Annotated in this window: 50 protein-coding genes (1 of these 50 running past the window's edge); 32 read left to right on the top strand and 18 right to left on the bottom strand. The window is 71.6% G+C overall.

The genetic code is table 11. From position 1 onward, the window contains the following. The first annotated feature begins 146 nt into the window (after positions 1-146). The 4 genes from ACIBCM_RS20340 to ACIBCM_RS20325 all read left to right on the top strand — a co-directional run bounded on the left by ACIBCM_RS20340 (position 147) and on the right by ACIBCM_RS20325 (position 7624). Complete coding sequence (locus ACIBCM_RS20340; protein ID WP_399245073.1) at positions 147-1409, top strand: glycosyltransferase; 1263 nt, start codon at positions 147-149, stop codon at positions 1407-1409. Positions 1410-1750: 341 nt separating this feature from the next. Then, positions 1751-3724 (top strand): ArnT family glycosyltransferase, encoded by a 1974-nt coding sequence (locus ACIBCM_RS20335; protein WP_399245071.1) that lies wholly within the window; start codon positions 1751-1753, stop codon positions 3722-3724. After that, positions 3721-4947 carry a glycosyltransferase gene (locus ACIBCM_RS20330; protein ID WP_399245069.1) on the top strand — a complete coding sequence of 409 codons (1227 nt, stop codon included), beginning with the start codon at positions 3721-3723 and terminating at the stop codon, positions 4945-4947. The genes ACIBCM_RS20335 and ACIBCM_RS20330 overlap by 4 nt, the downstream gene beginning before the upstream one ends. A 283-nt stretch (positions 4948-5230) precedes the next feature. Then, complete coding sequence (locus ACIBCM_RS20325) at positions 5231-7624, top strand: galactose oxidase-like domain-containing protein (protein WP_399245352.1); 2394 nt, start codon at positions 5231-5233, stop codon at positions 7622-7624. 79 nt (positions 7625-7703) lie between these two features. Here ACIBCM_RS20325 and ACIBCM_RS20320 read toward each other — a convergent pair whose 3' ends face one another. Both ACIBCM_RS20320 and ACIBCM_RS20315 read right to left on the bottom strand, forming a co-directional pair. Beyond that, on the bottom strand, positions 7704-8462 hold the full coding sequence (locus tag ACIBCM_RS20320; protein ID WP_399245067.1) for a TetR/AcrR family transcriptional regulator: 759 nt from the start codon (positions 8460-8462) through the stop codon (positions 7704-7706). A gap of 222 nt (positions 8463-8684) precedes the next feature. Further along, positions 8685-9359: a hemolysin III family protein gene (locus ACIBCM_RS20315; protein ID WP_399245065.1), complete on the bottom strand. Its 675-nt coding sequence runs from the start codon at positions 9357-9359 to the stop codon at positions 8685-8687. Positions 9360-9664: 305 nt separating this feature from the next. Here ACIBCM_RS20315 and ACIBCM_RS20310 point away from each other — a divergent pair, with 305 nt between their 5' ends. Continuing rightward, positions 9665-11488: a phosphoenolpyruvate carboxykinase (GTP) gene (locus ACIBCM_RS20310; protein WP_399245063.1), complete on the top strand. Its 1824-nt coding sequence runs from the start codon at positions 9665-9667 to the stop codon at positions 11486-11488. A gap of 489 nt (positions 11489-11977) precedes the next feature. Here ACIBCM_RS20310 and ACIBCM_RS20305 read toward each other — a convergent pair whose 3' ends face one another. From ACIBCM_RS20305 to ACIBCM_RS20275, 7 genes are all read right to left on the bottom strand, one after another. After that, positions 11978-12370 carry a hypothetical protein gene (locus ACIBCM_RS20305; protein ID WP_399245061.1) on the bottom strand — a complete coding sequence of 131 codons (393 nt, stop codon included), beginning with the start codon at positions 12368-12370 and terminating at the stop codon, positions 11978-11980. 129 nt (positions 12371-12499) lie between these two features. Then, positions 12500-13711, bottom strand: coding sequence for a pyridoxal phosphate-dependent aminotransferase (locus ACIBCM_RS20300; protein ID WP_399245059.1), 1212 nt, complete (start codon positions 13709-13711; stop codon positions 12500-12502). Between the two features lie 296 nt (positions 13712-14007). Further along, positions 14008-14661 (bottom strand): DUF4360 domain-containing protein, encoded by a 654-nt coding sequence (locus ACIBCM_RS20295; RefSeq protein WP_399245057.1) that lies wholly within the window; start codon positions 14659-14661, stop codon positions 14008-14010. Positions 14662-15053: 392 nt separating this feature from the next. Then, positions 15054-15707 carry a DUF4360 domain-containing protein gene (locus ACIBCM_RS20290; protein WP_399245055.1) on the bottom strand — a complete coding sequence of 218 codons (654 nt, stop codon included), beginning with the start codon at positions 15705-15707 and terminating at the stop codon, positions 15054-15056. Between the two features lie 281 nt (positions 15708-15988). Continuing rightward, positions 15989-16222: a chaplin gene (locus ACIBCM_RS20285; protein ID WP_399245053.1), complete on the bottom strand. Its 234-nt coding sequence runs from the start codon at positions 16220-16222 to the stop codon at positions 15989-15991. A gap of 259 nt (positions 16223-16481) precedes the next feature. Then, complete coding sequence (locus tag ACIBCM_RS20280; protein ID WP_399245051.1) at positions 16482-16892, bottom strand: rodlin; 411 nt, start codon at positions 16890-16892, stop codon at positions 16482-16484. 546 nt (positions 16893-17438) lie between these two features. Further along, positions 17439-17849, bottom strand: a complete 411-nt coding sequence (locus tag ACIBCM_RS20275; protein WP_399245049.1) for a rodlin — start codon at positions 17847-17849, stop codon at positions 17439-17441. Between the two features lie 230 nt (positions 17850-18079). On the opposite strand from ACIBCM_RS20275, the gene ACIBCM_RS20270 reads away from it, so the two are divergent. After that, positions 18080-18319 (top strand): chaplin, encoded by a 240-nt coding sequence (locus tag ACIBCM_RS20270; protein WP_399245047.1) that lies wholly within the window; start codon positions 18080-18082, stop codon positions 18317-18319. A gap of 290 nt (positions 18320-18609) precedes the next feature. On the opposite strand, the gene ACIBCM_RS20265 is transcribed toward ACIBCM_RS20270, so the two are convergent. After that, the gene (locus ACIBCM_RS20265; protein ID WP_399245045.1) at positions 18610-18903 is read right to left on the bottom strand and encodes a hypothetical protein; all 294 of its coding nucleotides are present in this window, start codon (positions 18901-18903) and stop codon (positions 18610-18612) included. A 320-nt stretch (positions 18904-19223) separates the two neighbouring features. Between ACIBCM_RS20265 and ACIBCM_RS20260 the strand changes: the two genes are divergently transcribed. The 9 genes from ACIBCM_RS20260 to ACIBCM_RS20220 are packed head-to-tail and all read left to right on the top strand — an operon-like array spanning position 19224 to position 30363. Beyond that, the gene (locus tag ACIBCM_RS20260; RefSeq protein WP_399245043.1) at positions 19224-20342 is read left to right on the top strand and encodes a DUF3344 domain-containing protein; all 1119 of its coding nucleotides are present in this window, start codon (positions 19224-19226) and stop codon (positions 20340-20342) included. 60 nt (positions 20343-20402) lie between these two features. Further along, complete coding sequence (locus ACIBCM_RS20255) at positions 20403-21638, top strand: glycosyltransferase family 4 protein (RefSeq protein WP_399245041.1); 1236 nt, start codon at positions 20403-20405, stop codon at positions 21636-21638. Then, on the top strand, positions 21635-23134 hold the full coding sequence (locus ACIBCM_RS20250) for an exopolysaccharide biosynthesis polyprenyl glycosylphosphotransferase (RefSeq protein ID WP_399245039.1): 1500 nt from the start codon (positions 21635-21637) through the stop codon (positions 23132-23134). The genes ACIBCM_RS20255 and ACIBCM_RS20250 overlap by 4 nt, the downstream gene beginning before the upstream one ends. A 14-nt stretch (positions 23135-23148) precedes the next feature. Then, positions 23149-24672, top strand: coding sequence for an O-antigen ligase family protein (locus ACIBCM_RS20245; protein WP_399245350.1), 1524 nt, complete (start codon positions 23149-23151; stop codon positions 24670-24672). Beyond that, positions 24567-26309 (top strand): lipid II flippase MurJ, encoded by a 1743-nt coding sequence (locus ACIBCM_RS20240; RefSeq protein ID WP_399245037.1) that lies wholly within the window; start codon positions 24567-24569, stop codon positions 26307-26309. Before ACIBCM_RS20245 ends, ACIBCM_RS20240 begins: the two co-directional genes overlap by 106 nt. Next, complete coding sequence (locus ACIBCM_RS20235; RefSeq protein WP_399245035.1) at positions 26299-27069, top strand: polysaccharide deacetylase family protein; 771 nt, start codon at positions 26299-26301, stop codon at positions 27067-27069. The genes ACIBCM_RS20240 and ACIBCM_RS20235 overlap by 11 nt, the downstream gene beginning before the upstream one ends. After that, the gene (locus ACIBCM_RS20230) at positions 27066-28388 is read left to right on the top strand and encodes a glycosyltransferase (protein WP_399245033.1); all 1323 of its coding nucleotides are present in this window, start codon (positions 27066-27068) and stop codon (positions 28386-28388) included. The genes ACIBCM_RS20235 and ACIBCM_RS20230 overlap by 4 nt, the downstream gene beginning before the upstream one ends. Further along, positions 28385-29167 (top strand): lipopolysaccharide biosynthesis protein, encoded by a 783-nt coding sequence (locus ACIBCM_RS20225; RefSeq protein ID WP_399245031.1) that lies wholly within the window; start codon positions 28385-28387, stop codon positions 29165-29167. Before ACIBCM_RS20230 ends, ACIBCM_RS20225 begins: the two co-directional genes overlap by 4 nt. Further along, on the top strand, positions 29167-30363 hold the full coding sequence (locus ACIBCM_RS20220; protein WP_399245029.1) for a GNAT family N-acetyltransferase: 1197 nt from the start codon (positions 29167-29169) through the stop codon (positions 30361-30363). Before ACIBCM_RS20225 ends, ACIBCM_RS20220 begins: the two co-directional genes overlap by 1 nt. 188 nt (positions 30364-30551) lie before the next feature. Here ACIBCM_RS20220 and ACIBCM_RS20215 read toward each other — a convergent pair whose 3' ends face one another. Next, positions 30552-31997 (bottom strand): glycoside hydrolase family 26 protein, encoded by a 1446-nt coding sequence (locus tag ACIBCM_RS20215; protein ID WP_399245027.1) that lies wholly within the window; start codon positions 31995-31997, stop codon positions 30552-30554. Between the two features lie 264 nt (positions 31998-32261). Between ACIBCM_RS20215 and ACIBCM_RS20210 the strand changes: the two genes are divergently transcribed. Together ACIBCM_RS20210 and ACIBCM_RS20205 are read left to right on the top strand one after the other, a co-directional pair. Then, positions 32262-33620 (top strand): ATP-grasp domain-containing protein, encoded by a 1359-nt coding sequence (locus ACIBCM_RS20210; protein ID WP_399245025.1) that lies wholly within the window; start codon positions 32262-32264, stop codon positions 33618-33620. Positions 33621-33839: 219 nt separating this feature from the next. Next, positions 33840-35234: an NAD(P)-binding domain-containing protein gene (locus ACIBCM_RS20205; RefSeq protein WP_399245023.1), complete on the top strand. Its 1395-nt coding sequence runs from the start codon at positions 33840-33842 to the stop codon at positions 35232-35234. A gap of 63 nt (positions 35235-35297) precedes the next feature. On the opposite strand, the gene ACIBCM_RS20200 is transcribed toward ACIBCM_RS20205, so the two are convergent. After that, complete coding sequence (locus ACIBCM_RS20200) at positions 35298-35495, bottom strand: hypothetical protein (RefSeq protein WP_399245022.1); 198 nt, start codon at positions 35493-35495, stop codon at positions 35298-35300. A gap of 416 nt (positions 35496-35911) precedes the next feature. Here ACIBCM_RS20200 and ACIBCM_RS20195 point away from each other — a divergent pair, with 416 nt between their 5' ends. Both ACIBCM_RS20195 and ACIBCM_RS20190 read left to right on the top strand, forming a co-directional pair. Next, positions 35912-36487, top strand: a complete 576-nt coding sequence (locus ACIBCM_RS20195; protein ID WP_399245020.1) for a DUF4352 domain-containing protein — start codon at positions 35912-35914, stop codon at positions 36485-36487. Between the two features lie 45 nt (positions 36488-36532). Continuing rightward, positions 36533-37030, top strand: a complete 498-nt coding sequence (locus tag ACIBCM_RS20190) for a DUF5949 family protein (protein WP_399245018.1) — start codon at positions 36533-36535, stop codon at positions 37028-37030. Between the two features lie 78 nt (positions 37031-37108). Here the strand turns inward: ACIBCM_RS20190 and ACIBCM_RS20185 are convergent, their stop codons facing one another. Continuing rightward, positions 37109-38476 carry a cytochrome P450 gene (locus tag ACIBCM_RS20185; RefSeq protein ID WP_399245016.1) on the bottom strand — a complete coding sequence of 456 codons (1368 nt, stop codon included), beginning with the start codon at positions 38474-38476 and terminating at the stop codon, positions 37109-37111. Positions 38477-38722: 246 nt separating this feature from the next. On the opposite strand from ACIBCM_RS20185, the gene ACIBCM_RS20180 reads away from it, so the two are divergent. The 3 genes from ACIBCM_RS20180 to ACIBCM_RS20170 all read left to right on the top strand — a co-directional run bounded on the left by ACIBCM_RS20180 (position 38723) and on the right by ACIBCM_RS20170 (position 40827). Continuing rightward, the gene (locus ACIBCM_RS20180; RefSeq protein ID WP_399245014.1) at positions 38723-39226 is read left to right on the top strand and encodes a hypothetical protein; all 504 of its coding nucleotides are present in this window, start codon (positions 38723-38725) and stop codon (positions 39224-39226) included. A gap of 212 nt (positions 39227-39438) precedes the next feature. Continuing rightward, on the top strand, positions 39439-39930 hold the full coding sequence (locus tag ACIBCM_RS20175; protein ID WP_399245012.1) for a tyrosinase family oxidase copper chaperone: 492 nt from the start codon (positions 39439-39441) through the stop codon (positions 39928-39930). A 36-nt stretch (positions 39931-39966) separates the two neighbouring features. After that, positions 39967-40827, top strand: coding sequence for a tyrosinase family protein (locus ACIBCM_RS20170; RefSeq protein WP_399245010.1), 861 nt, complete (start codon positions 39967-39969; stop codon positions 40825-40827). 241 nt (positions 40828-41068) lie between these two features. On the opposite strand, the gene ACIBCM_RS20165 is transcribed toward ACIBCM_RS20170, so the two are convergent. Next, complete coding sequence (locus ACIBCM_RS20165) at positions 41069-41332, bottom strand: chaplin (protein WP_399245008.1); 264 nt, start codon at positions 41330-41332, stop codon at positions 41069-41071. Between the two features lie 180 nt (positions 41333-41512). Here ACIBCM_RS20165 and ACIBCM_RS20160 point away from each other — a divergent pair, with 180 nt between their 5' ends. Beyond that, entirely contained in the window at positions 41513-41728 is a 216-nt protein-coding gene (locus ACIBCM_RS20160; protein ID WP_399245006.1) for a hypothetical protein, read from the top strand. A gap of 361 nt (positions 41729-42089) precedes the next feature. Here the strand turns inward: ACIBCM_RS20160 and ACIBCM_RS20155 are convergent, their stop codons facing one another. Both ACIBCM_RS20155 and ACIBCM_RS20150 read right to left on the bottom strand, forming a co-directional pair. Further along, complete coding sequence (locus tag ACIBCM_RS20155) at positions 42090-43700, bottom strand: amidohydrolase family protein (RefSeq protein WP_399245004.1); 1611 nt, start codon at positions 43698-43700, stop codon at positions 42090-42092. A 14-nt stretch (positions 43701-43714) separates the two neighbouring features. Beyond that, positions 43715-44992, bottom strand: coding sequence for an amino acid deaminase (locus tag ACIBCM_RS20150; RefSeq protein WP_399245002.1), 1278 nt, complete (start codon positions 44990-44992; stop codon positions 43715-43717). A 142-nt stretch (positions 44993-45134) separates the two neighbouring features. On the opposite strand from ACIBCM_RS20150, the gene ACIBCM_RS20145 reads away from it, so the two are divergent. The 3 genes from ACIBCM_RS20145 to ACIBCM_RS20135 all read left to right on the top strand — a co-directional run bounded on the left by ACIBCM_RS20145 (position 45135) and on the right by ACIBCM_RS20135 (position 47579). Beyond that, positions 45135-46211, top strand: coding sequence for a sugar kinase (locus ACIBCM_RS20145; protein ID WP_399245348.1), 1077 nt, complete (start codon positions 45135-45137; stop codon positions 46209-46211). Beyond that, complete coding sequence (locus tag ACIBCM_RS20140; protein ID WP_399245000.1) at positions 46208-46960, top strand: IclR family transcriptional regulator; 753 nt, start codon at positions 46208-46210, stop codon at positions 46958-46960. The genes ACIBCM_RS20145 and ACIBCM_RS20140 overlap by 4 nt, the downstream gene beginning before the upstream one ends. Before the next feature lie 208 nt (positions 46961-47168). Next, complete coding sequence (locus ACIBCM_RS20135) at positions 47169-47579, top strand: RidA family protein (RefSeq protein ID WP_399244998.1); 411 nt, start codon at positions 47169-47171, stop codon at positions 47577-47579. Positions 47580-47730: 151 nt separating this feature from the next. Here ACIBCM_RS20135 and ACIBCM_RS20130 read toward each other — a convergent pair whose 3' ends face one another. Continuing rightward, positions 47731-49467, bottom strand: a complete 1737-nt coding sequence (locus ACIBCM_RS20130) for a serine/threonine-protein kinase (RefSeq protein WP_399244996.1) — start codon at positions 49465-49467, stop codon at positions 47731-47733. A gap of 618 nt (positions 49468-50085) precedes the next feature. Then, positions 50086-51783 carry a chitinase gene (locus ACIBCM_RS20125; protein WP_399244994.1) on the bottom strand — a complete coding sequence of 566 codons (1698 nt, stop codon included), beginning with the start codon at positions 51781-51783 and terminating at the stop codon, positions 50086-50088. Between the two features lie 471 nt (positions 51784-52254). Here ACIBCM_RS20125 and ACIBCM_RS20120 point away from each other — a divergent pair, with 471 nt between their 5' ends. From ACIBCM_RS20120 to ACIBCM_RS20095, 6 genes are all read left to right on the top strand, one after another. Further along, the gene (locus ACIBCM_RS20120) at positions 52255-53133 is read left to right on the top strand and encodes a hypothetical protein (protein ID WP_399245347.1); all 879 of its coding nucleotides are present in this window, start codon (positions 52255-52257) and stop codon (positions 53131-53133) included. Positions 53134-53376: 243 nt separating this feature from the next. Next, on the top strand, positions 53377-54090 hold the full coding sequence (gene cpaB / locus ACIBCM_RS20115) for a Flp pilus assembly protein CpaB (protein ID WP_399244992.1): 714 nt from the start codon (positions 53377-53379) through the stop codon (positions 54088-54090). Between the two features lie 7 nt (positions 54091-54097). After that, complete coding sequence (locus ACIBCM_RS20110; RefSeq protein ID WP_399244990.1) at positions 54098-55348, top strand: CpaE family protein; 1251 nt, start codon at positions 54098-54100, stop codon at positions 55346-55348. 310 nt (positions 55349-55658) lie between these two features. Continuing rightward, positions 55659-56066, top strand: coding sequence for a TadE/TadG family type IV pilus assembly protein (locus tag ACIBCM_RS20105; protein ID WP_399244988.1), 408 nt, complete (start codon positions 55659-55661; stop codon positions 56064-56066). Then, positions 56063-56428, top strand: coding sequence for a TadE family protein (locus ACIBCM_RS20100; protein ID WP_399244987.1), 366 nt, complete (start codon positions 56063-56065; stop codon positions 56426-56428). Before ACIBCM_RS20105 ends, ACIBCM_RS20100 begins: the two co-directional genes overlap by 4 nt. 546 nt (positions 56429-56974) lie before the next feature. Beyond that, positions 56975-57079 carry the 5' portion of a CpaF family protein gene (locus tag ACIBCM_RS20095; RefSeq protein WP_399244985.1) on the top strand. It continues 1236 nt past the right edge of the window, so only the first 105 of its 1341 coding nucleotides appear in the window; the start codon lies at positions 56975-56977; the stop codon falls past the right edge of the window.

The raw sequence follows: 57079 nt of genomic DNA, 5'->3' as shown, positions 1-57079 counted from the left end.
CTTTCACATTCCGCCGCTAGGGTCCCCACAACAAGAAGTGGCCGGGAACATGCGCAAGGGGAGCGCATGAGACCACCCGGCCGTATGCGCGCGCTTTCTGGCCAGGGGGGTCCTGTCGCCACGCGCGAGGGGCCAGAGGGGGCTTCGTGCTGTCATCGGTGTTGGTCGTGGCCATTTCCATGGCCCTGTTCTGGATGGCGGCGTTCACGCTGTGGTGGCAGATGCACGCCTGGCGTACGCCCGAGACGCTCGCCGCGACCAGCTTCGACCGGCCCGACGGCCGGGTGGGGCTCTCGTTCTCCCTGCTGTTACCCGCCCGGCACGAGCAGGCGGTGCTGGAGCACACCATCGACCGGCTCCTGAAGTCCAGCCACTCCAACTTCGAGATCATCGTCATCGTCGGCCACGACGATCCGGAGACGGCGGCGGTCGCCGAGCGGGCGGCCCGGAAGGACCCCCTGCGGGTCCGGGTCATCACCGACACCCATGAGTCCAAGAACAAGCCGAAGGCGCTGAACACCGCGCTCCCGCACTGCCGCGGTGACATCGTGGGCGTCTTCGACGCGGAGGACCAGGTCCACCCCGAACTCCTCGCCCATGTGGACCACGCCTTCACCAGCACCGGCGCCGATGTGGTCCAGGGCGGGGTGCAGCTGATCAACTTCCACTCCAGCTGGTACAGCCTCCGCAACTGCCTGGAGTACTTCTTCTGGTTCCGCAGCAGGCTCCATCTGCACGCGCAGAAGGGCTTCATCCCCCTCGGCGGCAACACCGTCTTCGTCCGCACCGATGTGCTGCGGGAGGCGGACGGCTGGGATCCGGAGTGCCTCGCCGAGGACTGCGACCTGGGCGTACGGCTCTCCTCCACCGGCAAGAAGGTCGTCGTCGCGTACGACAGCGACATGGTCACCCGTGAGGAGACCCCCGGCAGCCTGATGAGTCTGCTCAAGCAGCGGACCCGCTGGAACCAGGGCTTCCTCCAGGTCTACCGGAAGAAGGACTGGCGCCGACTGCCCAGCCGGGGTCAGCGGCTGCTCGCCCGCTACACCCTGATGACCCCCTTCCTCCAGGCGTTCACCGGTGTGGTCATCCCGCTGAACGTGGCCATCGCGCTCTTCGTCGACGTCCCAGTGGGCGTCGCCATCGTGACCTTCCTGCCGCTGATCACCGCCATGATCACCTTTGTTTTCGAGATCGTGGGACTGCACGACTTCGGCAAGCAGTACGGGCTGCGCGTGCGGTCGGTGCACTACCTCAAGCTCATCGCCGGCGGCCCCTTCTACCAGGTACTTCTCGCCGGCGCGGCCGTGCGCGCGGTCTGGCGGGAGCAACGGGGACGCAATGAGTGGGAGCTGACCAGCCATGTCGGCGCGCATCTCACCGAAACCCGAGAGGACGTCCACCGGTGACGACCACCCTGCCCCCCGACGAGAAGACCCCGGCACCGGACGGTGCCTCCGGGCCCGACGGTGCCACCGCACCGGACGGTTCCTCCGCTCCGGAGGGTTCCTCCGGACCCGGGACGGACGGTTTAACGGAACGGGACGGAGCACCGGGATCCGGGGGAGTACCCAAACCCGGGGGAGAGCCGGAATCCGGCGGGACTCCGGCGACCGACCGGGGAGCGGACCGGACGGCGGCCGGAACGCCGGGTACGGCCAGTGCCACCGGTACGGCCGGGACAGCCGGCACCCCCGGTACCCCCAGTACCGCCTCCGCCTCCACGGCCACCTCCGCCTCGGCCTCCGCCGTGGCCACCGCGCCCGCCCCGCCGTCCACCGCCACGGACGGGCCGTCCACCACACCGGACCGGCCCCCCACCGCACCGGACAACAGGTCGAAGGCCCTGCCCGACCGGATCCGGAGCCGGGTCCGCGTTCTGCCCCGGCCGGTCGTACGCTTCCGCACCTCCCGGCCCGACGTTCTGCTCTGTCTGGGCCTGCTGGTCGTGATCGTGCTCGTCCAGGGCTGGAACATCACCCGCTTCCCGACGCTCAGCGACGACGAGGGCACCTACCTCGCCCAGGCGTGGGCGGTCCAGCAGGGCGAGGGCCTGGCCCACTACACGTACTGGTACGACCATCCGCCGCTCGGCTGGCTCCAGATAGCCGGACTCACCTGGATCCCCTCCCTCATCGCGCCCGAGTCGATGACGGTCGCGCCGATGCGCTGGGTGATGCTGGGGGTCAGCGCGGCCTCCGCGGTCCTCGTCTACGTACTGGCACGGCGGCTGTTCCTGCCCCGCTGGGCCGCCGGGCTCGCCATGGCGCTCTCCGGACTCTCCCCGCTGTCCGTCTACTTCCAGCGGGAGATCTTCCTCGACAATCTCGCGGTCTTCTGGATGCTGCTGGCCTTCTGCCTGGCCGCGTCCCCCAGCCGCCATCTCTGGCACCACTTCGCGGCGGGACTCGCGGGCGCGACCTCCGTGCTCACCAAGGAGACGATGCTCCTCGTCCTGCCCGCCCTCCTCGTCACGATGTGGAGGCACAGCCATCGTGACACCCGTAAGTTCGCCGTGACGGGCGCGGTGACGTCCTGCGCGCTGATCGGTCTGTCGTACCCGCTGTACGCCCTGCTGAACAACGAACTCTTCCCGAGTTCCGAGCGGGTCTCCCTCATCGACGGCATCACGTACCAGATGAGCCGTGAGGGCTCCGGTTTCCTCCTCACCCCGGGCACCGGCTCCCACAAGACCTTCCACTCCTGGCTCTACTACGACCCGGTTCTCCCGCTGGGCGGTCTGGCGGCGGCGCTGCTCCTGCTGCTCACCCTGCGGTGGTCCGTCACCGCTCGCGCCCTCGCCGGTCCCGCCCTCGCCGTCGCGATCCTCGCGGTGGTGGCGCTGCGCCCGTCGGGCTATCTGCCGGCGATGTACGTGATCCAGGCGCTGCCGTTCCTCGCACTGGTCCTCGCGGGCGCGGCGGCGAGCGTGGCCCACGGGATCCTGAACCGGGGAAGGCCCCGGCGGACACGGGGGCGGGCGACGCTCCGGCCCTTCGGACGCGGGAGGCCGGCGGCGGCCACCGCGGTGGAGGCGGCCGGGAGTGCGGCGGAGCCCGCGTACGGCACCGGCGATCCGCGACAGGACCGCCCGCCCCGCGCCCTGTTCGCCCGCCGCCTGTGTGTGGCCGCCCTCGCCGTCACCTCCGCCGTCCTGCTTGTCCCCCGCTGGATCGACGGCAATCGCGACGCCCTCACCGTGGACGCGAACGCGCCCTACCGGGCCGCCGCGGCCTGGATGCGGGACGAGGTCGAGGACCCGGCGTCGACACGCGTACTCGTCGACGACGCGATCTGGCTGGATCTGGTCCACGAGGGCTTCGAGCCCGGCACCGGCGCCATCTGGTTCTACAAGGCGGACCTCGACCCGGCGGTGACGAAGACCATGCCGCGCGGCTGGCGGGACATCGACTACGTCGTATCGTCCCTGGCGGTCAGACGGGACGCGGTCGACCTGCCCAACGTCAAGGCGGCACTGGCGAATTCGACCCGCGTCGCCGTCTTCGGCTCCGGCGAGGACCGCGTCGAGATCCGCCGGGTCGACGACACGGGTACGGCGAAGGCGGGGGCCGCGAAGCCTGCGGCCACCAACACCGGGGCCTCGACGTCCGGAGCCACCGAGCCCGGCACCCCGCAGTCCGGGGCCACCGGGCCCGGGGCCACCCGGACCGGTGCCGCCCCTGCCGCCCGGAACGCGGCCGCCCCCGCCGGAGCCGGCCGATGACCGGCCCGCATACCGGCGCCGAGGAACGCGGCGACCCCGAACTCGGCGCGGCCCAGATCGCCGAACCGGGAGCGGTGACCATCGTCGTCCCGACCTTCAACGAGTCGGGCAACATCCGGGAACTGCTGCGCCGGATCACGGAGTCCGTACCGTCCCGGCTGCCCTGCGAGGTCCTGTTCGTGGACGACTCCACGGACGACACCCCGGAGGTGATCGCGGGCGCGGCGCAGGACTGTCCGTTCCCGGTGACGGTGATCCGGCGCGAGACTCCGGACGGAGGTCTCGGCGGTGCCGTCGTCGAGGGGCTGCGCGGTGCCGGCTCGGACTGGATCGTCGTCATGGACGCGGACCTCCAGCATCCGCCGGCCCTCGTCCCCGATCTGGTCGCCGAGGGGGAGCGGACCAACGCCGACCTGGTCGTCGCCAGCCGCTATATCCGCGGCGGCAGCCGTGAGGGCCTGGCCGGCGGCTACCGGGTCGCCGTCTCCCGTACGGCCACCTGGCTCACCAAGGCGCTCTTCCCCCGTGCTCTGCGCGGGATCAGCGACCCCATGAGCGGGTTCTTCGCGATCCGCCGAGGTGCGGTGAAGGGCGCGGTCGCCGATGGCGCGCTCAAGCCGCTGGGTTACAAGATCCTGCTGGAGCTGGCCGTCCGCTGCCGCCCCGGAACGGTCGCCGAGGTGGCGTTCGTCTTCCGGGAGCGGTACGCGGGCGAGTCCAAGTCGACTCCCAGGGAAGGCATCCGCTTCCTCAAACACCTCTCCGGGCTGCGGACCTCCTCGCCGCTCGCCCGGATGCTCGCGTTCGGTCTGATCGGACTGACCGGCTTTCTGCCGAACCTGGTCGCGCTGTACCTGCTGACGAGAGCGGGGATGCACTATCTGCCCGCCGAGGTCGTGGCCAACCAGTTCGGTGTCGTCTGGAACTTCCTCCTCATCGAGGTCCTGCTCTTCCGCGACCGCCGAGGGCACCGGCACTGGGCGGACCGGGTGGGCAGATTCGCGCTGCTCGCCAACGCCGATCTGCTGCTGCGGATTCCGCTGATCGCGCTGTTCGTCGGATGGCTGGGGCTGGCGGTGCTGCCCGCGACGGGCCTGGCGCTGCTGCTGACCTTCGTCCTGCGGTTCGCGGCCACCGAGGCGCTGGTCTACCTCCCGCGCAAGGGCGGCGCGCCGCGGTCCTCGCGCCGCTCCCGCGTGCGCGGGCCCCGCCAGAACTCCTGAGCCCCGCCGCCGTACGGACCGGGGACCCGCGTCCGTACCTCCGGCGGACCACGACCCGGCGGCCGGGGCGACCGGCCTCCGTCAGTCCCACGAATCGGCGGGAGCAGCCCCACGAACCCGTGGGAACGGTCCCGCGATCCGTTGGGACACAGCACCGAGCAACGAACCCGCGCGCGCCGGCCCTGCGCCGAGCACGGACGGCTCGCGCCGAGCTGGAAGGAGAAAAACCTTGCCATCAGCATTCCGCCGGCACAGATCCACCGCGCTGCTGGCCGTCGCGGCGATGACCGCCGCACTCCTCGCGACCGTACCCGCGCCCGCGTCCGCCGGGCCCAATCTGATCCAGAACCCCGGTTTCGAGACGGCGGGGGGACCGGGGAACGACGGCATGCCCGCCTGCTGGAAGAAGTCGGGCTGGGGGGACAACGACTTCACGTTCCAGACCGTCACCGACGCCCACTCCGGCTCCGCCGCGATGAAGGTCTCGCTCACCCGCCGGGTCAGCGGCGACCGCAAGGCCCTGGTCACCGAGAACGCGACCTGTGCGCCCCCGGTCACCCCGGACAAGCAGTACGACCTGTCCCTCTGGTACAAGAGCACGACGCCCGACACCGCCGTCACCCTCTTCCGGCACGACGCCGTGAACGGCTGGCAGTACTGGACCGATCTGATGACCCTGCCGGTCAGCGCGGGGTACGCACGGGCCGAGGTCCGTACGCCCGCCGTACCGCCGGGCACGACCCGGATCGCGTGGGGTGTGTCGGTGTACGGGGTCGGATCCGTCACCACCGACGACTACACGATGGAGGAAGTGAGCGTTCCCGCTCCCGACCCCGAGTGCACCGCGACACCCGTCGAGTGCGCGAAGGGCCGCTGGGACGTGCTGCCGACGCAGAACCCGGTGCGTTCCATGCACTCGGTGGTGCTGCACAACGGCAAGGTGCTGGTGATCGCGGGCTCGGGCAACGATCCGGCGATGTTCGAGGCCGGTACGTTCACCTCGGCGATCTACAACCCGGCGAACGGGACCTGGCGTCAGATCCCCACGCCCGTCGACATGTTCTGCGCGGGCCATGTCCAGCTCCAGGACGGCAAGGTCCTGATCATGAGCGGTAACAAGGGCTATCCGTCGGCGGACGGGACCGTCGGCTACCAGGGCCTGAAGGACTCGTACACCTTCGACCCGGTCACCGAGACCTACACCCGGACGAACGACATGTTCGACGGCCACTGGTACCCGTCGGCGACCATCCTCGGCAACGGTGACGTCATCTCCTTCGGCGGGCTGAAGGAGGACTCCACCGGCAATGTGACGGCCGAGAAGTTCTCCGCCGCGCAGAACAGGTGGCTGCCCATCAACCAGGTCAACCAGACCTGGTCGTACTGGGGTCTGTACCCGTCGATGATCCTGATGCAGGACGGGAGGCTCTTCTACTCGGGCAACCACGTCTTCGGCAACGGCACCCCGGGCACGGGCGCGTCGATCTACGACTACAACGCGAACACCATCACCGACGTGCCCGGTCTGCAGAACAAGGACCAGCGCGACCAGGCCGCGAGCGTGCTCCTGCCGCCCGCGCAGGACCAGCGCGTCCTCACGATCGGCGGCGGCAACAACGAGCAGAACCCGGTCGCCAACCGGCTGACCGACATCATCGACCTCAAGGCGCCCAGCCCCGCCTACCAGCCGGGACCGCTGCTGCCGCAGGGCGAGGTCGACCAGGGTGCCGGCCGGCGTCCGCAGACGGGCGCCGAGGGCAAGATGTACGTCTCGGCCGTGCTGCTGCCCGACGGCAAGGTCTTCGAGACCGGCGGCGGGATGCACGACCGGGCCGACCCGGTCTTCGAGGCGTCCTTCTTCGACCCGGTGACCAACACCTATGAGGCGGGTCTGGCGAAGGACCCGATTCCGCGCGGCTACCACTCGTCGTCGTTCCTGCTGCCCGACGGGCGCGTGATGTCGGTCGGCGACAACCCCGGCAACGGGACGTACAACCACAATGTGTCCATCTACACCCCGCCGTATCTCCTCAAGGGGAACCGGCCGGACATCACCTCGGTCCCCGACAACCGCTGGAACTACGGCGACACGCAGCGGATCACGGTCGACCGGCCCATCGCCAAGGCGGAACTGATCCGCCCGGCGGCGGTCACCCACTCCTCCGACCCCAACCAGCGCTTCGTGGATCTGCCGCTGACGGTCAACGGCAACAACATCGACCTCAATGTCACCAGCAACCCGAATCTGGCGCCGCCCGGCTGGTACATGCTCTTCGCCGTCGACGCGAACGGCATTCCCTCCGTCGCCGAATGGGTCCACCTCGGCCCGTCCGGCTCCGGCTCCGGCGCGCGGTCGGCGTCGTCGCACCACAGTCCTTCGGCCCATGTCCACGACTTCGCGAACGACCTGGCCAAGCCCGCGAAGAAGCCGCTGAAGAAGCGGGCCTCGGCGCCCGTCAGCCCCAAGATCTCCGGTTGTGAGCGCAGTTACGGCTCCGCGGGGGTCTGTGTCCCGACGGTCTTCCCGAAGGCCGTGAAGCCCACGGCCAAGGCCCGCTGCGACTGGCTGGCGGCCCATAAGTACGGCCGTCTGAAGCTCAACGGCAAGGCCGATCCCCTGAGGCTCGACCGCAATCGCGACGGCACGGCCTGCGGAAAGGGGGACACGGGCCGCTAGCGCGGTGAATTCCTGGGGCCCGGGGACATCCCCGGGCCCTTTCCCCTTTCCTCTGTCCGGTCCCGCACCCGGATTTCCGTCAATCGCCGGATGGGTTGCACAATCCAGCCCGTCCGGCGTTTGAGGACTGGGGGTCCGGGGGCAACGCCCCCGGCAGGAAACCCGAGCCCCCACCCCTGAGCACCGACCTCGCCTCGTCCACCAGCTCCCACACATCGTTCTCACGGCCGCGCTCCGCCCACACCACGACCACCTCCCGCAGCGCCCCCATCACCGCCGCCGTGAACACACGGAGGCCGATGTCGTCACGGTCACGGCCGGTGCGGTCGGCGAGGGCGCGGACGAGGACCTGCGCCGTGGCCGCCATCGCCTCGGTCACCCGGGCCCGTACGGCCGGCACCTCCAGCAGCAGTTTCACACGCGCGGCGACCTCCTCGACGCCCCCCGCCTCCTCGGCCTCGCCGGAGGCGAAGGAGGACAGACTCTCCCGGAAGACATGGAGCAGCGACTCCAGGGGGTCCTCGTCCAGGGGCCGGGCCCGCAGCCGCGCCTCCAGCACCGGGGCGTACTCGTCGGAGAGGACGATGTCCTCCTTCGTGGGGAAGTAGCGGAAGACCGTGGACGGGGAGACCTCCGCCGCCTCCGCGATCTGCTCGACCGTGGTCGCCTCGTACCCCCGCTCGGCGATCAGCCGGTACGTCGCGCGCCGGATCGCGATCCGCGTCTTGAGCTTCTTGCGCTCCCGCAACCCCATCGGCGGCCGGTCCCCGGCGGTGAGCGCGTCGCGCGCGGAGATGTGCGACGGGTTACCGGAGGGGATACGCGCGGTTGCTGCCATACGGTCATTGTCGGCCATCGGGAGCGGCCCCCGGGGGCCGGTTCCGGATCCGCCCGGTGACGGGGTGACGCGATGACGTACGGCCGGCCGGGCCTGCCCCGGGGCCGGGACGGAGAACGGCCGCGACTCCCGGCCGCTACTCCCGGTCACGGCTCCCGTCCGTGACCCCCGGATGTGACCGCAGACCGCGACTCCCGGTCACGGCCATCGGCCCGGTCTGCCTCAGTTCTGGTACGCCACCATGGAGATCCCGACGTAGTGGACCACGAACGCCGCCAGCGTGAACGAGTGGAAGACCTCGTGGAACCCGAACCACCGAGGAGACGGATTCGGCCGCTTGATGCCGTAGACCACCCCGCCAGCGCTGTACAGCAGCCCGCCGACGATCACACAGACGAGCACTGCGATCCCCCCGGCCCGCAGGAAGTCGGGCAGGAAGAAGACCGCCGCCCAGCCCATCGCGATATAGCAGGGCGTGTACAGCCACCGTGGGGCGCCGACCCAGAAGACGCGGAACGCGATCCCCGCCGCTGCCGCCGCCCAGACCGCCCACAGCAGGGGCTTGGCGGTGGAATCGGGGAGCAGCAGCATGGTCAGCGGGGTGTAGGTGCCCGCGATGATCAGGAAGATGTTCGCGTGGTCGAGCCGCCGGAGCACGGCCTCGCCGCGCGGGCCCCAGTTGCCGCGGTGGTACAGCGCGCTCACCCCGAAGAGCAGGCACGCGGTCAGGACGTAGATCGCACAGGCCACCCGCGCCCGGGTCGAGCCGGCGAACGCGGTGAGGACGAGACCCGCCACGAGAACGGCGGGGAACATGCCGGCGTGGAGCCAGCCGCGCAGCCGCGGTTTCACCGGAGGCGGTTCTATCTCGGTCACTTCGGACGCGGCGGAGGTCATGCGTTGGATGGTACCTACGGACCCGTAGGTACGGGATGCCGGAGCCCGTATTCCGGTCCGAATCCGGCCGTTCCCTCCTGCCCTGACCAGGCACGATCTCCTGGCCGCCCGCCCGGCGCCCGTGTGACCCGAGTGGCGATGCTCACGTGAGTGGTCCTCTGGACAGATGGGCGCGTGACACGGATGATCAGATGAGTGCGGTCGGCACCGGATGAGCGGCTACGAAGCATCCGGGTCGCAGCCCCCACGGGGCAAACACAGGGCAGACAGCTCAAAACCTTCAAACCCCTCACTTAGGAGCAATCGTGGCGCGCGACATCGCGGCTCCCAGCACCCTTCCCACCAAGCACCAGGAACTGATCACCTGGGTCGACGAGATCGCAGCAATCACACAGCCGGACAGCGTCGTCTGGTGTGACGGATCCGAGGCCGAGTACGAGCGCCTGTGCGAGGAGCTCGTCGCCAGGGGAACCTTCAGGAAGCTGGACCCGATCAAGCGCCCGAACTCGTACTACGCCGCCTCCGACCCGACCGATGTCGCGCGGGTCGAGGACCGTACCTTCATCTGCTCCGAGAAGGAGGCGGACGCGGGCCCCACGAACCACTGGAAGGCCCCCGCGGAGATGAAGGAGATCTTCGCGGGCGAGAAGGGGATCTTCCGCGGCTCGATGAAGGGCCGGACGATGTACGTCGTCCCGTTCTGCATGGGCCCGCTCGGCTCGCCGCTCTCCGCCATCGGCGTCGAGATCACCGACTCCGCGTATGTCGCCGTCTCCATGCGCACCATGACCCGCATGGGACAGCCCGTCCTCGACGAGCTGGGCTCCGACGGCTTCTTCGTGAAGGCCGTCCACACCCTGGGCGCCCCCCTCGCCGAGGGCGAGAAGGACGTTCCGTGGCCGTGCAACTCCACCAAGTACATCTCGCACTTCCCCGAGACCCGCGAGATCTGGTCGTACGGCTCCGGCTACGGCGGCAACGCCCTGCTCGGCAAGAAGTGCTACGCCCTGCGTATCGCCTCCGTCATGGCGCGTGACGAGGGCTGGCTCGCCGAGCACATGCTGATCCTCAAGCTCACCCCGCCGCAGGGCGAGTCGAAATATGTCGCGGCGGCCTTCCCGTCCGCCTGCGGCAAGACCAATCTCGCCATGCTGGAGCCCACCATCTCCGGCTGGACCGTGGAGACCATCGGCGACGACATCGCCTGGATGCGGTTCGGCGAGGACGGCCGGCTGTACGCGATCAACCCCGAGGCGGGCTTCTTCGGTGTCGCGCCCGGCACCGGCGAGCACACCAACGCCAACGCCATGAAGACCCTCTGGGGCAACGCCGTCTTCACCAATGTCGCCGTCACCGACGACAACGACGTCTGGTGGGAGGGCATGACCGAGGAGGCCCCGGCCCACCTCACGGACTGGAAGGGCAACGACTGGACGCCCGCGTCCGAGACCCCGGCCGCCCACCCCAACGCCCGGTTCACCGTCCCGGCCGCGCAGTGCCCGATCGCCGCGCCCGAGTGGGAGGACCCCAAGGGCGTGCCGATCTCGGCGATCCTCTTCGGCGGCCGGCGCGCCTCCGCCGTTCCGCTGGTCACCGAGTCCTTCGACTGGAACCACGGTGTCTTCCTCGGCGCGAACGTGGCGTCCGAGAAGACCGCCGCCGCCGAGGGCAAGGTCGGCGAGCTGCGCCGCGACCCGTTCGCGATGCTGCCGTTCTGCGGCTACAACATGGGCGACTACATGGCCCACTGGATCAAGGTCGGTCAGACCGCCGATCCGGCCAAGCTGCCGAAGATCTACTACGTCAACTGGTTCCGCAAGAACGACGCGGGCAAGTTCGTCTGGCCCGGCTTCGGCGAGAACAGCCGTGTCCTGAAGTGGATCGTGGAGCGCCTGGAGGGCAGGGCCGACGGCGTCGAGACCCCGATCGGCGTCCTGCCGACGGCGAAGGCGCTGGACACGGACGGCCTCGACCTCCCCGCCGACGACCTGGACTTCCTGCTCACGGTCGACAAGGAGGTGTGGCGCGAGGAGGCCGCCCTGGTCCCCGAGCACCTGAACACCTTCGGTGACCACACCCCGCAGGAGCTGTGGGACGAGTACCGCTCCCTGGTGGCCCGCCTGGGCTGAGCCCCCGGGCCGGGACCGCTGTTCCGGTCGGTCACCCCTGACCGATACCTCGCGGCGGACCGCCTGACATCCGCCCTGACCTGTGGAGTCTCGCCCAGGTCCGCCGCGTCCCGGCCCCGGAGTCCCCTCGGACTCCGGGGCCTTCTGGTGCGGCACCGGCTCGTCACGCCGTACACCGCCCGGAGCCGTATCCCTGCTCAGGAGCCGCCCCGGGCATCTCCGGGATCCCGGAGATGCTGTGGAGGAACTTCGTCCGGCGGGCGGTTGAGCCGCTGGAGCGAACGCGGGGGCACAGGGATCGTCGTGGAGGCCGGGGTGCCTGGTCCGGGGCGCACGCGTGCCGAGGTGCGCCACGGCCGGTGAGCGCCGGGCCGGAAACGGGCCGCGAGGGCCGGCTCCGACGGGTGAACGGGCCGATGTCCGCCTTGCCCGCGCGAGCGGGGGGTGGCGCCCGGTCCACGCGCCTTCGCGGCCCGTGGACCGGGGCCGTCAGGGGGCGCCGACCAGCCGGAGGCCGTCGAGGGCGGCGGTGTGGGCGTCCATCCGCTCGGCGGCGAGGATCGCCGCCGAGGTGTCGGCCCGGGAGGCCGCCACGACGAGGGCGCGCCCGGCGAGCGCGTGGGCGCGGCGGTGCAGCGCCGCAGGATCCCGGCCGTCGCCGTCGACGGTCGTACCGCGGGCGGGCGTCGCACCCCTCAGCCGCGCGATCTGGGCCGCGATGCTCTCCGCGGCCTCGGCCAGTTCCAGCTCGTCGGTGACGGCCAGAAGTGCGGAGAGATGGCCGGCGAGCTGGATGTCCAGCTCCTCCTCGCGCGAGCGGTGCGGGTACCGCGCGTCCTCGGCCACCGTGTGGACAGACCTGGTGCGGATCGGCTCGTACATGGGGGATGGCCTCCTGCTCGCTGTCAGGAGTCCATCTTAGCTTGGATTCAGTCTAAAGTTCACACTTGTCGGAAACGGCGGGGAGACGCGGGAAGAACCGGGTCCCCCTCGGCCCGGAGAGGCCTGCGCTCAGTGCTGTCCGTAACCGTCGAGGAAGGACCCGATCCGGGTCACCGCGTCCGCGAGGTCCTGCACCGCGGGCAGGGTCACGATCCGGAAGTGGTCGGGTTCGGGCCAGTTGAACCCCGTACCGTGCACGACCATGATCTTCTCCGCCCGCAGCAGATCCAGCACCATCTGCCGGTCGTCCTTGATCTTGTAGACCTGGGGGTCGAGCCGAGGGAACAGATACAGCGCCCCCTTGGGCTTCACACAGGTGACCCCGGGGATCTGCGTCAGCAGGTCGTACGCCACATCCCGCTGCTCCACGATCCGCCCGCCCGGCAGTACCAGGTCCTCGATCGACTGCCGCCCGCCGAGCGCGGTGGCCACCGCGTGCTGCGAGGGCATGTTCGCGCACAGCCGCATATTGGCGAGGATGGTCAGGCCCTCGATATAGGAGGAGGCGTGGGCCTTGGGCCCGCACACGGCGAGCCAGCCGGAGCGGTACCCGGCCACCCGGTAGTTCTTGGAGAGCCCGTTGAAGGTGAGCACCAGCAGATCGGGGGCGATCGCGGCGGTGGGGGTGTGGGTGGCGCCGTCGTAGAGGATCCGGTCGTAGATCTCGTCGGAGCAGACGATCAGCCGGTGGCGGCGGGCGATCTCGGTGAGCCCGCGCAGCATCTCCTTGCCGTAGACGGCCCCGGTCGGATTGTTCGGGTTGATGATCACGATCGCCTTGGTGCGGTCGGTGATCTTCCGCTCCACATCGGCGAGGTCGGGCATCCAGTCGGACTGCTCGTCGCACCGGTAGTGCACGGCCGTCCCGCCCGCCAGCGACACCGACGCGGTCCACAGCGGATAGTCCGGAGCGGGTACGAGTACCTCGTCGCCGTCGTCCAGCAGCGCCTGCATCGACATCTGGATCAGCTCGGAGACCCCGTTGCCGAGGTAGACGTCCTCGACGTCCAGGTCGATGCCCTTGGTCTGGTAGTGCTGCATCACCGCGCGGCGCGCGGACAGCAGCCCCTTCGCGTCACCGTAGCCGTGCGCGTCGCCGAGATTGCGGAGGATGTCCTCCAGGATCTCGGGCGGGCACTCGAACCCGAACGCCGCCGGGTTGCCGGTGTTCAGCTTGAGGATGCGATGACCTGCCGCTTCCAGCCGCATCGCCTCCTCAAGGACCGGACCACGGATCTCGTAACAGACATTCGCGAGCTTCGTCGACTGGATCACCTGCATGTCCGCGAGCTTACGGGCGCCCAACTCCCCTCGCCGCGTGTTTTTTCCCACGGGAGCTTTACGGGAATGTCGTCATTGATGCTTCAATCGGCGAAATCACCGGATGCCCTTCGAATGCAATACCGAACGCGGCTATTCGCCTGCGCTTCACCCGGCTTCCGGGGGACGGAAGGGAACACGTGTTGTTCTCGTCACCTACGCCGCACGGGGTGACGGCCATGACGCGCAAAGCCGGCCCGGTCGCCGAAGGGGCGGCCGGGCCGGCAGGCTCAGTCAAAGGTGCTCAGAGCGTCTGCTCAGGGGCAGGTCTTCCAGGCGAAGCGGTACTCGGACTTGATGACGCCGTCGGTGGAGTCCATCGCCATGATGCTGGTGGTCGTCCTGGGGTCGGATGTGCCGGCGTTGACCCGCAGCTCCGTGTTGATGTTGAAGTTGCGGTTCTCACCGCAGTTCTTCCACACCAGCTGGGGCCAGGTGTTGACGTTGGTGACCTGCCAGTTGTCCGCCAGCGGGCCGCGGAAGGTGTGGGTCCTGGACGCGGTGTCCGGGGAGCCCTGGAAGTAGTACGAGGCCTTCTGGGTGCCGATCGCACCGTTCTGCAGGCTGGCGAAGCCGCGGTAGTCGGTGCTGGAGATCGCGTAGGTGAAGCCCTGGGGGACGTGCACGATCAGGCTGAGCTGGCAGTTCTTGCGGAAGTCGGTGGGCGTGGCGCCGACGCCGACCTTCGCCAGGTACTCGCTGTAGGTCACGGTGAAGGCGGTGTTGTCCTCCGAGACCGCGACGGCGGCGGACCCGGGACGACATCCCGATCCGTTGACCGTCGCGACCTCGATCGTGACCTTGTTGGGGCCGGGCGTGGCGAGGGCGGGAGCCGCCGAGGCGGACTGGGCGCTGAGCAGCGACCCCATCATCGCCGCAGCGGCGCCACCAACGAGAAGTGCGCGAGACATTGTTCTCCCATCGGGAAAAAGGAGGGGGTTGCCCGAAACGGCATGCTCATTAGGCATGAGCATGTCACCACTTCAACTAATTCACTGTGCTTGTCGAAGGGCGGGACTGATCAAATGGTAGAGACCAGGAAACAGGCTGACCAGTGCGGTCGGCGAGTTGCCCGGCCTCATGGCGTGAATTAACACGGGAGCGGCCCTGATACGCACCATTCGCGCGCATCAGGGCCGCTGAACTCTGACTAAATGTCAGCTATTTTCATTTTCTCATACTGACTTCATGTCAGCCGTTCACACCGGCATTTCCGGCAGCCGGATCCATCGTGTGACCGGGTGACCGCCCAGGGTGGCGGAACCGTGTGCCGCGAGGGGGCCGGCGACGGTGGCGCCGTGGATCAGGGGCAGGTCTTCCAGTGGAAGTGGTACTCGGTCTTGATGGCGCCGTCGGTGGAGTCCATCGCCATGAAGCTGGTGGTCTTCGTGGGGTCGGACGTGCCGGCGTTGACCCGCAGCTCCGTGTTGATGTTGAAGTTGCGGTACTCACCGCAGGGCTTGTAGATGTACTGGCCCCACTGGTTCGTGTTGGTGACCTGCCAGTTGTCGGACAGCGGGCCGCGGAAGGTGTGGGTCCTGGACGCGGTGTCCGGGGAGCCCTGGAAGTAGTACGAGGCCTTCTGGGTGCCGATCGCACCGTTCTGCAGGCTGGCGAAGCCGCGGTAGTCGGTGCTGGAGATCGCGTAGGTGAAGCCCTGGGGGACGTGCACGATCAGGCTGAGCTGGCAGTTCTTGCGGAAGTCGGTGGGCGTGGCGCCGACGCCGACCTTCGCCAGGTACTCGCTGTAGGTCACGGTGAAGGCGGTGTTGTCCTCGGCGACCGCGATGGCGGCGGAGCCGGGACGACATCCCGATCCGTTGACCGAAGCGACCTCGATCGTGACCTTGTCGGGCGCGGGGGGCGGCAGGCGCGTGGCCGCCGAGGCGGACTGGGCGGTGAGCAGCGATCCGAGCATCGCCGTAGCCGCGCCGCCTACGAGAAGTGCACGAGACATTGTTCTCCCATCGGGAAAAGTGAGGGGCTGCCCGGAAAAGACATGCGAGTGATCATGGGCATGTCACCACTTCAACCAATTCATTGCGCTCGTCGAAGGGCCGGACTGGTTGAATGGTAGAGACCAAACAACAAGCTGGCTAGTGCAGCTAGGGCGGTTTGCCCAGGGCCTTGGCGTGAATGGACATGCAAGTGGCCCCGATACGCACTATTCGCGCGCATCGGGGCCGCTGAACTCTGACTAAATGTCAGTGATTCTCATTTTCTCATACTGACTTCATGTCAGCCGTTCACGCAAGCGTGGCCGGCAGTCGGGTTCAGCAGCCCGATCACATTGATCGAGTTGCCGCAGAGGTTGACGGGAACGTGGACCGGGATCTGGATCACGTTGCCGGACAGCACGCCGGGCGACCCGACAGCGGCACCGTGAGTGCCCGAGTCGGCCATGGCCGGAGCGGCACCACCCAGGGCCATGATGACACCGGCGACAGCGGCAGCAGCCTTCTTGTGCTTCATTGCATCGATCCTTTCAGCGGTGGCACGGAACGCAGGCGCGACCTTCGCGCACTGCGCCGAAAGTTTCTGTTCCGATGCGCCCCCGCAGATCTAGTAACGATGTGCTTCCCGCCCGGAAACTTGCGTATAGCGCTACTTCAAAAAGTCACTCGTATGCGCCTTTCCTTATTCTCCGGGAAAGCGCGGACGGTGAATTGTCCGGAACGGGGCATGCCCCCGAGTGCATTGCGCTCGGGGGCATACTTCGGGGACTGGTCGCTCAGCTGTTGCCGGCGCCGTTGCCCGAGAGAACCGGGATGTTGCTGAGGATGTGCGAGAGCGGCTCGTCACCCTTGGCCTGGGTGGAGTTCTCGGTGCACTGCTGGTTCTGCGGCGCCGAGAGGATCGGGACGTCCTGCACGGAGATCGGGACGGCGCCGACGAGCGAACCGACGTTGGCCTTGGCCGGCAGACCGATGCAGGGCTTGTTCAGCGAGCCCTGGATCAGCGCCATCTGCGGGCTCATGTCCCCGTGGGTGGCGGAGTTGCCGTACGTCTGCGAAGCGCCGTTCCCGCTGAAGGAGGTGGTGCCGTTGTCATTGCCGATGGCCATGGCCGGGGCGGCCATCGTGGCACCGGCGCCCACCATCGAAGCGGTGACGGCGGCGGTGGCCAGAATCTTCTTGATCACTTGATTGTTCCCTTTTTCGCTATGAACGATCGATCGCGGAGCAGACTGATCAACTGCTCTCGATCCATTTGGTTCCGCCCGTTCACCCGAAAGTCGCAATGTCTCCACGGGTGATTCCGTACGCAATATCGGTGAGGGCCCACGAGGAGGCCCTCCACCGACCGGGCAGGGTGCCGCGCATCCGGAAGCGCCGTGCCAACAGGAAGTACGGCCGCCCCACGACGCAATGCGCCGCCGGCTGGAGGCGTGTATCCGGAACAGATCCTTGAGAGATCTGCGGGGTCAATCAAACATCAGTGCCCGGCCGAACGCGGACGGTGTTCACCCGTTTGCGGAATGAATTCCGATGGAGTGAACCGATTCGAAAAAATGGGCCAATCGGACGTGCTCGTATTCGATTGGCCCAGCGGGCTCCCCTGCTTTCGGTCGCCGGCCGATCGCGCCGGCCGGTGGCCCGGACAGCGCGAGGACCCCGGCACCAGGCGGGTGCCGGGGTCCTCGGACTGTCCGCGCCGCCGGTCCCGCCGGACGGCAGCCGGGGCGGGGTCAGCGGTTGGCGACGCCGTTGCCCGACAGGACCGGGATGTTGCTGAGCAGGTGCGAGAGCGGCTCGTCACCCTTGGCCTGGGTGGAGTTCTCGGTGCACTGCTGGTTCTGCGGCGCCGAGAGGATCGGGACGTCCTGCACGGAGATCGGGACGGCGCCGATGAGGGAGCCGACGTTGCCCTTGACCGGCAGGCCGATGCAGGGCTTGTTCAGCGAGCCCTGGACGAGACCCATCTGCGGGCTCATGTCGCCGTGCGTCTCGGAGTTGCCGTACGACTGCGAAGAGCCGTTGCCGCTGACCGAGGTCGTGCCCTCGTGGTCGCCGATGGCCATAGCCTGCGGTGCCATCGTCGCGCCCGCGCCCACCACGGAGAAAGTGACCGCCGCGGTCGCCATAACCTTCTTGAGCATGTTCCGTCCTTCTGTCTCGTGGATGCCCGCAACTGGAGCGCTCTGACAACCACGGCCTCCCGCGTTTGGTTCTCCCGGTTCACTCCAATGGGGCCGGGCGCGTACCAGAGGAGACATTGGGCCGAACGGGGGTCAACCAGTCGGACACCGTGTCCGCAGCACGGGTGACCCGTTGCGATCGGTGTGAGCCCCTGCCCGGGGCAGAACATCGAACAGAAAGTGCTATTCCCATGAAGACTGCCAAGAAGGCCGCCGTGGTGCTCGTCACCGCCGGTATCGCCGCTGGTGCCGCCGCCGGTTCCGCGTCCGCCAGCAGCGAGGCGCACGGCGCCGCCGCTCACTCCCCGGGCGTGCTGTCCGGCAACGTGGGTCAGGTCCCGGTGCACGTCCCGGTCAACGTGGTGGGCGACTCCGTCAACGTGATCGGCCTGCTGAACCCGGCCTTCGGCAACACCGGCGTCAACGGCTGACGTTCCCCTCCTCGCGTCAAGGGTGGCGCTCCCGGTCCGGTCCGGGGGTGCCACCCTTCGCCGTTGCCGGACCTCCCGCACCGGGCACAGCAGCCGGGGGCAGCCGGTAACGCGAGAAGGGGTCACGCAGCAGCCGGTCGCGCGGGAAGCGGTCGAGTCGGCAGCGGGCCGCGCGGGCAACGGACACACGGGGAGCGGAGGGCCGCGCGGACAGGGCATACACAAGGGGTGCGGCCGCCGCCGGCCGCACCCCTTGTTCCGCACCCGGACCCCGCGCGGGGCCGGCCGGTTCAGCTGCCCAGCTCGACACCGCCCAGCAGCGGGGTCAGCTCACCGGCCGACTTGAGGACCTGCTGGGGGGCGTCCCCCCTGACGTTGTTCAGATCGATCGCGGTGGTGGCGGCGTCCTGCACCACGTTCCCGCTGCCGCCGTTCAGCAGCGGCGTCGAGCTGAGGGTGTGGGCGAGGCCGCCGTTCAGGCTCATGGGGGGCATCGCCGACGGCGTCGCCGCCATCGCGGGCGCCGCCGCGCCGATCGCAGTCACCGAGCCGACGATGACCGCGGCAACCCTCGAGTACTTCATCTGATCGCATCCCTTTCTCCGGCGGCGGTCGTCGCCGCTGTTGAACGAGTAACGAGTGGCGGCCCCGCCGGGAAACCCCTGCGGAGATTCTCTTATCAGCCACTTGTCGGGACGCCGGGTTCTGTATCACCCGACCGTGGGACGTAACCCTCAGCCGTTCGAGTAGAAAAACGGCCATAACGAGCCTCCCCGGAAATGGATGTGCGGGATCACTCGAAGGGATATTTCCTTAAAGGTCCCACGGTGTCAGATGGGGGTTACAAGCGAGTCCGGCGTGATTCACCACATGGTTTATGTCACAGTGCAATCCTGTTTTTGTCATGCCGGTCGAGTCGGAGAGGCGCGTCATGTCCAAGTCGGCGGGCTTCGCAGCACGGGGATTTCTGGGTGCGGTGTTTCTGTTCGCGTTCTCGGCCGTTTCGCTCACGGCCAACGGTGCACCGGACACCCGGGAATCCCCCAGAATTGAGTTCACCCAGCGCTATCAGGCCGTACAGCACGGCGGAATCGTGCGCGCGGCCAACTCCGCCATCACCTGCCGGACGAGGGTGAGCGCGTCGGCGGGCTCCTGCGCCTCGGTGCGCGGGGGCGGGGCGGGGGCCAACAGCGACTTCGAGATGTTCTACATCGACGAGGACGACGACCCCAACACCTACAACTCCAGCCGCGCCGAACTGGCCCTGCCGGGCGGCGCCCGGGTCACCTACGCCCGGCTGTACTGGGGCGGAAACCTGCGGGTCGGCGAGCAGAAGCCACCGGAGGACAACGGCCGCGTCCTCATCGCCGAGCCGGGCGGCCGGTACAAGGAGGTCCTGGCCGACACCCGTGTCGCCCACCGGGACGCGGACGGCAGCGATGCCTTCCAGGCGTCCGCCGATGTCACCCCGCTGGTCCGCCGGAGCGGTTCCGGCCTCTACACCGTGGCCCAGATCAATGTGGCGATGGGACATTCCAAGGTCGGCGCCTGGGGCGGCTGGACGCTGGCCGTCGCCTATGAGAACAGCGCCGAACCACTGCGTCATCTTTCCCTCTGGGACGGATTCGAGACGCTGAACGCAAAGAGACGGAGCCATGAGATCACCCTCCCCGGACTGCGTATTCCCGCGCGCGCGGGCGGGCGTGCCGGAATGGTCGCCTATGACGGGGACCGGGGCGTCAAGGGTGACGCGGTGAACGTACGCACGGGGAACGGGAAGGCGTTCGGACTCGGTGACCCGGCCAACCCGGCGGGGGACGTCATGAACTCCACCATCACGGGGCCCGGTCGTGCGATCAAGCGTCAACCCGCCCATATGAACACGCTTGGTTACGACTCCGACGTTTTCGATATCAGTCCCGCACTGATGTCCGGGGGCACCAGTTTGAGTTTCCGCTTCACTGCCGAAAACCTCGGATACTTCCTCGGCGTTCTCTTCGTACAGGCAGAATCCCGCCGCTGAATCCCGGCCGCGGTGCTGCTCGCCCCGAGCCAGATCACCCACGTACCCAGAGAGCCGCACGTGCCGCACAGAACCCGGACCGATCCGAGTCCGAGCCAACTGACGATCTTTCATCTGGTACAGCCGGTGGAAGGGGGAGTCGCCCGTGTCGTCACCGACCTGGTCCGGGCGCAGGTCGCCGAGGGACTGCGGGCGGTGGTGGCCTGCCCGCCCGGCGGCGAACTGGCCGACCGCGCCGCCGAGGCCGGCGCCCGGGTGCACACCTGGCCCGCCGTACGCGCCCCCGGCCCCCGGCTCGCCCGGGAGGTGTTCACCGCCTCCCGGCTGATCCGCCGCTGCCGCCCCCATCTGGTCCACGCGCACAGCGCCAAGGCCGGACTGGTCGCCCGGCTCGCCGTACGCGGGCGCGTCCCCACCGTCTTCCAGCCGCACGCCTGGTCCTTCGACGCCGTGGAGGGCCGCGCGGCCGGACTGGCGCTCAGCTGGGAGCGGTACGGGACCCGCTGGTCCACCCGGACGCTGTGCGTCAGCGAGACCGAGCGGCGCGCGGGGGAGCGCGCCGGGATCAGCGCGCGCTGGGCCGTGATCCGCAACGGTGTCGACCTCGGTCACTTCGCGCCGGGGTACGCCCCTGGCACCGGTACTGGCACCGGCACTGGATCCGACACCGGCCCGGCGGGCGAGCGCGAGCGCGCACGGGCCGCCCTGCCGCAGCTGGCGGAGGTCCCGCCCGGCGCGCCCCTCGTCCTGTGCGTGGGCCGCCTGTGCCGTCAGAAGGGACAGGACGTCCTGCTCGCCGCCTGGCCCCGGGTGCTCGCGGACGTCACCGGCGCCCGGCTGCTGCTCGTCGGCGACGGCCCCGACCGCGAACACCTCACCCACCTCGCCCCGCCCGGTGTGCTGTTCGCCGGGGCGCAGCCCGACATCAGGCCCTGGCTGCGCGCCGCCGATCTGGTCGTCCTCCCGTCCCGCTGGGAGGGCATGGCACTCGCCCCGCTGGAGGCCATGGCCGTCGGCCGGCCCGTCGTGCTGACCGATGTCAGCGGCGCCCGGGAGAGCCTGCCGCCCGGCCACGAGGACCACTCTCTCGTACCCCCCGACGATCCGGACGCGCTCGCCGCCGCGCTCACCGCGCTGCTGGCGCGGCCCGGACTGCGCGCCCGGCTCGGCCGCGAGGCGGGGACCCATATGCGGGCGACCTGCGACGTACGGAAGACGGCCGCCGCCGTCTCCGGCCTCTATCAGGACCTGCTCAGCTCGCCCCCCACGAAGACGAGGAAGCGCACCAAGCGATGACGACGGAGAGCGCTCCCGCGCCCCACCACACCACCCACGCCCCCCGCACCCCACCGGCGCGCACGACGGTACGGACCGTGCTCCTGCCACCTCGCGGGACCGTCCGCCGCCGGACCGCGGCCGTGGGCACGAGCCGCACCGGCCGGTCCGGGCCCCTCGCGGGGCTCCTGGCCGCCGATGCCTGCGCCCTGGCGATCACCGCGGCCCTGCTGCCGCCGCTGCCGTGGCCCCCCGCCGTACTCCTGCTGTTCGCCGCAGCCCAGCCCTCGATGTACGCCTGCCGGGGGTTGTACCGGCCGAGCCTGTCGCCGTCGGCGCTGACCGAGGTGCCCGCACTCCTCGGGCTCGTACTGGTGCAGTGGCTCGCGGTCGCCGAGGCCCTGGCCGCGTACGACCCCGCACTCCGTACCGGCTGGACCGCACTCGCCCTCGCCGCGGGCGCGCAGACCGTCTTCGGCTGCGGAGCCCGCGCCCTGTTCTACACGGCCCGCCGCCGGGTGCGCGCCCGCAGGCCCCAGTCGGTGCTGGTCGTCGGCCGGGGACCGCTGGCCCAGCAGGTGACGGCCGCGCTGGCCGAGCACCCCGGGTACGGTATGCGGCCGGTCGGCCAGATCGACGACGGACGGCCCGACCCCTCGGGGCACCGGCAGGACGCCGGGTCGCTCCCGGTGCTCGCGGCGCCCCAGGACATCGGCCGCGCGGTCATCCAGAACGCCGTACGCCATGCCGTCTTCACCCAGCCGCCCGGCTCCGACGCCGAATCCGCGGCGCTCATCGCCCTGTTCGCCGGGCACGGCTGCCGGCTGTGGCTGGTCGACGGCGGCAACGCCACCGGGAACGTCTGGCGCCGGGCCGTGGGCCACGACCATCTGTGGGGCTTCTCCGTACGCCCCCTGCGCAGCGGGCTGCACCGGCCCGTCGCCCGTGCCGTCAAGCGGGCCATCGACACCGTCCTGGCGGCGGTCGCGCTGGTCGCCGCCGCCCCGGTGATGGCCGGGTGCGCGCTGGCCGTACGCCTCGCGGACGGACCCGGCGTCATCTTCCGGCAGGAGCGGATCGGCCTGGACGGGCGGCCGTTCACCCTGCTGAAGTTCCGTACGCTCGCCCCGGCCAACGAGCACGAGTCCGCGACCCGGTGGAACGTCGCGTACGACCGGCGGATGAGCGTCACCGGGAGTGTGCTGCGCCGCACCTCGCTCGATGAGCTGCCGCAGCTGTGGAACGTGCTGCGCGGCGATATGAGCCTGGTCGGCCCGAGGCCCGAAAGGCCCTACTTCGTCGCCAAGTTCGGCCACGCCCACCCCGGATACCGGGCCCGCCACCGGATGCCTGTCGGTATCACCGGCCTGGCGCAGGTCAACGGGCTGCGCGGGGACACCTCGATCGAGGAGCGGGCCCGCTTCGACAACCACTACATCGAGACCTGGTCGCCCTGGCAGGACCTGTGCATCATGGCGCGTACGGCCCTCTCGCTGTTCCGGCTCGGAGGCAGCTGACCATGGCCGTGCTCATGGCGGCGCCGACCGGGACACCGCGTCCGGCGCCGGGGACGGACGGGGGAGCGGGGCACCGGCCCGGCCGGCTCGCCCGCCGGTGGCCGCTGCTGCCGCTGATCGGGACCGTCCTGCTGCTGGCCGCGCCCCTGCCGGAAGGCAGCCGGGCCGGGGGCGGGCTAGGGCCCGCCGATCTCGCGTCGGGTGTCCTGGTGCTCTTCTGCGCGGTCCGGGTGCTCCGGACACGGGCGGCGGCGCTGACACCGGCCGCCGCCGTGGTGCTCGCCCTCCCCGCCGCCGCGGTCGCGATCGCCACGGTCACGGCCGCCGACCCGTTGGCCGCGCTGCCCGGATTCGTGCGCTATCTCCAGGTGTTCGTCCTGGTGCCGGCCGCGGTCGTGCTGCTGGTGCGCGACGCCCGTGACTTCCGGATCGTCGCGGGCGCCCTCGTGGTCCTCGCCCTGGTGCAGGGCGGTACCGGGATCCATCAGTACGTGACCGGATCAGGCGCCTCCTACATGGGCGAGGACGTCCGGGCCGTCGGCACCTTTGGGCCCAGTGACGTCATGGGCATGGCCACCGTGGTCGCGTACGGACTGCTCGCCGCCGCCGCCTTCGCGCTGCGAGCCCCGGCGGGCGCGTCCCGCCGGACGCGGGTGGCCGCGGCCGGCACGGCGGCCTTCCTCGTCGTCCCGCTGGCCCTGTCGTTCAGCCGGGGCGCCTGGATCGCGACCGGAGCCGCCGCGCTGGTGATGCTGCTGCTCGCCGGAGTGCGCCGGGCCGTCAAGGTGCTGGCCGCGCTGACGGCGGTGACCGTGGTCCTCGTCGGCGGTTTCGGCGTCGGCTCCGAGATGATCTCGCAGCGGCTCGGCAGCATCACCCAGGTGACCGCGGCCCCCGACCGCTCCGTCACCGACCGGTACACGATGTGGGCCGCCGCCGCGAGCATGTGGCGCGAGGAACCCGTCACCGGGGTGGGCCTCAAGGGCTTCCCCGCCCACCGCGACGCCCACGCCTCCATCGGGCTCTCCTCCGGCAGCGACACCGCGGGCGCCGGACAGACGTTCCGCAAGCAGCCCCTGCTGTCCCCGCACAACATGTATCTGCTGATCCTCAGCGAGCAGGGGCTCATCGGCCTCACCGCGTTCGCCGGGAGCTGGGCCGCGCTGCTCACCGGAGGCGTCCGCAGGCTGCTCCGCCGCACCGGGCCCGCCGACTGCGGGCTCATGGCCGTCGGCCTGCTGCTCTGGCAGACCGTGGACTTCCTGTACGCCGACATCGGCGGGCCCTCGACCGTACTGACCGGGATCGTCCTCGGGCTCGCGGCCCGCTGGGCCCTGGCACCCGAGGACGGGCCGGGGGAGCGGCCGGAGCACGGTCCCGCGCACCGGGAGGGCGTACGGGTGGACGGGGCTTCCGCGCACCGGGACGAGGTATGGGCGGACGCGGCTGCCCCGCACCGGGATGCGGCTGCCGCCCACCGGGACGGGGAGTGGCCGGGCCCGGCTGCCGCCCGCCGGGACGGGGCACCGCCCGGATGACAGGGATCGACACCGGAGTGGAGACCCGGACCGGCGCCACCCCGAGGACCGGGCCGCCGCGGCTCGGCAACGCCCTCGCCCGCGCCGCCGCGATCACCGCCGGGCTCACCGTCGCCGGCGCCCTCCTCGGTCTCGTACGCGACCAGGCCATCGCCCAGATCTACGGCGCCAGCCTCGACAGCGACGCCTTCCTCATCGCGTGGACCGTGCCCGAGATGGCGGCCACCCTCCTCATCGAGGACGCGATGGCGCTGCTGCTGGTGCCCGCGTTCAGCCGGGCGCTCGCGCAACGGGCCGCCCGGCGCTCACCCGACGCCGTACGGGATCTGGTCCGGGGCACCCTTCCCGCGCTGTTCGCCGTGCTGACCTGCGCGACCGGGCTGCTGATCGTGTTCACTCCGCAGTTCGTCCACGCCCTGGCCCCCGGATTCGCCGACCCGCAACTCGCCGTCGACTGCACCCGGCTGACCGCGCTCACCGTCCTCACCTTCGGCATCGCCGGATACTTCAGCGCCGCCCTGCGCGCGCACGGCCGGTTTCTGCTGCCCGCCGGGGTCTATGTCGCGTACAACGCCGGCATCATTGCCACCACCGTCGTCCTGCACTCCCTGTGGGGCGTCCGCGCGGCGGCGGCGGGCGTCGCCGTCGGCGGCCTGCTGATGGTGCTCACCCAGCTCCCGACCTTCGTACGCCAGGTGACGGGCGGCCGGGCGCGCCCGCGCCGCCGGGCGGGGGTGCCCCGGCAGCGCGGACGCGCCCGTCTCGTCGGCTTCGCCCTCCTCGCGCCCATCGTCCTGTTCGCCGTCAGCCGCCAGTCGCAGGTCCTCGTCGAGCGCTTTCTCGCGTCCTCGCTGCCCAGCGGCGCGATCTCCCATCTCAACTACGCGCAGAAGGTCGCGCAGATGCCGATGGTGCTCTCGCTGATGTTCTGCACGGTCACCTTCCCCGCCGTCGCCAAGGCGATCGCCGAGGGCGACCGGGAGCGGGCCCGCCGCCGGGTCGAGAACGACCTCGCGCTCGCCGGACTGGTCGTCCTGCTCGGCACCGCGCTCATCCTCGGCTACGCCCCCCAGATCGTCGAAGTCCTCTTCGAGCGCGGCGCCTTCGACGCGCGCGACACCGAGACCACGGCCACCGTGATGCGCGTCTACGCCGCCGGGCTGCTCGGACACACCCTGGTCGGCGCGCTCGGGCGGCCGTTCTTCTCCTCCGGCCGGCCCACCTGGTACCCGGCCGCCGCCATGGCCGCCGGGCTCGCCGTCACCGTCGCCGCGGGGTCCGCCGCCGTCGGCGAGTGGGGCGTGTACGGGATCGCCGCCGCCAACGCCGCCGGGATCACCACCACCGCCCTGCTGCTTCTGCACGGGCTCGGCTCGCGGATCGTCTCCATCCAGGTGCGCTCCATCAGCCGGGCCCTCGGACGCCTCGCACTGGCGGCCGCCGCGGCAACCGCCGCCGGCCGGCTCGCCGCCCCGCTGACCGAGAACGCGTTCCTCAGCCTCGCCCTCGGCGCCCTGATCGTCCCCGCCGTCTTCGCGGGGACCGGACTCGCCGTCCGGTCCCCCGAGGTGCTCCACCTCCTGGCCCTCATCCGACAGAGGATCACCCGACAGAGGAACCCCCGCCATGTCCGCTGACACCGCAGGTACGGCAACCGACACCACGGATACGGCATCGGCCCCCGCGCCTGCCGCCACCACCGCCCGGCCGTGGATCCTGATGTACCACTCGGTGGCCGACCCGGCCCACGATCCCTACGGCATCACCGTCGCCCGCGACCGCCTCGACCTCCAGCTCGGCTGGCTGCGGCGGCGCGGCCTCACCGGCGTCGGCGTCGGCACCCTGCTGCGCGCCGCCGCCGCCGGGAGCGCCCGCGGGCTCGTCGGGCTGACCTTCGACGACGGATACGCCGACTTCACCGCCGACGCCCTGCCCGTGCTGCGCCACCACGGCTGCGCGGCCACCCTGTTCGTCCTGCCCGGACGGCTCGGCGGCACCAACACCTGGGACCCCGAAGGGCCGCGCAGGGCCCTCGTCGACGAGGACGCCATCCGCGCCGCCGCCGACGCCGGCACCGAGATCGCCTCCCACGGGCTCTACCACGTCGACCTCACCCGCCTCGGCGACGAGGCGCTCCACCAGGAGACCCTGCGCAGCCGGGCCTGGCTGCGGGAGCTGACCGGCCGGGCGCCCGAGGGGTTCTGCTATCCGTACGGAACGGTCGACGAACGGGTCGTCGCCGCCGTGCGCGACGCGGGATACGGCTACGGCTGCGCGATCCGGCCGCCCGCCGCGCTCCGGGGCCCGTACGCCCTCGCCCGTACGCACATCAGCCAGGCCGACCGCGGCGGACGGCTCCTGGTGAAGCGGCTGCGCCACTGGGCGGACGCCCGGTGAAGGCCCTGCACATCATCACCGGCCTCGGGGTCGGCGGCGCCGAACAGCAACTGCGGCTGCTGCTGCGGCGGCTGCCCGTGGACTGCGACGTGGTGACCCTGACCAATCCGGGCGCGGTCGCCGAGGGGCTGCGCGCCGACGGCGTCCGGGTGTTCGACCTCGGGATGCGCGGCAACCGCGATCTCACGGCGCTGCCCCGGCTCACCCGGCTGATCCGCCGGGGCCGCTACGACCTCGTACACACCCATCTGTACCGGGCCTGTGTGTACGGGCGGCTCGCGGCCCGGCTCGCGGGTGTCCGGGCCACCGTGGCGACCGAGCACTCCCTGGGCGACGCCGAGATCGAGGGCCGTCCGCTCACCCGGGGCACCCGCGCCCTGTATCTGGCCACCGAACGGCTCGGCACGGCGACGGTCGCCGTCTCGGACACGGTCGCCGGGCGGCTGCGGGACTGGGGGGTGCCCGCCGGGCGTATCCACATCGTCCCCAACGGGATCGACGCCGCCCGCTTCCGCTTCGACGCCGACGAGCGCCTCGCCGTCCGCGCCCGCCTCGGTATCGCCCCCGACGCCTTCGTCGTGGGCGGTGTCGGCCGCCTCGTGCCCGGCAAGCGCTTCGACGTACTCGTACGGGCGGTCGCCGCGCTGCCGGGAACCGTTCTGGTGATCGCGGGCGACGGCCCGGAACGCGCATCCCTGGAACGGCTCGCGGCACAGCTGGGCATCACGGAACGGGTGCGCTTCCCGGGGGAGTGCGACATGTCCCCGGCCGCGCCCGGGCCTTCGTACGAGTCCCCGCGCGGGCCCGTGTCCCCCGCCCGGCCCCCGGGCGCGTCCGGGGCCCCGGCACGGTTCGCCGCTCCCCGCCGTCCCGGTGCTCCGGGCGGCGCGGGCAGGCCGGACGTTCCCGGCGCGGACGGGAGCGCGGGCGCCGGTTCCGGTGCCCCCGGCGTGCCCTCCCTGCTCTGCGCCCTGGACGTCTTCGTATCCGCCTCCCGGGAAGAGGCCTTCGGGCTCGCCGTCGTCGAGGCGCTCGCCGCCGGGCTGCCGGTCCTGCACAGCACCTGCCCCGCGATCGACGATCTGCCGCCCCACCAGTCCCCCGGCGCCCGGCGGTTCGGGGGCACCGCCGGTGAACTCACGGCCGTACTGCGGACCTGGTCCGGGGCCGGGGCGCGGCGGCTGCCCCCCGCGCCGGTCGCCCGGCACTACGACATCGAGCACAGCGGCCGGCGGCTGATGGACCTCTACACCCGGGTCCTCGCCGCCCCCGCCGTCCCCCGCACACCCATCCGTCCGACCGAGAGGGTCCCCCGATGAACGACGCGAACGACGCGAACGGCCACCCGAACGACCGCCCGAACGACCGCCCGAACGACCTGACCGAGCCGACCGGCCCGGCGACCCCGCCCGTACGTGAGCCCGCTCGCTCCCGTGGGCGGATCGGCAGGCTGACCCGCGCGGTGCCCCGTTGGTGGCCCCTGCCCGTCGGCGCCCTTGCCGGAGCCCTCTGCGGCGGTGTGTACGGAGACCTGGCGCCCCCTCAGTACGCGGCCACCAGCTATGTCGTCGCCGTCCCCGGCAAGGACGCCCAGCCGGGCGCTGCCGTGGGGTTCGCCCAGGCGTACGGGCGGATCGCGACCAGCGACTCCACGATCGCGTACGCCCGGGTCGCGGCCGGGATGCCCGCCGACCGGCTGCGCAGCCGGGTGCGCACCGAGACCTCCCCGGACTCGCCGATGATCGCGATCACCGGCACCTCGAAGCGCGCCGGTGAGGCGGCCGACATCGCCAACGCGGTCGCCGACGCGGTGTTCGTGAGCAGCAACCAGGTCGCCAAGAGCACCGGCGTACAGCTGGTGAGCTTCTCGCAGGCGATCCCGCCGACCCGTCCCGTATCCCCGTCCCTCCCCGTCGCCGCGGCCGTCGGCGCCTCGGCGGGCGGGCTGATCGGCGGGCTCGTCATGCTCGTACGGCCCCGCCCGCGGCGCGGGGCCACCGGCGTGACCGTGCCCGCGCCCGCCGGATCGTCCCCTGCCGGCGGTTCCGGACCGCGGCCCGGAACCGGGGCCTACCCCGCCGAGATGGAGCGCGTCTGATGGCGTCCCAGGAGCGGGGCGGACACCGCTCGGGCACCGTCGTCACGCTCTGCCGGGACCAGCGCGCCTTCGCCCGGCTGCGGCCGGAGTGGGACGACCTCCAGCGCCGCTGTTCCACCGCGACCCCCTTCCAGAGCCACTCCTGGCTGGACTCCTGGTGGCTCTCGTACGGGGTCGAAGGGCGGCTGCGGATCGTGCTCGTACGCCGTGACGGGCGGCTGATCGCCGCCGCGCCGCTGATGCTCGTCCACCGGCCGATGCCCCTGCTCGTCTCCCTGGGCGGGGGGATCTCCGACTACAGCGACATCCTCGTCGACGACCAGAGCGATCCGACGGGGGCCACCGCCGACGCCGCGATCACCGCCCTGGAACGCGGACTTCAGCGCGCGGCCCGGCACGCCGTGATCGATCTGCGGGAGGTACGGCCCGGGGCCGCGGCCGAGCGGCTGTACCGGAAGTGGACCGGCGCCAAGCAGGGGCTCGCGGACTCCGTCTGTCTGGAGCTGCCGGCCGCGCCCATGGAGGAGCTGGTCAAGCGGCTGCCGACCAACCGCGCCCAGCGCGTGCGGGCCAAGCTCCGCAAGATCGACGCGCTGAACATCGAGGGCGTACGCGTGGGCGAGCAGGGCGTCCCCGACACCATGGGGCATCTGCTGCGGCTGCACGAACTCCAGTGGCGGGGCCGGGGAGTCACCGCCGAGCATCTGCGGCCGAGATTCGCGGAGCACCTCGTGCGGGCGACCCGGCGGATGGTGCGGGACGGGGACGCAGCGCTCACCGAGTACCGGCTGGACGGCGAGGTGGTCGCGGCGAGCGTGGCGCTGTTGTCCGGGCAGCTCACCGGCGGCTACCTCTACGGCGCGCACCCGGAGCTGAGGGAGCGGAAGGTCGACGTCGCCACCATGCTGCTGCGCCACGACACCGATTTCGCGGCGAGCACCGGCCGCCGGGTGGTGAGCCTGCTGCGGGGCAAGGAGGCGTACAAGAACAGCTGGCGCCCCGAGGCCGTCACCAACCAGCGGCTCCTGATGGCTCCGTACGCCCTGGAACCCGCGCTGCGTATGCACGCGGCACGGGCGGGCTGGCGCGACCGCGCGGCGGGGGCGGTCCAGGAACGGTTCCCCGCCGCGCGGAGGTGGCGTGCCCGGCTGAACGACTGGCGGGCAGCGGTACGGAGAAGGCGGCCCGCTGCCTAGTGCTGTGGCCGGAAACGTTCACCGGCCCGCGACGCCCTGCACGGCTCCCCCTGGGCCTGGCGGCCCGGAGGTACCCCCAGCCGCGTTGTCGGACCGCGCGAGTACGGCGGGTACGAGCTGCGGACCTCCGCCTTGCGCTGCACCGCACCGGACACCGCGGGCCACCGGCAGACCTTTCGGCCACAGCACTAGCTCCGGTCGCCCGTGGCCTGCTTCTTCGGCTCGGAGGACAGCGACGGCGGGAGCCAGCCGGACGCCCACGGGAGCTTGACGCAGAACGTGCGCTCGGGCAGCCACTTGCCGATCCACTCCCCGAGCCCCAGCGGTACACACCACTCGCCGGGGTCCGGCTTGACCACGGGCCCGGTCGGCGTCGGGGTGGGAGTGGGGGTGGGCTTGGTCGGAGTCAGAGTCGGAGTCGGAGTCGGAGTCGGCGTGGGTGTCGGTTCGACGGGCTTGGTCGGTGTCGGCGTGGGTGTCGGTGTCGGCTCGGGCCCGGTTGACGTCGGCGTAGGCGCCGGAGCGGTAGGCGTCGGCACCGCGGTCGGCGTCGGGACGACGACCGGCGGCGTGGACGGCACGGGCACGGTGGGCGTGGGCGTCGGCGGCAGGGTCGGTGTCGGCGTCGGCACCACGGGCACGGTCGGCCTCGCGTACAGCAGCGAACGGAACACACTCGACGATCGGGGATTGTCATCGCACTGCCAGACACCGTGCGGACAGTAGTCCGTGATGGTCTGATAAAGCGGCCTGTGCCGCTCGATCCATTCCAGCATGCCCCGCATGTACGCGGGGTTGTCGCCGTTGCGGAAAAGCCCCCACTCCGGGTACGAGATCTCCTTGTTGCGCTCGCGCGCGAACTCGACCTGTTTCCGCAGCCCGTACGGCGCCTCCGCCTGTTCCTCGAAGGTGCGCCCGGGAGCCTGGTCGTAGGAATCCATCCCGATGATGTCCACGACGTCGTCGCCCGGGTAGCACTCGGTCCAGGGAATCGCGTCCGTACCCCTGTTCGGGGCGAAGTCGAAACGGAATTTCTGCCCCTCGACGGAACGCATGGCCTCGACGATGCGATTCCAGTACGTCTTCCAGGATTGGGGATCGGGGCCGCAGCGATGGGTGTACGTGGTGCCGTTCATCTCCCAGCCGAGCACGATCACGGTGTCCGGGACGCCCAGTTCGACCAGCCGGGAGGCCAGATCGCGGAAGTGGTGGTCGAACCGGCCCGAGGCGCCCGCCCTCAGCAGAGCGCGGACCTCTCCGTCGGGCACCCGCGCCTCGTTCCGTTCCAGCATGGGGACATTGAGGACGAACATCCGGTCGTCCGCGCCCTGCCGCCAGCGGGCCCAGTCCTCAAGGAAGCTCACCCGGCCCTCGATATTGCTCCATCGGTCGCCCGGAAGATATGTGTGACCGACTCTCAGTTCCGCTCCGCCCAGCCAGCGCGAGAGTTCGTTCATCCGCCGCACACCGGCCGGGCCGTAGTCGAGGTACGCACCCATGGCGACCGGCGCGGGCGGTGCTTCCGCGGCGCGGGCGACGCCCGCCGTCCGTTCTCCGAGAACACCCGCGGAAACGATGAGCCCGGCGGCAACCGTTCCGACGCAGGTGCTGGTGAGACGGCGCCGTCGGGTCATGGGCTCCTCCAAGAGCGATGTCCGCGCCGTCCCTGTGACGGCCTGTCGACCGTAGGCAGAAAGTCATACGAGTGAACGGTCCGAAGGCCCTCCGCTAGGCCATTCGCGAATTCCGCCGCGATATTCAGGTCCATCCAGGTGAAAGTTGTGACGTTGATGCCACCGTTCGACGTAAGGGACACAAAAGACGCACGCGATGTAAGGGGTGCACGGGACGCACAGAACTCAGAGGTCTCACCGGACCCACAGGACGCAAAGCGCGCGGTGGAGGCATTCGACGCCCGCGTTCCCGCGCTGGTGCTGCGCCTCGACCGGAATCCCTTTCACCACGGCACCCTCGGGGCCGTCAGATCGCTGGGCCGGGCGGGCGTCGAGGTGCACGCCGTGGTCGAGTCGGCCGCCAGCCCCGTGGCCCGCTCCCGCTATCTGCACCGGGCACACCCGAGGACCCGCGGGGCGGACGAGGCCGGGGCGTTCACGGAGATGCTGCTGCGGGTCTCGGACCGTATCGGGCGGCGCGCGGTGCTGATCGCCATGGACGATCTGAGCGCGATCCACACCGCGGCCCACGCACCGCGGCTCAGGGAGCGCTATCTCCTTCCCGAACTGCCCGCCGGACTGCCGGGCCGCCTCGCAGACAAGGCCCAACTCGCGGACCTGTGCGCGGGGGCGGGCATCGCGCACCCGGAGACGGTCGTCCCGGACACCCCCGCCGAAGCCGCCGACGCGGTACGGAGGCTGGGCCTGCCGCTGGTGGCGAAGTGGAGCCACCCCTGGCTGCTGACCCCGGCCACCGGGCTGCGCAGCACCACCCTGGTGACCTCCCCCGCGGCGGCCCGCGCGCTGCATGAACGGGGCCGGACCGCCGGGAGCCGGCTGCTCCTCCAGCGCTATCTGCCGGACGCGCCGCACACCGACTGGTTCTTCCACGGCTACTTCTCCGGCGACGGCCCGGTGTGTCTCGCGGGCGGCAGCGGGCGCAAGGAGCTGTCGTGGCCGACGCGCACGGGGCTCACCGCCAAGGGCCGCTGGCACCCCAACCCCGAGATCGAGGAGGCCGCGCTGCGGCTGGTCTCCCATGTCGGCTACCAGGGCATCCTCGACCTCGACTTCCGGCGTGACGCTGCGGCGGGCACGTACCGGCTCCTCGACGCCAACCCCCGGCCGGGCGCGCAGTTCCGGCTGTTCACCGATCCCGGCGGCCTCGATGTCGTACGGGCCCTGTATCTCGATCTCACCGGGCAGCGGGTGCCGCGCCGTTCGGACCGGCCGGGGCGGGTGTTCGTCGCGGAGAACTACGCGCTGCTGTCGGCGGTGGTCTCCGTACGGGACAGAGGTCCCGGGGTTCGGGACACAAGGCCGGAACCCCGGCGGCCGGTGGCCCGTGGGGAAGGCGTGGAGACGGCGTGGTTCGCGGGCGACGATCCGCTGCCGTTCCTCGCGATGACCCGGGCCTGGCTCGGGCGGGGGCTGGCGAAGGCCGTGCACCGGGTCCGGACGGCCGCCCGTGCCGCGCGCGGCACGGGGGTACCCGTGGCCGGGGCACCGCCCCGGCAGCGCGAGCCCGCCGACAGTACTTCCGACACCGGCGACCGCGCCACCGACCGCGCCTCCGGGACCTGAACCACCGGAACCCGAACAACCAGGACCTGGACAACGCGGCCCCGAACAACGCAGATCCGAACCATCCGCTGACGTCCCCGGACCGGACGCCCCCTCGGTCCCCTGATCCGTACCGCCCGCGGCCGTCGCACCTCGGCGCCCCTCACCGAACCCACCCTCCAGACCCTCCCGGCCCCGGAGCCCTCCACCCCTCCGGAGCCCTCGCGCAAAGGAACACACATGTACGACGTGGCAGTCATCGGCGCCGGTCCCTACGGGCTGTCCATCGCGGCCCACGCGGCGGCGGCCGGGCTGAGCCCCAAGGTCTTCGGCCGGGCGATGGCGTCCTGGCGCGACCATATGCCGGACGGCATGTTCCTCAAGTCGGAGCCCTGGTCGTCGAACCTCTCCGACCCGGCCGCCGCGCACACCCTCGCCCGCTTCGGCGCGGAACGCGGTTTCGAGACCGTCCACGGCAGTCCGCTCCCGATCGGGGCGTTCACCGACTACGGCCTCTGGTTCGCGCGGCACGCGGTCCCGGACATCGACGAACGGACCGTCACCCTGGTCACGCCCGCCGACGGCGGCTTCCGGGTGGAGACCGCCGACGGCGGGAGCGTCGCCGCCCGTACGGTCGTCCTCGCCGTGGGGGTGATGCCGTTCGTCCACCTCCCCGAGGCACTGGCCGGACTGCCCTCGCGCTGGGTGACCCACAGCAGCGGCCACGGCGACCTCGGCGGCTTCCGGGGCAAGGACGTCACCGTCGTCGGCGCGGGCCAGGCGGCGCTGGAGACCGCGACCCTGCTCGCCGAACAGGGGGCCCGGCCACGGCTGGTGGCCCGTACGGACCGCCTGAACTGGAACACCACGCCCCAGCCCCTCGAACGCGGACCGCTCCGTTCGCTGCGGACCCCGCACAGCGGCCTCGGCACCGGCTGGACCAGCTGGGTCTGGTCGGAGATCCCCTGGGCCGTACGGAGACTGCCCGCGAGCACCCGCGCTCATATCGCGCGCACGGCCCTCGGCCCGGCGGGAGCGTGGTGGCTCAGGGAGCGGTACGAGAGCCGGGTGCCCGCGCTGCTCGGTCACAGCCTGCGCGGTGCCGAGACCGCCGGCGGCCGGCTGCGGCTGACGCTGAACACCCCCGGCGGGGGCACCGAGACCGTCGACACCGACCATGTCGTCGCCGCGACCGGGTTCGTCCCGGACCTCGACCGGCTGGCCCTGCTGGACGCGCCGCTCCGCTCGGCGCTCGGCACGGTCGCCGGGACCCGGGCGCCGGAGCTGAGCGCCGGGTTCGAGTCCTCGGCTCCGGGGCTGTTCTTCGCGGGGCTGCTGACCGCGCCGTCGTTCGGGCCGTCCATGCGCTTTGTGTACGGGGCGACGTTCACCGCCCGGCGGCTGGTGGCCGGGGTGCGCCGGAGGCTGCGGGCGGGTGCCGTACCCCGGCTGCCGCGCCCCGGGGGCCCGGTCCCGGCCACATCGGTCTCCAGCGCACCGACTCCGGCTGGGTCGACTCCGGCTGGGTCGATTCCGGCCGGAACCGCGGCCCCTGAGGTTCCCGCGATGTCCGCGACTCCCGAGGCCCCGGCGGCGACATCGGCCGAGGGGCGTCAGCCGGTACGGGAGGGCTGACCCGGAGGCGTACCACCTGCCGTGGCGCGGTCGACGGGCCGCACCACGGCGGCCCCCGGGCCGTCAGACCGGGTGCCGGTTGAGGTGGAGCCGGCCGCGGTAAGGGGGTTGCGGGCCGAAGGCGTCGGGAGGGGCCGCCTGCGGTGGCGGGAACCGGACGAGCCGGGTCCACTCCAGGTCGGTCGCCCCCGGCAGAGTGCGGCCCGCCGAGGCCCATTGACGTACCAGTTCCGCGTAGATCGGGGACTCGTCGGAGGGCACTTGGCCGGGGTGGGAAGCGTGCTCCCCGTATCTGCTCGTGGTCGCGTGCGGAGCCGGGAATGTCTGGACGCGCTGCCATCGGGCAGGCGAAGTTGTCCTTGCCATATGACAGCCAACGGGAGCCCGGGGGACGAAGTCACTGCGGGAGGCCGGCCCCGGGGGACAGCAGGAACGGTTTTTCGAGGGATACGGGGCGCACTCCCGCGCACGGGCCCGGGCCACCGCACCGGCCGCGACGTACGGCGCGCGCCGGATCGCGGCCGGTCGGCGCGCCGGTTCGCCGTCTTCTCGCGTGCGCTGGTCGCTCGTTGGGGTGCACGATCCGCGACACGGTGCCCGACGGTCGCTCAGGTGGCGGCTTTTGGCGGGAGAGGGCGTGATGATACGGAAAACGGCCTGTCTGAGGGGACCGACCCATGCGACACCTGGCATCCGCGCTGCTGCTGTCGGCGCTCGCGACGGCGGCCACCGGCTGTCAGGGCCCGGGCGCCCCGGCCGGAGCGGAACCCGGTGCGGCGGGCGCCCCGGTGGCGGCAGCCGACGAGAAGCCGGGCTCCGGGCGGACGGCCTGGATCGGTGAAACGGCCGAGTTCGGGGGGCGTGCCTTCGGTGAACGTCTGCGGATCTCCGTACGCTCCGCCGTCGACCCGGCGATCGCCGTCCACCCGGCCAAGGGGCCACGGCCCGTATCCGCGGCCGGGAAGCGCCGGTACGGCGTGGAGGTCGCCCTCGTGAACGTGGGCGGCAAACTCCATGACACGAGCCGCGGCAAGGCATGGGTCACCGATGGGAAAGGGAACCGCTATCCGGCGGTCGATTCCGGGGCGATCACCACCGGACTTCCGCTGGAATGGAACACCCTGGCGGTGGGTGAACAGGTGCAGGGCTGGCTCGTCTTCGAAGTCCCCGAAGACGCGGACATCGTGAAATTCCACTGCACGCTGGGGAATTCATCCGTCACCTGGCAGCTGAAACATCCCCCGTCCAGGTGAATGCGGACGGTTGCCCGGGCCGGCAGGGCATTAGGGTGCCGAACCATGACCACAGCGAATTCCACCAAAAAGACCGTACAGCGCAGCCATTTGGGCACCCTTTCGATGCTCGCCTGGACCGGCGACCCCGAAGCCGGGCACGACACACCGTTCCTCCTCGTCTACTCCTGCGGCGACGGGGACGGGGGCCCGGAAGCGTGCACGGCGGCCCTGCTGGGAATGATCGGGGAATCCGGTCTGAAGGCGGGCGCGATGTCCGACGCCACCGAGACGGCCGGGAGCTCCCCGATCCGGGTGCTGGTGGAGGGCGGGCAGGCGGTGCTCAACATGCCGTATCTGAGCGCGCAGTGCGTGGCCCCTCCCGAGTGGCTGGCGGCGGCGGAAGCGGGGGGCCGGGTCCACCTCGTCGTGGCGAGCCGTCCCTGGCCGCAGGGGGTGCCGGGGCAGCCGGTCTCCGAGGAGACGCTCCACGCGTTCCTCGGCGACGACGAGACGCTGAACAGCGCGGCGCATGTCCTGCTGCGGGTGACCCAGCTGCGGTGACGTCCGGGCCCGGGGTGGAGCGGTTCATGGTTCCGCGCCCCGCCGGGCCGCCTGCCCGGACCCTGCCCCGGGCCGTTCTCAGGCTCCGGCCTCAGTCCCCGGCAGGCCCGGGGCCGCCGGCCGGCGGACCGGAGCCGGACCACCGGCCCGACTGGCGGCCGGGCCCTCGGCAGGGGTGGCCTTCGGAGCGGAAGAGGCCGTCCGGGGCAGCGGGGTGAAGGTGAACGGGAGCGCGCCGACGCGGTTGTCGAAGCTGGAGTCGACCAGGGTGGGCGGGGCGAGGGCTCGGAGGCCGCGGGTGCGGGTGAGCAGCTCGTGGAAGAGCGCCTTCATCTCCTGCCGGGCCAGATGCGCCCCCAGGCAGTAGTGGGGGCCACCGCCTCCGTACCCCAGGTGCGGGTTGGGGGCCCGGGTGATGTCGAAGGCGTCCGGGTTCTCGAAGACCGCCTCGTCGCGATTGGCCGACGCGTAGAACAGCACCACCTTCTCGCCGGGGCGGAACACCCGCCCGCCGAGCTCGCACTCGGCCACGACCGTACGGCGGAACTGGATGATCGGCGTCGAGTGGCGGACGATCTCGTCCACCGCGCCGTCCGCGTACCGCGCGAAGTCGGCGGCCAGCAGACCGTACTGGCCGGGGTGGTCCGTCAGCAGTGCCAGGCCGTGCGCGATGGCGTTGCGCGTGGTCTCCACGCCCGCCACCAGCAACAGGGAGAAGAAGGCGCCGAGTTCGCGCGAGGAGAGGGCCTCGCCGTCGATGTCGGCGCACACCAGCGCCGAGATGAGGTCGTCCTCCGGCTCCCGGCGCCGCTCACGCGCCAGCTTCGCCATCATCAGCTGCATACGGGCCAGCGCCCGCAGTCCGCGCCCCGGGACCCGCAGTCTCCGCCGGGCGACCCCCACGTTCTCCGACGCCTCGTCGACGCTGCGGGCGATCTCCGTCCGCCGGGACCCGGGGATGCCCATGAGATCGCAGATGATCTCGAACGGCATACGGGAGGCGACGGACGCCACGAAGTCCCCCGGCCCGTCACGGACCACCTCGTCGACGATACGGGCGGCGACCGCCCGCACATTGTCCTCCGCCGCGGACAGCAGCCGCGGAGTGAAGGCGCGGAAGACGATCTTGCGCAGGGCCGCGTGCTCGGCGCCGTCCAGGTTGACCATGGAGTTGCCGAAGAGGGCTTTGGCCCAGGCGGCCGGTTCGGGCGTGGTGACCCCGGGGGCGCTGGCGAACTCCCCGGGCCTGCGGCTCGCCTCCCGGACGTCCGCGTGCCGTACGAGGGCGTGGAAGCCGGGCCCGGAACCGAAGCGGGCGGGGGCACCGAGAGCGCGCAGCCGCGCGAACGACTCCAGCCGCCGTGCGCGCGGCAGCTCCCAGAACGACGGATCGGCGAGATCCACGTCCTCCACCCGCGGCGGGGACGCCTGTACGGGGATTTCCATGACCAAACCTCCTGAGGGCTCGCCGCCATGCTCACCCGGCCGGAGGGGAGCGGGCGGCCGGAACCACCCGGAACGCGGTGAATTCCCGCTCTTCGCCGCACCTTCGGGTGACATGGGAAGGGCGCGTCAACACGGGCGTTGCTGCGTTCGGGGGAATGCGGCCCGCGTCCGGCCGTCCGGCTCGTTCTCCCAGGCAGCCGTCGCGTGTACGCGACAGCCGTCAACCAAGAGGGGACACACCCACCGATGAAGTCGACCACCCGAGGATCTCTCGCGGCACTCATGGCCTGTATGGCGTCGGCGGTCGCGGCGGCGCCCGCGGCCGCCGCTGCCTCCGTGCCGGTCACCCTGCCGCTGGAGAGCCTGGAGACGGTCCTGCCGCTGGAGGCTCCGGCGCTGAGCACGGGCGTTCCGGTGCCCGTCCCCGGTGCGCCCGAGGGCCCGCGTCATGTCACCGGGCGGATGCTGCCGGAGCAGGCGCTGCCCCGGGTACCGGTCACCGGCGAACTGCCCAGGACGGCCCTGGACCTCCCCCTGGAGAACCCGCTCGGCGAGGGGGCCCTCGGCCTCGCCCGCGCGGCCGTCGAGGCCCCGGACACCCGGCTGACCACCCCCGGCGCCTCGCTGGGCGCGCCGCTCTCCGCCCCGCGGCCCGAACTCTTCGGGCAGCCCGAGCCGGTGCTCCCGGAGGCCGCCGTGCTCACCCCGGCGCTGACCGGCACCCCGGCCGCGGGTCTGGACCTGCGCTGACCGGTCACCAAACCGCAGTCCGGGCGCTGCGCCGACCGGGCACCGGTCATCGGTCACCGGTCCGCGGGCCCGCCCCCGGCCCCGCCCGGCGGGCCCGCGGAACGACGGTCGGTGGAATGAATGTCGTACGACCGGCCACCCGTTAGAGGAACCCTTTCGCCGTCGTCTCGTTGACAGGGTCGATGCACGGCTATGTCGAAAGGGCGGCCCCCATGCGATTCCCCGACCGTCACGCGCCCCGCCGGGTCACCCGCCGGATCGCGCTGCGCGCGCTGTTCACCTCCGGTGTCGTCGCGGGGACGGCGGGGGCGCTCGTACCCCTTCTCGGGAACGGGGATCAGGCCCCGGCGGTGCTGCCGGGGGAGGCGGGGGAGCCGGGGCCGCGCGCCGTGAAGGCCGGTTCCCCGCCGGAGCTGGAGCGGTTCGCGGAGATGTACCGCGGCCGTCATATCCAGGGCACGGCCACCGTGATGGTCCCCGCGGGGGGCGCGTACGACCCGCGGGGCGTACGGCCCGCCGCCGCGCCGAGTGTCGAGGTCCGGATCGACGGCAGACCGCTGCACATCATGCGGCGGGCCGACGGCAGCTATCTGAGCCTCGTCAACCACTACGAGTCGTTCCCGACGCTGCGCGAGGTGGCCCGTGCCGCCGTCGACGAACTGGGGGCCGCCCAGCTGTCGATGTCGCCGTCGCACGGTCACTGATCCGCACAGCCACGGAAACCGGGAGGGACGGCACAGGTGTACACCCGCAAGAACCAGCGGAATCTGACCCGTACGGAGAAAAGACGTTTCGTCGACGCACTGCTGGCGCTCAAGCGTTCGGGGCGGTACGACGAGTTCGTCAGGATGCACGGTGACTTCTACGTCCCCGACGCCGAGGACAGCCCGAGGGCGGCTCATATGACGCCCTCGTTCTTTCCCTGGCACCGCCGCTATCTGCTGGAGTTCGAGCGTGCGCTCCGGCAGGTCGACTCCGGCGTGACCCTTCCGTACTGGGACTGGACGACGGACGGCTCGCCCGCGTCGTCCCTGTGGGCGGACGACTTCCTCGGCGGTACGGGCAGGCTGGGCGACCGCCAGGTGATGACCGGGCCGTTCGCGTACTCGAACGGGAACTGGCGCATCAACTCGCGCGTCACCGACGGCCGCTATCTCACCCGCGATCTCGGCCGGCCGTCGAATCCGGTGTCCCTGCCGACGAAGGCCGATGTGGCCAGGGCGATCGAGGAGCCGCACTACGACGCGGCCCCCTGGGACTCCACCGCACGCACGGGGTTCCGCAACACCATCGAGGGGTGGAGCGCCGGAAGCAGCGAGCGGTGGCGCAACCACAACCGGGTGCACCGCTGGGTGGGCGGACTGATGCTGGGCGCGACCTCGCCCAACGATCCGGTGTTCTGGCTCCACCACGCCTTTATGGACCTGCTCTGGATCCGCTGGCAGCGGGCGCACCCCGGCTCCGGCTATCTCCCGCGCACCCCGCTGCCCGAGGGCGATCCCCAGCACGGGCGGGTGTTCGCGCTGGACGAGCCGATGCCGCCGTGGGGCGTGAAGCCGTCGGAGCTGCTGGACCACACCCGCCACTACCGCTACGAGTAGCGCCCCCGCCCGGGCCGCGCCGGTACGGCCTGCCCGGGAAAGCGGCTCCGAGGCCCCTTCCGCCCGAGCACCTGCCCAGCTCACCCCGCCCCGCGCCGGACCGGTCCGCGCGGGGCGGGGTCTTGTGCTCTTGCGCGGTACGGGGGCGCGGGCGCCGAACCGCTGGCGTCTGTACGCGGGAACGGCCGAGGGCCTCTTCTTCCGGACGGATCCGGAAGAAGAGGCCCTCGGAACAGGTGGCTCAGTGGCCGTAGGCGCCGTGGCCCCCGCCGTTCACGCACGTGTTGCCGAACGCCGGGTTCAGCAGCGCGATCACGTTGACGGTGTTGCCGCAGACGTTCACCGGAACGTGCACGGGCACCTGGAGGACGTTGCCCGAGAGCACGCCGGGGGAGTGGGCGGCGGCACCGTGCGCTCCGGCGTCAGCGGCGGCCAGACCGGCGCCGCCCGCCAGGATGGCACCCGAGCCGGCGACGACGGCAGCAGCCTTCGCGATACGCGACATCAGTTCTCCTTGCAGATCAGAACATCGGCCGCACGACTTGCGGCCTTCTTCGTGTCAACGCCGTAACCCGTAGGTGGTAACGGATCAGAGGCAAACTGATCGCCGAATCGTGTGCGGACCGCCTCCCGCGCCCTGCCTTCCCAGCGTGACCCGGCGCGGCCCGGTGCCGTTGCGCTCTGCATGACGGATTACAGGAAAGCGGCGCTGATCTGCGCTCTGGCTGTCTGGGCTCTCGGCGGCGGTACGGCCGCGCACGCCGCCCCGGAGTCGCACCACGGAGGCCGTGGCAACGCCACCACGGGCGGCGAGATCGACCGGAATCTGGTCAAGCCGCCGCCGGGCGGAATGCTCGCGCCCCTCACGGATGCCGCCGGGCGGATTCTGCCGGCCGGCTGATCACCGCCGGGCCGGATCCGGCCCGGCGCATGACCACCGGCGGCGCGCCCGTCCGCCCGGCCCGACGGCGCCCCGCACCGGTGGAGTCCCGGGGCCGGGGCCACCGCGGGCCCGGCCCCGGGAGGCCGCCGGAGCCCCGGGCTCACCGACCCCGGTCGCCCCGGCCGGTGGGCCGGTCGCGCCCGTGGACGCCGGTCGCCCCACGGCCGGTGGGCCGTCCCCGCCGCAGGCGTCGGCCGTCCCCGCCTGCCCGTACCCCGCCCGGAGCTCCCACCCGTCCTTGCCCCGTCGCCTCGCGCCCCGCGCCCCGCGCCCCCGCGCCCGTCGAGGGGCGTCCACCGGAGCCGTACCGCGCTCTCCGTCAGGCGCGGCCCGGGGTGCGGCGGATCGAGCGGCCTGCGAGGACATCCGTCCGGGCGCCGTCCTCGATCACGAAACGGCCGTCGATCAGGACATGGGGGATGCCGACCGGGAGCGTGCGCGGGGCGGCGAAGGTCGAGCCCGCGGCCACCGTCGCCGGGTCGAAGAGGACGAGGTCCGCGCGGTAGCCCTCGGCCACCAGCCCCCGGTCGGGCAGCCGCAGCCGGGCGGCCGGGCGGGAGGTGAGATGGGCGACCGCCTCCTCCAGCGAGAGGATGCCCAGCTCGCGCGCGTACCGGCCCAGATAGTGCGGGAAGGTGCCGTAGGCGCGCGGGTGCGGCTTGTCGCCCTGGAGGATGCCGTCGCTGCCGCCGGTGTGCACCCGGTGGCGCATGATCGCCCGGACGTTCTCCTCGTGGCCGACGTGCTGGAGGATCGTCGTGCCGAGCCGGTCCTCGACGAGCAGCCGCCGGGCGGTCGCCCAGGGGGCCTCGCCGCGTTCCCGCGCGGACTGCTCGACCGTCCGTCCGACGTACGCGCCGAACGCCGGGTCGCCGACCCCGGAGATCTCCACCGTCTCCCAGTCCATCGGCACACCGTGGCAGCCGTCCGAGCCCGTCACCTCCAGATGGTGGCGGATCCGCTCGGCCGTCCCCTCGTCCCGCAGCCGCGCCAGCAGCGCGTCGGGACCGCCCTCGCTCGCCCAGCTCGGCAGGGTCGCCACGAGCGTGGTGGAGCCGGGGGTGTACGGATAGGTGTCGAGGGAGATGTCGGCGCCCCGGGCGAGCGCGTCGTCCAGCAGGGCGAGCAGATCGCCCGCCTTCCCCTTGTTCACCCCGAAGTTCATGGTCGCGTGGGCGAGATGCAGCGCGCAGCCCGCTTCACGGGTGAGCCGGACCATCTCCTCGTACGCCTGGAGGGCCCCGGCGCCGTAGGAGCGGTGGTGGGGGCAGTAGTAGCCGTCGTAGGCGGCCACGACCCGGCACAGCTCCGTCAGTTCGGCGTCGGGCGCGTACATGCCGGGGGTGTAGGTCAGACCGGACGACATGCCGACCGCGCCCTGTTCCAGCCCTTCGGCGACGAGCCGGCGCATCCGGTCCAGCTCGGCGGGGGTGGCGGGGCGGTCCTCCCAGCCGACCGCGTACATCCGGACCGTGCCCTGCGGGATGAGATAGGCGGCGTTGACGGCGATGCCCTCGTCGAGGCGGTCGAGGTACTCGCCGACGGTCCGCCAGTCGAAGTCGACGGAGGTGTCGCCGGGGCCGCCGCCGTTCCAGCCGCTGATCGCGCGGCGGACGCCGTCGAGGGTGCGGTCGTCGACGGGGGCGTACGACAGGCCGTCCTGGCCGAGGACTTCGAGGGTGACGCCCTGGGCGGCCTTGGCCTCGTGCGCGGGGTCGCGCAGCAGGGCGAGGTCGCTGTGGGCGTGCATGTCGATGAAGCCGGGGGCGAGGGCGAGACCGGAGGCGTCGAGGGTACGGGTCCCGGACAGCGGCGGGTCGCCCTCGCGGCGGATGGCGGCGATACGGCCGTCCCGTACGCCGACGTCGGCGCGGTAGGAGGCACGGCCGCTGCCGTCGACGACTCCGGCGTCGCGGATGAGGAGATCCATGGTGGCCGGCCCGGTCAGAAGAAGGTACGGAGGTAGTCGGTGACCGTGCCGTCGGCCTCGACCAGCGGGATCAGCTGCCACTTGTCGAAGGAGGTGCAGGGGTGGGACAGACCCATGCCGATCCAGTCGCCCACCTCCAGATCGGCGCCGGGGCCGGTACGGACCCAGCCGTGCTGGTCCGAGAGGCCGCTGATCTCGATGTCCGTGGCCGGGCGGATCTCCCCGGTGCGGGCGTCGCGGACGACCTGGGCCTCGGGCAGATCGAGGTCGTACGCGGCGTCCCGCTTGCCCGCGTTGACGAACGCCTGCTCGGCGGACGGCCGGGAGACGACCTGGGCCCACAGCCGCAGGGCGCTGTGGAGGGAGCCCTCGTCGGGGACCCGGTTGAAGGGGGTGAGACGGCGGTAGTGGCCGTCGTCGTGCGAGACGTACGCCCCCGAGCGCAGCAGCCGCAGCACCGGGCGGGACAGCGCCGGGATCTCGGCGAACACATCGGCGACCGCGTCGAACCAGGCGCTGCCGCCGGCGCTGACGACGATGTCGTCGCCGTCCCGGAACCGGCCCTCCGCGTCGAAGGCCACGGCCAGCGCGACCAGCCGGCGCAGCCAGGCGCGCACGCTCTCGCCGTCGGCCTCGGGGACCTCGCCCTCGTACCCGGCGACGCCCACGAGCCGCAGGGCCGGTGCCGCGGCGACGGCGTCGGCGACGGCGGCGCACTCCGCCTCGGTGCGGACCCCGGTGCGGGCGCCCTCGCCCGCGCCCAGCTCGATGACGACATCCAGGGGGCGGACCGGTCCGGCCGCGGTGAGGGCCTCGTTCATCAGCTCGACACCGCGCACGGAGTCCACGTAGCAGATGAAGCGGAAGTCGGGGTCCCGCTCCAGCTCCCCGGCGAGCCAGCGCAGGGCGGCCGCGTCGACGACCTCATTGGCCAGAAAGATCCGCTGGATACCGTGGGCGCGGTATACCCGGGCCTGGTGGGGTACGGCCGCGGTGATGCCCCACGCGCCGCGCTCCAGCTGGCGGGTGAAGAGCTGCGGAGACATGGAGGTCTTGCCGTGCGGGGCGAAGGCGAGGCCGTGGCGCTCGGAGTAGGTCTGGAGGAGGGCGAGATTGTGCTCGACGGCCTCGGCGGAGAGTGCCAGTACGGGGGTGGTGAAGCCGCCGGTGAACAGATCGCGCCGCTGGGCCGCCAGCTCGGCGACGGTCAGTCCGTCGGCGTCCGGGGGCAGCGCCTTGAAGCGGTGATCGACGCGCTCGTACCGGAGCCGGCCCGGCTGATCGGCGGCCATGCATGTCTCCCTCTGGTATGGCTGTTGCAAGATATGCAACGGTCATTGCGCATATCGCTCAATGCTGTCTAACATCCGGCGCAGCGCCGGGTCAATGGACCCGGCGGTCCCAGACCCCGCGAGGAGCCCCAGGGTGAGCAGCGTGACCGGATCCGCCGCCGCGGACGTCACAGAGGTGATCTGCCTCGGCGAGTCCATGGTCACGTTCCTTCCCTCCCGCCCGGGGCGCCTCGCCGACGTCCCCTCCTTCGCGCGCGCGATCGGCGGCGCCGAGTCGAATGTCGCGTGCGCGCTCGCCGCCGCGGGACACCGGACCACGTGGGTCAGCCGGGTCGGCTCGGACGGCTTCGGCGACCATCTGATCCGGGAGATCTCCGCGTACGGCGTCGACACCTCCGCCGTCGCCCGTGATCCCTGGCGGCCCACGGGGATCTACTTCCGCACCGCGACCGACCGTTCGTCGGACGGGCACGAGGTCGTCTACTATCGGGCGGGTTCGGCGGCCTCCGCGATGTCCCCGGCCACGGTCCCCGACGCCGATGTCACCGGCTCGCGCGTGCTGCATCTCTCGGGCATCACGGCCGCGCTCTCCGGCGACTGCCTGGATCTGATGCGCCGTCTCACCCGCCCGCGCGCCGGCCGCCCGCTGGTCTCCTTCGACGTCAACCACCGCCCCCGCCTGTGGCCCGATCCCGGCGCCGCGGGGGTTCTCCTCGACCTCGCCCGGGGCGCCGACCTCGTCTTCGTCGGCGAGGACGAGGCAGAGGCCGCGTGGGGAGTACGGGGTGCGGAAGCGGTCCGGGCGGCCCTGCCGGAACCGGAGACGGTCGTGGTCAAGCAGGGGGCGCGGGGGGCGACCGTCTTCACCCGGGAGCAGGTCGGCCCCGCCCGGCCGGGGGCGGAACCGGGCGGTGTGCCCGTGGACACCGTGACCTTTGTGAGCGCCCCCCGGGTGGAGGTGATCGCCCCCATCGGCGCGGGCGACGCCTTCGCCGCCGGATATCTCTCCGCCACCCTCCGCGCGCTCCCCGTCCGCGACCGGCTGCGCCACGGGCACCTCATGGCCGCCGCCGCCCTCACGGTGCCCGAGGACCTCGGCGCCCCGCCCGCCACGGCGTACGCCGACCGCCTGGTGGCGCTCGACGACACGGCCTGGGGCACACTTCGTCTCGGCCCCGGCTGGACCTCAGCCGTGGAGGAGGAGGTACGTACGCCATGAGCCAGACCGTCGACCGCGCGCTCAGCATCCTGCCGCTGCTCGCCCAGGGCCCCGCCGACCTCGGGCAGGTCGCGCAGCGCCTCGGGGTGCACAAGTCCACCGCGCTGCGGCTGCTGCGTACGCTCCACGACCACGGGCTCGTCTACCGCCAGCAGGACCAGCGCTACCGCCTCGGGGCCCGGCTGTTCGCGCTCGCGCAGGAGGCCGTCGAGAACCTCGACGTCCGTGAGATCGCGCATCCGCATCTCGTCACGCTCAATGAGCAGATCGGCCACACGGTCCATCTCGCGGTGTACGAGGAGAGCGAGGTCCTCTACATCGACAAGGTGGAGAGCCGGTATCCCGTACGGATGTACTCGCGGATCGGCAAGCCCGTCGCGATCACCGTCGCCGCCGTGGCCAAGCTCCTCATCGCCGATCTGCCCGAGCCGGAGCGGCGGCTGATCGCCGAGAAGCTCGACTACCCCCTGTACACCTCCCGTTCGACCCCGAACGCGGCGGCCTTCCTGAGGGAACTCGTGGCCGTGCGCGAACAGGGGTGGGCCACCGACCTCGGCGGCCACGAGGAGTCCATCAACTGCATCGGCGCGCCCATCCGGGGCGCGGCGGGCAGGGTCGTCGCCGCGATGTCGGTCTCCGCGCCCAACGTCGTGGTCACCGCGGAGGAACTCCTCACCCTGCTCCCGCTGGTGCGGCGGACGGCCGACGCGATCAGCCGGGAGTACTCGGGGTCCGTCACCCCGCAGTGAGACGGTGGGCACGCGTCTCCTCCCGCCCGCCGCATCCGCGGTCCCTCACGGGCCGGCCGCCCGGACCGGCGTCCGTCCCTATCACCGATCGATATCCCAGAAGCCCGCCAAGCCCATCAAGCCCGCCGAACCCATCAAGCCCGCCAAGCCGTCGAAGTCCCTGAGGCCAGAGTCCAGTGCAGTCCGCGAACTCCGTGAAGGAAGCCCGATGACCGAGAAGACCGCGATCACCCCCGCCACCCACACCGCCCCGCCCGCCAAGTTCTCCCACGGTGTCCGCAAGGGCAACATCCTCCAGGTCGCCGGTCAGGTCGGCTTCCTCCCGGCGGTCGAGGGGCAGGCCCCGACGCCCGCCGGGCCGACCCTGCGGGAGCAGACCCTCCAGACGTTCGCCAATGTCAAATCGATCCTGGTGGAGGGCGGCGCGAGCTGGGACGACGTGATGATGATGCGCGTCTACCTCACGGACGTGGACCACTTCGCCGAGATGAACGAGATCTACAACGCGTACTTCGAGGAGCAGGGACTCAAGGCGCCCGCGTCCGCGCGTACGACGGTGTACGTCGGACTGCCGGCCGGTCTGCTGATCGAGATCGACGCGCTGGCGGTCCTGGACTGAGCGGTTCGGGCCGGGTCGGGTCCCGGACCGGGGCTTGAGCGGTCCGTTCGCGCCCGGCCCCGGGCCGCTCCGGGTCCCGGACCGGGTGGGACCCGGCGGTGCCGGGGCTGTGCGCGCCCGGCGTCCGCCGTTCGGGCCGGCGGCCGGGTGCTCAGCGCTTCCGTACGCAGACCACGATCCACTCGCCTGTCGCGGAGTGGACGACGTGTTCCCGGTCCGGCCCCACGGCGCACCCGGTGGGGACCGGATCCGATTCCGGCACCCTGAAGACGTCGGTGACCTCGTACTCGGCGTCCTCGAAGTCGCACGGCTCGGCCGCGTCGGCCGCCGGGAAGGCCAGGCAGTCACCGGGCGCCACCGCGGGGACGGCGTCCGTCGTGAAGGTCGGGGCGACATACGGCCCGGGGGCCGGGGCGGACGTGGAGGGGGTACTCCCGCCGGCGCCGTCGTTCCTGTCGCCCCCCGTCCAGGGCGGGTCGGCGAGTACGCCGATGAGCGTCAGGACGGTGAAGACCACCGCCACCAGCGTCAGGCCGACGAGGGCTTTCCGCGACTCTCGGGCGGGGGGCCGTGACCCGGAGCCGGATGCGGATTCCGGACCGGCGGGAGGCGGGGGTACGGGCCCGGGCGCGGGCTGCGGTGCCGGGGGCGCGGTGGGCCCCGGGCGTGGTGTGTGAGCGCGTGGGCCGGTGCCGTCGACCGTGAGGGCATCGGCGATCCCCCCGCCCCCGGCCGGTCCGTCCGCCGCCGGTCCCGCTCCCGCCCCCGGCGAGGTCACCGGGTGCGGTGCGGCCGGGGGCTCCGCCGGTGGAGTGTCCGGCGGGACCGGGGTCACCGCGGCCGTGGGAGTCGGTACGACGGGCCCCGGCGGGGGAGGCTCGGCCTGCGCGGGGGTCGCCGGCGGGGCGTCGACGGGATCCTCGCGGAGACCGGGGTCCTCGCGCAGGACGTGGGCGTCCGAGGATTCGTCGGCCGCCAGGACCGCGCCCTCCCGCTCGTACTCCGCCATCAGCCGTGCCCAGCTCTCCGGCAGCCAGTGACGGCCCGTCGCCGAGGCCGAGGGAGCCGCGAGTTCCATGGCGAAGTCGGCGAGCAGATCGCCGGGCTGGGGGCGCTCGGCCGGGTCGAGGGCGAGACAGCGGTGGACGAGAGGCGTGAGATCACCGGGCAGACCGGTGGTGTCGAGTTCCCCGCGCGAGACCCTGGCCAGCAGCCGCAGGGTGTCCTCGCCCTCCGGGTAAGGGGGACGGCCGACCGCCAGATGGAACAGCGTGGCGCCGAGTGAGTAGATGTCGGAGGCGGCGGTGGACGGCTCGCCCCGGGCCTGTTCCGGGGAGGTGAAGGCGATCGTGCCCAGGGTGACCGAGGTCCGGGTGATGTCCGTCGCGTGGGAGATGCCGAAGTCGATGACCCGGGCGCCGGACATGGACAGCAGGACGTTCTGGGGCTTCACGTCCCGGTGGACGATGCCCTCCCGGTGGAGGGTGAAGAGCGCCGCGGTCGTCCCGGCGGCGACCCAGCGCACGGCGGGCGCGGGCAGCACCCCCGCGAACTGCACCAGCTGCGCCAGCGAGGGCGCGGCGATGTAGTCGATGGCCATCCACGGGCGTTCGGCCAGCGGGTCCGCGTCACGGACCTTGGCGGTGTACGCGCTGTCGACCCGCCCGGCGAGCGCGACCTCCCGGGCGAACCGGCGCCGGTCGGTGTCGCTGACGGTGCCCTCGGCGAGCAGCGACTTGACCGCGACCAGCCGTCCGTCCGTCGTGGAACGGGCCAGATAGACCCGTCCCATACCGCCCGAACCGAGCCTTCCGAGAAGGCGGTACGACCCCAGCTCCGCCGGGTCCCCACCGCCGAGCGGCAGCAGCCGCGGTCCACTCCCGCTCATGTCCCCGCTTCCCCCGCCATGACATCCGGCAGCAGCGTACCGACCAACCCGCCTCGCGTGGACGGAGGTTGTCCCACGGCGGGGAGCGCCGGGCCGGGCGCCTCCGGAGGGGTGGTCCCGCCGCCGCTGCCCGGTCAGCGGTTCCGGGCACCCGGGTGTCGGGTGTCCCCGTCGTCGTGTGCCCGGTCCTGCGTCGTGTGCCCGGTTCCCCGGCTCGCGCGGGCGCTCCGGCTGCTCCGGTCCGGTGGGGCCTTCCGTCGCGTACGGCACATGCGTACCGCCCGGCCCCGGCGCGGTCCGGCGCCACACGGGTCGCCGTGACGGCGGCCGGGGAGAGGGGCGGCGCCCGGGTGCCCGCCCGGGACGCACCGGAACCGCGTCCGGAACGCGCCCGGGAGAACGCCCCCGGAACCCGCGGCCCGGCGAGCGCTCCCCGGGAACGGCCCGGGAACGCGCAGCAGCGCCACCGGGACAGGACGGTGGCGCTGCTGCCGGCGTCGTACGACCTTGGGCGTGGGGGTGGCGGACGTACGACAGGTTCGGTGCGCCCTCGCGTACCGGGGCCCGCGTCCGGATCCCGCCGGGTGCCGGCGTGATCCGGACGGAGGACCCTAGACGCTAGGGCAGGCCGTGCACATGGGGTCCGACCGCGTTCGACCAGGCGTTGCCCGCGGTCGCGTCCCAGTTCGTGGACCAGGTCATCGCACCGCGCAGGGTCGGATAGGTCCTGGCCGGCTTGAAGGTGCCGCAGCCGGTGCCCCGGGCCAGACAGTCCAGGGCGTTGTTGACGATGGACGGGGAGATGTAGCCGCTGCCCGCGCCCCGGGTGGAGGCCGGGACTCCGAGGCCGACCTGGGACGGGTCGAGGCCGCCCTCCAGCTGGATGCAGGCGAGCCCGGTGAGGAAGTCCACCGTGCCCTGCGAGTAGACCTTGCCGTCGCAGCCGAGCATCGCGCCGCTGTTGTAGTACTGCGTGTTGACGACCGTGAGGATGTCCTTCACATTCAGCGCCAGCTGGAAGTACTGGGTGCCGGTCGACTGCATGTCGAGGGTCTGCGGGGCCATCGTCAGCACCATGCCCGGGCCCGCCTTGGCGGAGAGCTGCCGCAGCGCCTTCGTCAGATACAGGGCGTTGATGCCGTGCTCCAGGTCGATGTCGACACCGCTGAAGCCGTACTCCTGCATCAGCGCCCAGGCGCTGTCGGCGAAGGCGGTAGCCGAGGCGTCACTGTTGATCGTGACATTGCCCAGTTCGCCGCCGACCGACAGGACGACCGACTTGCCCGCCGCCTTCTTCGCGGCCACATCCGACTTGAACTCGTCCACATTGGCGTAGCCGAGCGCCGAGCTGAGGTTGAAGGTCAGCCGGCCGGGTGTGGTGGTCGCGTCGGCGAAGGCCACCGCGATGATGTCGTACTGCGCCTGGACGTCGCGGAGCTTCTGCACGGTCGCGCCGTTGTTGAAGTTCTGCCAGTAGCCGGTCAGCGCGTGCTTCGGAACCGGCGGGCGCGGGTCGGTGCCGCCCGGCAGGGTCCTCGCGGTGACCGCGGCCGACTTCGCCGACTCGCCCGCGCTGTTGGTGGCCGTCACCTGGAACTGGTACGCGGTGTTCGCGGCCAGATTGGTCACGGTCGCCGATGCGCCGCCCACCGAGAGGATCTTGGCGCCGTCGCGGTAGACGTTGTAGCCGGTCGCTCCGGAGGAGGCGCCCCAGTTCAGGGCGATGGTCGAGGAGGTCGCGGTCCCGGCGGCCAGCCCGGTGGGCGGCGGCGGTACGACGGGGTCGGGGTCCTGGCCGCCTCCTCCGTCGGGTCCGAAGACGCTCACATCGTCGACGTAGTACGCGGACTGGCCGTACCAGCCGTGGGTGTAGACGGTGACGGACGTGGTGCTCGGGCCCGTACGGAAGGTGGTGGAGAGGCGGTTCCAGGTGCCGGCGCCGGGGGACCAGGTGGAGACGTCGGTGGTGCCCGTGCCGCTGGCGCCCAGATAGACATAGCTGCCCTGGACCCAGGCCTCCAGGGAGTACGTGGAGTTGGGCTGCACGGCCACGGTCTGGGTGCACTTGGCGTTGTCCATGCCGGCCGGGGTGGCCTTCAGGGCGGACGCGCCGGTGCGGACGGGGGTCGCGGTGTTGGCCCCGGTACCCGAGGAACAGGTCCAGTTGGAGAGCCCGGACTCGAAGCCCGCGTTCTTGGCGACATTGACGTCGGCGGCCTGGGCGGTACCCGTGATGCCCACGAGTGTGAGTCCGGCGCCCACGGCGAGCGCCAGGGCTCCGCCGAGCCATCTTCGTGAACGTTTTGTGGGGTCCACGTGCTGCCTCCAGTGGGGGAGTTGGGGGGAGGAGGTGAAGCGGGGATCGTCCGCGGTGGCCACCGCTGGTCGTAAAACTGGTCCAGACCAATAGGGTTGTCAAGACCTGTGTCACTGATTCGCCCGGCGGAGTTCCGCGGGGGAGGAGGCATTCACATCATCGATTTTCGGCCAATCCGGGTGGATGAGGGGCCTGTTATCCGTGTTCTCGTCCGACCCGTGGCCCATCTCTGTCATATCACTGAGGGAACATCACCTTTTCGCCCGCTTTGGCCTGTGCGGAGCGTGCGCACGTTGCGGCTCTGTGTTCAAGAAGGTGTTCTCTGGCTCTTAAGTCGTGGATAAAGTGCAGATGCAGGAGCAGCGCAGTACGTATCTGCGGTCACGGGACCCCCGCAGACCGGAGCCGAACGGGGAACCAGCGTGCCGACCGCAATAGCTGTCACCAGCGCAGATCTGGTGCTACCGCCGATGGACCAGCACACACCGACGGCGACCCTGCTCCCGTCACCGGATGTTCAGCCGCTGGACGCCGCGCTGGCCGACATGACCGTTCTCCTCGAACAGTACGGCTATGCCGTGGCCCTCTATCCGGCGTCCATTCCCGTGGCTCATGAACGCAGGCTGCACACCATCCGGTCGGTGCTGGAGAGCAATCGGCTGGCACTGCTGAAACTGGATCTTCCGCCGCTCGGCATCGCCGTACTCGTGAGACAGCTGAGGCAGTTGTCGATCTGTGACTTCGGCGCCGGAATTATCGCCTCCGCGGCCCGTCTGCTCTCGCACTATGTCTACGCCGGAGCGCTCCTCCATTCCGTCACCCGGCTCGACCGGGTTCCGGTGAGCCTGAAGGCCCACGCCAAATCCTGGGTGCCCGGCTCCCAGTTCGGGGTGCTCGCCAACCCGAATCCGGAACTGATCAGGATCGGGACGGGGGCCGACCGGCTCGTCGGACCGGATTTCGCCACCCGGATGGTGGTGGCGAAGGGGCAGACGCAATCCGACTGGGTCGACCGCACCCTGGCCCCGCAGTGGCGGACCCAGGGGGTGGAGGAGGCGACACTGCCCGCGGACTCGCCGGGCTGGTGGGGCACCGCCAAGCTGATCGAATTCGCCGCGTTCCTGCCCGATGTCTCCATCCTCTACCAGCTGGTCTCGTCCGTACGCAGGGAGGTGTGCACCTGGTGCGGAATCGAACTCATCGGTGACCGCTGTGGTTTCTGTTCGGCTCCGCTGGCCGCGGCCGGAAATCCGCGGGCGGGTGAGCCGGGGAACCCGTACCGCAGTGAGCGCCAGAACCAGAATTCCGGTGTCCTGGACCATGGAACACCCGCGTACCACGGACCCTGAACCGCCGCCGCCGGGCAGTCCGCACCGAACGGGGCGGTTCCCCGGACCGCCGCTTCCCGGAAGTGACCCCGCACCCCGGAGCGGGCCCGGATCCGCACCCCGGAATAGGCGCCGATCCGCACTCCGGGGCGAGTCCGCGTCCGTACTCCGGAGCGGACTCGGACGACCGCCGGCGACCGACCTTCACTCCAGCCCTGTCCGCTTCTGTGTCAGTCCCTGTCTGCGAACGAGGTTCCCCAGCCCATGAATTCACGCCAACGCCGAGGCGTCATCCTTCTCATCGTCTCGGTTCTCTGCGCACTCGCCGCGTTCGCCGGTGTGATTTCCGTGATCAGTGACGTGAATTCAAAGGTCGGCCCGGAGGTCACCGCCTACCGGATCAAGGCCGATGTGTCCCCGTATACGGAACTGCGGCCCGGCCAGTTCGAAAAGGTCTCGATTCCCCGGCGCTGGCTCTCCGACAGCGCGGTGACCGATGTCTCGGCGGTCAACGGGAAGATAGCCGTCACCCGGCTCAGGAAGGGGTCGCTGCTCCAGGAGGACATGATCGTCAAAAGGCCCGCCCTGGCTCCCGGCGAGCAGGAGATCGCGATCATGATCGACGCGGCCACCGGGGTCGCGGGCAAGATCACCCCGGGCGATCTGGTGAATATCTTCGCCACCTTCTCCGGCCGCCGGCAGAGCGACCCGAACGAGTCCCGGATCATCGTCTCGGGCGCGAGGGTCATCGACGTCGGCCGTCTCACCCCCCTCGAATCCAAGAAGGACAACCGGGGCAGCGGGGTCCGCGAGGCCGTGCCGATCACCTTCGCCCTCGGCACCGCCGACGCCCAGCGCCTCGCCTACGCGGAGTCGTTCGCCGAGCATGTGCGGCTCGCCCTTCTCGCCAAGGGAGGCCCCGCCGCATTGCGTCCTGGCGACAGCACCTACACCCTCGACGAAGACAAGAACAGGTGAGTGCTGTATGCCCACACGTATCCTCCCGGCTGTCGGTGACCCCGACGCCGCCCGGTCCGTCACCACCCTCCTGAGCCAGCTGCCCGATGTGGAACCGGCCGCTCCGGTGGCTGATTCGACCTCGCTGCTCGATCTGCTGGCCCGGCTGGCGGCCGAATCCCTCGACGAACTGCCCGAGGTCGTGCTCGTCCATGAGCGCATCGGACCGGTCCCCGCCCTCGAACTGATCCGGGAAGTGGCCCTGCGCTTCCCCGCCGTCGGGGTCGTCCTGGTGACCGGTGACACCGGCCCCGGCCTCTACTCGGCCGCCATGGACTCGGGCGCGCGCGGACTGATCGGGCTCCCCCTCTCGTACGACGAACTCGCCCAGCGGGTGCAGTCGGCGGCGGCCTGGTCCACCGGGGTGCGCCGCCACCTCGGGCACGGCGCGGACGCCTTCACCGGACCCGGCGGCACGGTCGTCACCGTCAGCGGGGCCAAGGGCGGGGTCGGCACCACCGTGACCGCGGTCCAGCTGGCGCTGGCGGCCCAGGCGTCCGGGATGTCGGTCGCGCTGGCCGATCTGGACCTCCAGGCCGGTGATGTGGCCTCGTATCTCGACGTCCAGTTCCGGCGCTCCGTCGTGGACCTCGCCGGGATCCAGGATCTGTCGCCCCGGGTGCTCCAGGACGCGCTCTTCGCCCACGAGACCGGGATCGGGCTGCTGCTCGCGCCGGGGGAGGGCGAGCGCGGCGAGGAGGTCGACGAACGGGCCGTACGGCAGATCGTGAGCGCCCTGCGCAACCGCCATGACGTGGTCGTCGTCGACTGCGGTACGCAGATGACCGCGGGCACCGCGGCGGCTGTCGAGATGGCCGACACCACCCTGCTGGTGACCACCCCGGACGTGATCGCCGTACGGGCCGCCAAGCGCATGGTCCGGATGTGGGACCGCCTGCAGATCCGCAAGGCGGAGGAGACGGTCGTCGTGGTCAACCGGCACACCCGATCCACCGAGATCCAGCCACTGCTGATCGAGAAGATCACCGGTACGAGGGTGGCGAAGACCGCGGTCCCCGCGGCCTTCAAGGAGCTCCAGCCGGTCGTCGACGCCGGCCGGATGCAGGATCTGGAGGCCAAGTCCGCGGTGAAGCAGGCCCTGTGGGGGCTCGCGGGCGAACTGGGGCTCGTACGTCCGGCTCCGGAGGGGGAGCAGAAGCAGGGCCGCTTCCGCGGTGACAGGGGTTCGATCGGTGTGCGGCGGGCACGGTCGAAATGACGGTGGCAAGGGGGCACATGGCGCCATGAGAACTCATGCAGTCCCTTGGCACGAGGGACACCAGGGACACCAGGGGCAAGAGGGGCGCAGGCGGGTGTGGCTGCGGCCGGCGCGAAGGCGGCCGCGGCCCGGTGGCGGGCCGAGACCTGCGTCGGCGTGGCGGGCCGGGCATGGGCGGGCCGTTCCGGCGCGGCGCGACCGGCCTGGGCGGGGTGCGGCGGTGCGGCGTGCCGGGCGGGGGTGCGTGGCGTCGGCGCGGCGGGTTCGTGCTGAGCGGGCTGCGTCGGCGTGGCGGGTTCGCCGTGGGCTCGTGGCGTCGGCGTGGCGGGCCCGCTCCGGGCGGGTCGCTTCGGCGTGGCGGGCGCGGGACGACCGGGGGCAGGCGGCGATCGAGTTCGCCGGGACGCTCCCGCTCATCCTGGTGACCCTCGCCCTGCTGTGGCAGGCGGCCCTCATCGGCTACACGTTCTCCCTCGCGGGCAACGCGGCCGACGCGGCGGCCCGTGCGGGTGCCGTCGGAGGGGCCGGGGCCTGCGCGGCGGCGGCGCGCGAGGACCTCCCGTCCGCCTGGAGCGGAGCCGCCGACTGCCGGGTCGTGGGCGATCTGTACAAGGCCACCGTCGGACTCCGCGTACCCGTGCTCTTCCCGGGAGCCGCGAATCTGCCCCTGACCGTCAGCGGTGAGGCCGCCGCGCCGAACGAGGACCCGGACCGATGAGGCGGCCGGGGAAGGACCGGGGGCAGGCAGCCGTGGAGTACGCGGGCGTGATCACCCTGCTGCTGCTCGTCGGACTCGTCGCGATCCAGCTCGGACTGGTCGCGTACACCGCCCAGCAGGCCGGTACGGCCGCGCGCGCCGCCGCGCGGACGGCCGCCATGAAGGACGGTGACGGCCGGGCGGTGGCGGCCGGCACGGCGGCCATGAGCGACTGGCTCGCCGACGGCGCGGACTTCGACCACGGCGGATGCCGTGGCGGGGACGGCGAGATCTCGGTGACGGTCAGTGTGCAGGTTCCCCGGATCCTGCCCCTCTTCTCCTTCGACCCGGCCAGGAGGACCGTGACCATGCCCTGCGACTGAACGACGGTTCCTGACCCATGCCCGTGACGCATGACCCACGAGCCATGGCTCATGACCCGCTGCCCACCGCTCGCCGTCCGCCGGGTCCGGGGCGCCGCGCCCGTCACCACCGAGGGCCGACACGCCGGGAGCGCCCGTACGGCGGCCATGACCGGCCACTCCATGGCCGGCGCGCCGCTACCTCCGGTACGACGGCCCCGACCCGCCCACCCCGTACGACCGGCACACCGTTCCGACCCGCCCACCCGTACGACCGACCTCGTCCACCGACACGCCGACGATCCGAGCCGACCCGCCCACCCCGTACGACCGACTCCATCCGACCGACTCCGACCGACCGACACGCCGCTCAGGCCCGACGCGGCCGGGCGTGATCCGACTCGAACCGGCACGGTCCGACTCGAACCGACTCGAACCGGCCCGGCCCGGGCCCACCGCGCCACCCGATGCTCTACCCCGACGAGCCACGGCGATACCACCACCCCGTACCGCCGCCGCGCGTCCGGCGTACCACCACCGCACCTGCGAGACCTGGGAGTTGAGGACATGAGCCTGAGGGCGCGCATCAGCAGCCCCGAACCGGCGAACAGCCGGGGCGAGGTCAACCGCCTCGTCGGCGTCTACCGCGCCAAACTCCTGGAGGAGATCGAC

The sequence above is a fragment of the Streptomyces sp. NPDC051018 genome (genome assembly GCF_044456085.1).
GTDB lineage: Bacteria > Actinomycetota > Actinomycetes > Streptomycetales > Streptomycetaceae > Streptomyces.
Note: the sequence above shows the minus strand (reverse complement) of the source record. Positions and strands in the feature narration are given on the sequence as shown.

Coding starts and splice junctions, on each gene's coding strand:
- ACIBCM_RS20330 (WP_399245069.1), top strand. CDS start 3,721: ATGACCGGCCCGCATACCGGCGCCGAGGAACGCGGCGACCCCGAACTC.
- ACIBCM_RS20325 (WP_399245352.1), top strand. CDS start 5,231: ATGACCGCCGCACTCCTCGCGACCGTACCCGCGCCCGCGTCCGCCGGG.
- ACIBCM_RS20320 (WP_399245067.1), bottom strand. CDS start 8,462: ATGGCAGCAACCGCGCGTATCCCCTCCGGTAACCCGTCGCACATCTCC.
- ACIBCM_RS20315 (WP_399245065.1), bottom strand. CDS start 9,359: ATGACCTCCGCCGCGTCCGAAGTGACCGAGATAGAACCGCCTCCGGTG.
- ACIBCM_RS20305 (WP_399245061.1), bottom strand. CDS start 12,370: ATGTACGAGCCGATCCGCACCAGGTCTGTCCACACGGTGGCCGAGGAC.
- ACIBCM_RS20300 (WP_399245059.1), bottom strand. CDS start 13,711: ATGCAGGTGATCCAGTCGACGAAGCTCGCGAATGTCTGTTACGAGATC.
- ACIBCM_RS20295 (WP_399245057.1), bottom strand. CDS start 14,661: ATGTCTCGCGCACTTCTCGTTGGTGGCGCCGCTGCGGCGATGATGGGG.
- ACIBCM_RS20290 (WP_399245055.1), bottom strand. CDS start 15,707: ATGTCTCGTGCACTTCTCGTAGGCGGCGCGGCTACGGCGATGCTCGGA.
- ACIBCM_RS20285 (WP_399245053.1), bottom strand. CDS start 16,222: ATGAAGCACAAGAAGGCTGCTGCCGCTGTCGCCGGTGTCATCATGGCC.
- ACIBCM_RS20275 (WP_399245049.1), bottom strand. CDS start 17,849: ATGCTCAAGAAGGTTATGGCGACCGCGGCGGTCACTTTCTCCGTGGTG.
- ACIBCM_RS20270 (WP_399245047.1), top strand. CDS start 18,080: ATGAAGACTGCCAAGAAGGCCGCCGTGGTGCTCGTCACCGCCGGTATC.
- ACIBCM_RS20265 (WP_399245045.1), bottom strand. CDS start 18,903: ATGAAGTACTCGAGGGTTGCCGCGGTCATCGTCGGCTCGGTGACTGCG.
- ACIBCM_RS20260 (WP_399245043.1), top strand. CDS start 19,224: ATGCCGGTCGAGTCGGAGAGGCGCGTCATGTCCAAGTCGGCGGGCTTC.
- ACIBCM_RS20250 (WP_399245039.1), top strand. CDS start 21,635: ATGACGACGGAGAGCGCTCCCGCGCCCCACCACACCACCCACGCCCCC.
- ACIBCM_RS20245 (WP_399245350.1), top strand. CDS start 23,149: ATGGCGGCGCCGACCGGGACACCGCGTCCGGCGCCGGGGACGGACGGG.
- ACIBCM_RS20240 (WP_399245037.1), top strand. CDS start 24,567: ATGGGCGGACGCGGCTGCCCCGCACCGGGATGCGGCTGCCGCCCACCG.
- ACIBCM_RS20235 (WP_399245035.1), top strand. CDS start 26,299: ATGTCCGCTGACACCGCAGGTACGGCAACCGACACCACGGATACGGCA.
- ACIBCM_RS20225 (WP_399245031.1), top strand. CDS start 28,385: ATGAACGACGCGAACGACGCGAACGGCCACCCGAACGACCGCCCGAAC.
- ACIBCM_RS20220 (WP_399245029.1), top strand. CDS start 29,167: ATGGCGTCCCAGGAGCGGGGCGGACACCGCTCGGGCACCGTCGTCACG.
- ACIBCM_RS20215 (WP_399245027.1), bottom strand. CDS start 31,997: ATGACCCGACGGCGCCGTCTCACCAGCACCTGCGTCGGAACGGTTGCC.
- ACIBCM_RS20205 (WP_399245023.1), top strand. CDS start 33,840: ATGTACGACGTGGCAGTCATCGGCGCCGGTCCCTACGGGCTGTCCATC.
- ACIBCM_RS20195 (WP_399245020.1), top strand. CDS start 35,912: ATGCGACACCTGGCATCCGCGCTGCTGCTGTCGGCGCTCGCGACGGCG.
- ACIBCM_RS20190 (WP_399245018.1), top strand. CDS start 36,533: ATGACCACAGCGAATTCCACCAAAAAGACCGTACAGCGCAGCCATTTG.
- ACIBCM_RS20185 (WP_399245016.1), bottom strand. CDS start 38,476: ATGGAAATCCCCGTACAGGCGTCCCCGCCGCGGGTGGAGGACGTGGAT.
- ACIBCM_RS20180 (WP_399245014.1), top strand. CDS start 38,723: ATGAAGTCGACCACCCGAGGATCTCTCGCGGCACTCATGGCCTGTATG.
- ACIBCM_RS20175 (WP_399245012.1), top strand. CDS start 39,439: ATGCGATTCCCCGACCGTCACGCGCCCCGCCGGGTCACCCGCCGGATC.
- ACIBCM_RS20165 (WP_399245008.1), bottom strand. CDS start 41,332: ATGTCGCGTATCGCGAAGGCTGCTGCCGTCGTCGCCGGCTCGGGTGCC.
- ACIBCM_RS20160 (WP_399245006.1), top strand. CDS start 41,513: ATGACGGATTACAGGAAAGCGGCGCTGATCTGCGCTCTGGCTGTCTGG.
- ACIBCM_RS20155 (WP_399245004.1), bottom strand. CDS start 43,700: ATGGATCTCCTCATCCGCGACGCCGGAGTCGTCGACGGCAGCGGCCGT.
- ACIBCM_RS20150 (WP_399245002.1), bottom strand. CDS start 44,992: ATGGCCGCCGATCAGCCGGGCCGGCTCCGGTACGAGCGCGTCGATCAC.
- ACIBCM_RS20140 (WP_399245000.1), top strand. CDS start 46,208: ATGAGCCAGACCGTCGACCGCGCGCTCAGCATCCTGCCGCTGCTCGCC.
- ACIBCM_RS20135 (WP_399244998.1), top strand. CDS start 47,169: ATGACCGAGAAGACCGCGATCACCCCCGCCACCCACACCGCCCCGCCC.
- ACIBCM_RS20130 (WP_399244996.1), bottom strand. CDS start 49,467: ATGAGCGGGAGTGGACCGCGGCTGCTGCCGCTCGGCGGTGGGGACCCG.
- ACIBCM_RS20120 (WP_399245347.1), top strand. CDS start 52,255: ATGGACCAGCACACACCGACGGCGACCCTGCTCCCGTCACCGGATGTT.
- cpaB (WP_399244992.1), top strand. CDS start 53,377: ATGAATTCACGCCAACGCCGAGGCGTCATCCTTCTCATCGTCTCGGTT.
- ACIBCM_RS20110 (WP_399244990.1), top strand. CDS start 54,098: ATGCCCACACGTATCCTCCCGGCTGTCGGTGACCCCGACGCCGCCCGG.
- ACIBCM_RS20100 (WP_399244987.1), top strand. CDS start 56,063: ATGAGGCGGCCGGGGAAGGACCGGGGGCAGGCAGCCGTGGAGTACGCG.